Source organism: Janthinobacterium sp. PSRC1-1 (assembly GCF_049897525.1).
GTDB classification, from domain to species: Bacteria; Pseudomonadota; Gammaproteobacteria; order Burkholderiales; family Burkholderiaceae_D; genus Janthinobacterium; species Janthinobacterium tructae.
This window is the reverse complement of the sequence record NZ_JAFCWK010000005.1, coordinates 56,580-113,193: the sequence shown is the minus strand read 5'-3', so window position 1 is coordinate 113,193 and position 56,614 is coordinate 56,580. Positions and strand designations below refer to the sequence as shown.

Genomic DNA, 56,614 nt, shown 5'->3' with positions numbered 1-56,614 from the left:
CAACTGGGCGAGACACCGCTGCACGTCAATTTCGACACGCAAAACCTGCCGCCCGACCAGTGCAACGTGGCGCTCGACCTCGAACGCATCTGGCGCATCAGCGGCCAGGCGCAGCGCTTTGCCGTGCCGTCCGTGCTGGTGATCGATTATTCGATGCCGCAGATGAATGGCCTGGAATTCTGCCAGGCCGTGCGCGACTTGCCGTGCAAGAAGATTTTATTTACGGGCGCGGCCGATGAAAAAGTGGCCGTGACGGCCTTCAACCGGGGCTTGATCGACCGCTACATCAAGAAGAGCGACGACGATGCGCTCGATATCCTGGAACAGGAAGTCCACGCCCTGCAACGCGAATTTTTCCTGCAGCAGTCGGACACGGTGCGCGACTTGCTGTTGCTGCACGACTATCGTTTCCTGCAAGACGAAGCCATGGCCGCCGTCGTGCACGAGCTGTGCCGGCGCCATGGTTTTGTCGAGTTCTATATCTTCCCGAATCCCTGCGGCATCCTGTTCTTCACGCGCGACGGCCAGGCCCGCCTGATGATCATCGAGACGGAACGCAGCCTGCACACGCAGTACGAAATGGCGCGCGACAGCGACGCACCGGAATCCCTGCTGCTGGCCCTGCTGGAAATGCGCGTCATCCCGTATTTTTCCGATGCCGGCAGCGATGGCATGTATGCGGCGCACATCGGCGAAAACTGGTTCCGCTACTGCGCCGCGCCGACCATCTGCCACGGGCGAGAAACCTACTTCTGGGCCCTGTTTGACGTGCCGCCGCACCAGCTGGACCAGCCGGTCGTGTCCTATGCGCAATTTTTACGCGCGCAGGCGGACGACAGCGTGGGTGTCTAGCTTTCCCGCAAGGTTTGCAGCGGCGGATGTTTCAATACATTGCGCAAGCCCAGCCAGCCGCCGGCGATCGCGCACAGGGCGCCTGCCAGCAAGCCAAAGGCCCACACGCCCGGTGCGAAGCTCCACGCGAACTTGAACTGGTACGTGGCCAGGGCCCAGCCCATGGCCGCCGCGCCCGATGCCGCCAGCAAACCGGCCAACGCGCCGACGAGGGAAAACTCGATCAGCTGCGCCTGCGCCAGCTGGCGCCGCGTGGCGCCCAGCGCGCGCAGCAGGCCCGCTTCGCGCGTGCGCTCGTCCTGCGAACCCATCAGGGCCGCATACAGCACCAGCAAGCCCGAGGCCAGCGTAAACGCGAACAGGAATTCGACGGCCGTGACCACCTGGTCCAGCACGCCCTGGATCTGTTTCAGCACGCCGCCCACGTCGACCACCGTCAGATTCGGATAGTCGCGCAGCAAGGCATTGCCCAGGTCCGCCTGCGCGGGCGGCAGGTGAAACGCCGTGATCCACGTCTGCGGCGTGTCCGCCATGGCGGCCGGGTTGATGATGACAAAGAAATTGACGCGCATCGAGCCCCATTCCAGCTTGCGCAAACTCGTGATCGCCGCCTCCACGCTCTGGCCGGCGATGTCGAAGCGCAGCTTGTCGCCCAGCTTCAGTTTCAATGTCTTGGCGATGCCCTCTTCCACCGACGCCTCAGCCGGCGCACCGGGCGCATTGGCGAACCACTTGCCGGCGACCAGCTTGTTTTCTTCCTGCATCGTTGCCATCGTCGACAGGTTGAATTCGCGGTCGGCCAGGCCCTTGGCGCGGTCATCCTCGTAGGTGCTTTCCGTGATGGCGTTGCCATTCACGGCCACCAGGCGCCCGCGTATCATCGGATACAAAGGCGCATTGGCCACGCCGGCCTGCGCCAGGCGCGCGGCGATCGGCTCTTTTTGTTCCGGCAGGATATTGATCATGAAGCGATTCGGCGCGTCCGGCGGCGTGGCGTTGCGCCAGGCCACCATCAAGTCGCCGCGCACCACCGTCAGCAACAGCAAGGCCATCAGGCCCAGCGCCAGCGACACCACCTGGATCACGGTGGCGCCCGGACGGCGCTGCAAGGACGTGACGGCGAAGCGCCAGCCCTGGTGATTGAAGGCGCCGCGCAGGGTTTTCAGCGATTTGATGCCGAGCCAGCCGGCCAGGCCGAACAGGGCGAAGCCGCCGAGAAAACCGGCCGCCGTCAGCAAGGCCAGTTTCACGTCGCCCGCCTGCCACAGCAGCAACACGACGAAGGCGGCGATGCCCAGGCCATAGGTAGCCAGGGCCAGCGCCTGCGGCGGCTCCTGCTCGCGGCGGATCACGCGGTTATGGGGAACGTTGCGCAACTGCAAAATCGGCGGCAAGGCAAAGCCCAGCAACAGCAGCATGCCGGTGGCCACGCCCTGCAGCGCGGGCAGCAGGGAGACGGGCGGCAAGTCGCTCTGCACCAGTTTGCCCAACAGCTCCAGCAGCACCAGGTGGCCGCCGAAACCCACCATCACGCCGATCAGGCTGCCCACCAGGCCCACCAGTAAAAATTCGATCACGTACATGGCCGTGACCTGGTTTTGCGTCAGTCCCAGGCAGCGCAGCATGGCGCAGGCATCGAGGTGGCGCAGCATGAAGCGGCGCGCCGCCATGGCCACGGCGACGGCCGCCAGCATGGCCGACAACAGGCCGACCAGCGAGAGAAAACGGTCGGCGCGGTCCAGCGTCGATTGCATCTGCGGACTGCCCGATTCGAGCGATTCGATGCGCACACCTTTGATGGCCTGCGTCTTGATCTGGCTTTCCAGCCGGGCTTGATATTGCGCAAGCTCGGCCGCCTTGGCGGGCGGTGCCGACAGCAGCAAGCGGTACGACACACGCGAGCCGTTCTGCACCAGCGCCGTGGCGGCCAGGTCGCTCAAGGGCAGCATCACGCGCGGGGCGAAGTTCAAAAAGGATACGCCCCGGTCCGGTTCGGAGGCGATCAGTTGCGTGACGGTAAATGCCTTGTCGCCCAGTTTCAATGTGTCGCCCAGTTTCGCGTTCAGGCTGGACAAAATCGCCGCATCGACCCACACGGTGCCCGGTGCCGGCACCTGGTCCGTTGGCCGTCCCACGGCATCCTGCGCTTCGGTGGGGTTGGTGGTGATTTTCAGCTTGCCCCGCTGCGGGTAGCCGGGCGAGACGGCCTTGATCGACGCCAGCTGCGAGCTCGACTGCTCGCCCTCGCCCGCCTGCGCCATGCTGGGAAACGTCACCGTGTCGGCCAGGATAAAGCCGCGCTTCTGCGCTTCGGCGCGCCATGCCGCATTGACGGGCTGGTCGGCGCTGATGACCAGGTCGGCCCCCAGCAGCTGGTGCGCGTCGCGGTTCAGGCCCGCGCGCAAACGGTCGACGAAGAAGCCCACGGCCGACAGGGCCGCCACGGCCACGATCAGCGCGACGAGCAGGAAACGCAGTTGCCCGGCGCGCCAGTCGCGGCCGGTCATTTTCAGGGAGAGGCGGAACATGGGCGGCGGGTCTTTATAGAGTTACTGCGCGCTGCCGTGGGCGGCGGCGTGCTGGGCGAAATACGCATCGACGGTGGCGAGGAAGGCGTCTTTTTGCGCCTGCGGCAGGAAGGCGGCAATAAAACCGTTGCGCGCCAGGCGCTGCGCGTGGGACAGGCCCAGTGGCAGCGCGTCGAAGATGGCGTCGAAATTGTCGTTCATGTAGCCACCGAAATATGCGGGGTCGTCGGAATTGACCGTCACGAGCAGGCCGGCGTCGAGCAATTGCACCAGATTATGGTCATGCATCTGGTCGAACACGCGCAGCTTGGTGTTCGACAAGGGGCAGACGGTCAGCGCGATCTGTTCGCGCGCCAGGCGGGCCGTCAGGTCCGCGTCTTCGAGGCAGCGCACGCCATGGTCGATGCGTTCGACTCGCAAGTCGTCGAGCGCCGTGCGGATGTAGGCTGGCGGACCTTCCTCGCCCGCGTGGGCCACCAGGTGCAGACCCAGCTCGCGGCAACGGGCAAACACGCGCGAAAATTTCTCGGGCGGGTTGCCCACTTCCGAGGAATCGAGGCCGATGCCGATGAATTTGTCGCGGTGCGGCAGCGCGTCTTCCAGGGTCTCGAATGCTTCTTCCTCGCTCAGGTGACGCAGGAAACACAGGATCAGGGCCGCGCTGACGGGGCTGTCCTGGCAGGCGCGATGGATGCCGTTGATCACATCGGCGATGGCCACGCCGCGCGCCGTGTGCGTTTGCGGGTCGAAGAAGATTTCCGTGTGCAGCACGTTATCGGCTTCGGCGCGGCGCAGGTAGGCTTGCGTCATGTCATAGAAATCCTGCTCTTTCAAGAGCACGCTTGCGCCAGCGTAATAAATGTCGAGAAAAGACTGTAAATCCGTAAAAGCATAGGCGCTGCGCAAGTGTTCTACCGATTCATAGCCCAGCGGCACGCCATTGCGCGCGGCCAGTGCGAAAATCAGTTCTGGCTCCAGCGAGCCTTCGATATGGATATGCAGTTCGGCCTTCGGCATGCCGCGGACGATCGCGCGCAATTGGGGGTTCATCATGGGGGTTCCTCATAGGGTGACAATAACAATGCTGGCTCGCGCACGCGCACGCGCGGCGCGCAGGGCCATCAGACATGCAGGCATCTTAGCGCAAGATGGCCGGCCGCACCGGCGAGCGGCCGCCGGGGCGCCGGCGACGGCAGCGCCATGGCCGGCACCGGCACGCGCTGGCGAATTGTCGTATGATGGTTTAAAAGGTACAAAAAGGTTCATTGAAATCGATGGAAAATTTGATGATTTATCCAATTAAATCAACAATTTACAAACAAGTATTAAGGATATGCTGACATATCTTTTGACTTCCTGATCCTTTAGAGCAATAATAAATTTCATGGGGTAATGGTAGGTGCAACAAGCGCTATCAACAGTGAAAAAAAGCCGGCTGGCCACGTCAGCGTACGGCATCAAGCGCCAGTTTTTTGGTCCGGGCAATCCGGACTCGCAAAGACAGCCGGGCTTGAAACAACAATAAAAATCGGTACGGGGTACAGGAAAAGTTCAGACGGCAAGCCCAGGCGAGTGCCAGGCGGGCGGCCATGGTGACTGGCAGTTCAGGTTTACATTAAAGGACATTGACATGACCATTTTTGATAACTATGCAGCACGCTACGAGCGCACCCGCGAAGAGGAAATGTCGCTCACCGAATACCTGGCCCTGTGCAAGAAGGACAAGCTGACGTATGCCAGCGCGCCCGAACGCATGCTGGCCGCCATCGGCGAGCCGCAGCTGGTCGACACGCGCAACGACACGCGCCTGTCGCGCATCTTCGCCAACAAGGTCATCAAGATCTATCCCGCCTTCCGCGAGTTCTACGGCACCGAGGAAGTCATCGAGCAAGTCGTCTCGTATTTCCGCCACGCCGCGCAAGGCCTGGAAGAACGCAAGCAGATCCTGTATCTGCTGGGGCCTGTCGGTGGCGGCAAGTCGTCGATTGCGGAAAAACTCAAGTCGCTGATGGAACACGTGCCCTTCTATTGCCTGAAAGGCTCGCCCGTCAACGAATCGCCGCTGGGCCTGTTCAACGAGCAAGAAGACGGCACCATCCTGGAAGAGGATTACGGCATCCCGCGCCGCTACCTGCGCAACATCCCCAGCCCGTGGGCCGTGAAACGCCTGCATGAATACAATGGCGACATCAACCAGTTCCGCGTCGTCAAGCGCTATCCATCCGTGCTGAAACAGATCGCCATCTCGAAAACGGAGCCGGGCGACGAGAACAACCAGGATATTTCCTCGCTGGTGGGCAAGGTCGACATCCGCAAGCTGGAAGACTATGCGCAGGACGACCCGGATGCCTACAGCTATTCGGGCGGCCTGTGCCTGGCCAACCAGGGCTTGATGGAATTCGTGGAAATGTTCAAGGCGCCGATCAAGGTGCTGCATCCGCTGCTGACGGCCACGCAGGAAGGCAATTACAAGGGCACGGAAGGTTTTGGCGCGATTCCGTTCGACGGCATCATCCTGGCCCACTCGAACGAGTCGGAATGGAAGACGTTTAAAAACAACCGCAACAACGAGGCCTTCCTTGACCGTATCTATATCGTCAAGGTGCCGTACTGCCTGCGCGTGACCGATGAAATCAAGATCTACGACAAGCTGGTGGCCAATTCCTCGCTCGTCAAGGCCCCGTGCGCGCCCGGCACCCTGCGCATGATGGCGCAGTTCGCCATCCTGTCACGCCTGAAAGACCCGGAAAACTCCAGCATTTTCTCGAAGATGCTCGTCTACGATGGCGAAAACCTCAAGGATACGGACCCGAAAGCCAAATCCATGCACGAATACGTCGATTACGCGGGCGTGGACGAGGGCATGAACGGCCTGTCGACGCGCTTTGCCTTCAAGATCCTGTCGAAAGTGTTCAACTTTGACAATTCCGAAGTGGCCGCCAATCCCGTGCACCTATTATATGTACTGGAACAGCAGGTCGAGCGCGAGCAGTTCGCGCCGGAACTCGAACAGCGCTACTTCTCCTATATTAAAGAGCACCTGGCGCAGCGCTACGTGGAATTCATCGGCAAGGAGATCCAGACGGCGTACCTGGAAAGCTATTCGGAATACGGCCAGAACATTTTCGACCGCTACGTGACGTTTGCCGATTTCTGGATACAGGACCAGGAATACCGCGATCCGGACACGGGCGAAAGTTTTGATCGCGAATCGCTGAACAATGAACTGGAAAAGATCGAGAAGCCGGCGGGCATTTCCAATCCGAAGGATTTCCGCAATGAAATCGTGAACTTCGGGTTGCGCGCGCGGGCCTCGAACGGCGGCAAGAATCCCGCCTGGACCAGCTATGAAAAGTTCCGCACCGTGATCGAAAAGAAAATGTTCTCGAATACGGAGGAATTGCTGCCCGTGATTTCCTTCAATGCCAAGGCCAGCGCCGACGATGCCAACAAGCACGCCGACTTCGTCGCCCGCATGGTGGAAAAAGGCTATACGGCCAAGCAGGTACGCCTGTTATGCGAATGGTACTTGCGCGTACGCAAGTCATCCTAGCGCGGACAGCGGAGGCGCGCTCCCGCCCGGCGACTGGCGGGGCGCGCAAGACGAGAGGCAAGGAGGCACCCTTTGACATACCTCATCGACAGGCGCTTGCAAAGCAAGAATAAATCCGCCGTCAACCGCGAGCGTTTCCTGCGGCGCTACAAGGGCCAGATCAAGGATGCCGTGGGGCGCGCCATCAAGGGACGCTCGATCACGGACGTCGAGAATGGCGAAAAGGTCAGCATCCCCGTCAAGGACGTGGGCGAACCGTCGTTCGGCCACGCGCATGGCGGCGTATGGGAAGTGGTTAATCCCGGCAACAAGGAATACCTGAAAGGCGACCAGATCGCCCGGCCGAAAGGCGGCGGTGGCGGCGGGCGGGGCAAGGCGGGCAATAGCGACGAGACGACGGAAGATGACTTCATCTTCGAATTGTCGCGCGAAGAATTCATGAATTATTTCTTCGAGGACCTGGAATTGCCGCACATGGTGAAAACCCAGCTGACGGCCACCACGGAATTCAAGAACCAGCGCGCCGGCTACAATATGTCGGGCACGCCATCGAACATCCATGTGCTGCGCTCGCTGCGCGGCGCGCTGGGCCGGCGCATCGCCGTCGGCGGCGGCGCCCGCAAGCAGCTGGCGCAGGCCGAGGAAGACCTGGCCGCCCTGCTGCTCGACGGCGCCGCCGAGGACGACCCGCTGGTGCTGGAACTGCGCCGCGTGATCCACCACCTGCACACGCGCCTGCTGGCCATCCCCTTCATCGATCCATTCGACTTGCGCTACAGCAACCGCATCAAGGTACCCAAGCCGATGACGCAAGCCGTCATGTTCTGCATCATGGACGTCTCCGGTTCCATGGACGAATCGCGCAAGGACACGGCCAAGCGCTTCTTCATCCTCTTGTATCTGTTCCTCAAGCGCGCCTACGACAAGATCGAGGTGGTCTTCATCCGCCACCACACGGCGGCGGCGGAAGTGGACGAGCATGAATTCTTCAATTCGCGCGAGTCGGGCGGCACCGTGGTGTCGTCCGCGCTGCACTTGCTCAATACCATCATCGACGAACGCTATGGTGCGGGGCAATGGAACAGCTATGTGGCGCAGGCGTCCGACGGCGATAACTGGGACAACGATTCCGTGCTGTGCCGCCAGTTGCTGATTAATACCATCATGCCCAAGGTGCAGTACTACACCTATGTCGAGATCACCGACGGCCCGCAGCAAAATCTGTGGGAGCAATATGCGGGCGTGCTCGACCATCACGCCCATTTCGCCATGCAAAAGATCGTCACGCCGGCCGATATCTACCCGGTCTTCCGCGAACTGTTCAAGAAACAGGTGAAATGATGAGTGCAGCCTTTGACCGCGCCAGCAACACTCCGGGCGAACCGTTCGTGCGCCTGCGCCACCCGAACGCCCTGCCCGAGCAGTCGGAATGGACGTTCGAACTGATCGAGCAAATCCACGAGGAAATCCGCCGGGTGGCGAAACAGTTCGGCCTGGACACCTATCCGAACCAGCTGGAAATCATCACGGCCGAGCAGATGATGGATGCCTACACCTCGGTCGGCATGCCTGTCTCGTACAACCACTGGTCGTTCGGCAAGCATTTTCTTTCCACCGAAAAAAGCTACAAGCGGGGACAGATGGGCCTGGCCTACGAGATCGTCATCAACTCGAACCCGTGCATCGCCTATTTAATGGAGGAAAACAGCCTGACCATGCAGTCGCTGGTGATCGCGCATGCGGCCTACGGCCACAATTCCTTCTTCAAGGGCAACTATCTGTTCCGCGCCTGGACGGATGCGGACGCCATCATCGACTATATGGTGTTTGCCAAGAATTACATCGCCGAATGCGAGCAGCGCCATGGCGTCGATGCCGTGGAATTGCTGCTCGACTCGTGCCACGCCATCCAGAACTATGGCGTGGACCGCTACAAGCGCCCGGCGAAACTGTCGATGGCGAAGGAATATGCGCGCCAGAAAGAGCGCGAAGCGTATGTGCAGTCGCAGATCAACCAGTTGTGGCGTACCCTGCCCCGGCGCGAGGAGGACGAAGACGAGGATGAGCAGCGCAAGGCCGCCCCCCGCTTTCCGCCCGAACCCGAGGAAAACCTGCTGTACTTTATAGAGAAGTACGCGCCGCTGCTGGAACCGTGGCAGCGCGAGATGGTGCGCATCGTGCGCAAGATTTCCCAGTATTTCTATCCGCAGCGGCAAACCCAGGTCATGAACGAAGGCTGGGCCACCTTCTGGCACTACACGATATTGAACCAGCTGTATGACGAAGGCGTGGTGGGCGACGGCTTCATGATGGAATTTCTGAAAAGCCATACCAACGTGGTCTACCAGCCGCCCATCGACAGCCCGTATTACAGCGGCATCAACCCGTATGCGCTGGGTTTTGCCATGATGAGCGACATCCGCCGCATCTGCGAGCATCCGACGGACGAAGACCGCGCCTGGTTCCCCGACATTGCCGGCAGCGACTGGCGCAAGAGCCTGGACTTTGCCATGCGCAATTTCAAGGATGAAAGCTTCATCGCCCAGTATCTGTCGCCGCGGCTGATCCGCGAATTCCATTTCTTTGCCGTGCTCGACGACGACAAGAATGAAAAACTGGCCATTTCGGCCATCCACGACGATGCCGGCTACCGCTACGTGCGCCAGCAGCTGGCCGAGCAGTACAACCTGGGCAACCGCGAGCCGAATATCCAGGTCTGGTCCGTCAATACGCGCGACGACCGCGCACTGACCCTGCGCCACACGCAATTCCAGCGCCGCCCGCTGAACCAGCAGGCAGCCGAAGTGCTCAAGCACGTGGCACGGCTGTGGGGCTTCGATGTGCACCTCGATACGGTCGATCCGCAGGGCGTCGTCCTGGGCACCCTGAATTGCCGGCGCGAGAAGCGCAACCGGCGCGACGATGCGGTCGCCAGGCCATAAAATGATTTGTTGATAATAATCAATAGCAAGAATATAAGCGCTTCCTATGCCTATATAGGAATTCCGTATGGCCTGGCGACGTCGAAACGGCCGCCGGGAGCGTGTTTTTTGACCTGGGTGAAGTTCCTTTCGCACCCGATTGGTGCGCGCGACTGGCGAAGTGGTCTGGTTCAGAGGTAAAACATTTCCCGTGAGAAATATTTTTCTCCAAATTTAGCGGTTTCCATATTGATTATCACGAAATATAATTCCGCCATATAGGCACATCGGAGAACTTAGCAGCGGTCGCCCAAAACGGCTGTAAAAAACCGATAAGACCGCCTTTTTTTATGTCCGAAAGCGTGCAAAGATGACATAAGCAAGTACGTTTTCAGGGCGCAAAAGCGCCAAAAATTTAACCGGTTTTAGGCGTTAAAAATCTGTGTAAAATAAAGAATTCGTATGTATAATTCGGCGACGTCCCGGATACGGCTGGAGCTTTGTGTCGTCATTTTGGGGTTCAGTTGCAAGACAAGAGATGGTATTTGGAGAAAGCAGGCATGAATTTTTCGAACGAGAAAAGTCCCAAGAACTACACAGGCATAACCGTCGTTGTCCTGCTGCACGTTCTCGCGGCTTACGGGATCGCGACGGGCTTGGGCAAGCGGTTGGTCACCAAAATGATGGAACCGGTTGAAACCAAGATTATCGAGGAAGTCAAACCGCCTCCACCGAAGGATCTTCCACCGCCACCACCGCCGCCAGAAATGAAAGCGCCACCGCCGCCATTCATTCCGCCAGTCGAGGTGAACGTGCAGCAGCCGCCACCACAGCAGAACGTGATTGCAAATACGACTGCCGTGAAGCCAGCCACGAATGTATTGGCACCGCCAGCGCCGCCTGCACAGCCTGCGCCAGCTCCTGGACCAGCCAAATCGGTGCGTACACCGGCCGTGGTTGACTTCAGTGTCTGCGAAAAACCGGCTTATCCAAAGTCGTCGCAGCGCAATGAGGAAACCGGTGTGGTGACACTGTCGTTCCTGATCGGTGTGGACGGCAAGGTCGCTGATTCGAAGATCGTGAAGTCCAGCGGCTTCAGAGACCTGGACAAAGCTGCGGTGCAAGGTATCAGCCGCTGTACATTTAAGCCGGCAACAGTTGACGGCAAGCCGGAACAAGGCTGGCAGCAAATGCAATACGTTTGGTCGCTGGATTAACACCCGAGACAGTTATCCCCTGTCTCACACCATGATTTCGTTGTCATTACGTTCAGCGATCTGTTATTTTTAATTTTGGAGGAAGCATGTTTAAGAATACCCGTTTGTCCGCATTTTTTGCCGCGGTTCTGTTGTCCGTCACCGCTACTACCGCTCTGGTAGCAGCTCCGGCATTCGCTGACGCGCCAGCATCGGCTGCCGCTTCGGCTCCTGCGGCAGACGCTGCAGCAGCACCAGCACCAGTTGCCGCAGATGCAGCCGCTCCAGCAGCAGACGCAGCAGCTCCAGCCAAAACCGAAGAAGTGCACAACCCGTTCGGCCTGTCCGCAGTCTGGGACGGCGGCTTCGTGCCACGCGCTACCCTGATCATCCTGTCCATCATGTCGATCGGTAGCTGGTACATCATCATCACCAAGCTGCTGGATCAAATGAAGATCTTCAAGCAAGCCAAAGAAGCCGCTTCCAAATTCTGGAAAGCTCCTTCGATCGCTGCTGGTTCGGCAACCTTGAGCGAAGGCTCGCCATTCCGCTTCATCGCTGAATCGGGCACCAAGGCAACCGCGCACCATGACGGCGCCCTGCTGGAACAAATCGATCTGTCGACCTGGGTGACGATGTCGATCCAGCGCGCTTCGGACAAAGTCCAATCGCGTCTGCAAGATGGCCTGTCGTTCCTGGCAACCGTTGGTTCGACCGCACCGTTTATCGGTCTGTTCGGTACCGTCTGGGGTATTTACGGCGCGCTGACCGCTATCGGCATGACCGGTAACGCATCGATCGATAAAGTGGCTGGCCCAGTTGGTGAAGCACTGATCATGACCGCGTTCGGTCTGCTGGTCGCCGTTCCTGCCGTTCTGGGTTACAACTGGCTGGTACGTCGTAACAAATCCGCAATGGAAGACATCCGCTCGTTCAGCGCCGACGTACACTCGGTACTGATCTCCGGCGCCATGTCGACCAGCGAAGCTGGCCGTGCTGCCGGCGCTAAAAAGATCGGATAAGAATCATGTCGATGTCCGTCGGCTCCGACAGCGGAGATGAAGATCAAGTAATGTCAGAAATCAACACGACGCCGCTCGTCGACATCATGTTGGTTTTGCTGATCATTTTCTTGATTACGAGTCCAGTTGTCCTCAAGCTGCAGAAAATCGATCTGCCGATTGAGGCCAATCAAGCCCTGCAAACCAAGCCAGAGAACGTTAACATCGTTGTTAACAAGGATGGCGAGATTTACCTGGGCCAGACCAGACTGAAAGACACGAACGAACTGTTCGATTATCTTAAAGTTGAAGCAGTGAAAGTACCGCAGCCGGAAGTACACGTTCGTGGCGACCAAGAAACACGCTACGAATCGATCGGCCGGGTTATTTACACGACCCAACGTGCCGGGATCCAGAAGGTCGGCTTCATCACCGAACCACCTGACAAGGGCTGATAGCGGCTGGCAGCGGCGTCCCGGCAACAAGGGGATGCCACTGCCGGAAGCTGACCGGGCGGCAGTTTCGCCCGGTGCTTCGTTGGACTTCTTAAAGGAAACACTATGAGTATGAATGTCGGTTCGGGAAGCGCTCCAGGCGCGGATCCGGAACCAATGATGGAACTGAACATGACGCCCCTCATCGACGTGATGCTGGTGCTGATTATCATGTTGATCATCACGATTCCTAAGCAAAACCACTCGGTGAACCTGAACATGCCGGTCGGCACCCCGCCGCCACCGACAACCGAACCAGTGGTCGTCACGATCGATGTCGATTTTGATGGCACTATCTTGTGGGACAATCAGGTCGTACCTGATCGTAATACGCTGGAAGCAAAGCTGAGCAACGTTGCTGCGCAAGCAGACCAGCCAGAAGTGCATCTGCGTCCTAACAAGCTGGTGGAATACAAAGTCGTCGCCGGTGTGATGGCGTCGGCGCAGCGTCTGGGCGTGACCAAAATCGGTCTGGTCGGCAACGAGCAATTCCAGTAAGCTGTCGCAATCAGGTTATCTTTACATCCGAATAGGCAGGACTTCCTGCCTATTCGCTTTTTACTGAAAGACTTTCTTATGTCCAAGTTTCGTCTCGCTCATCTCGGCCTCGTCATGGCCGCTATCGGTTTTACCGCAGCAACTCCCGTAATCGGCCTGGGCTCGCTGGCATACGCCGCGGACACCGTGCGTGCCGAAGTGGGCAAGCCACTGCAAGAAGCGCAAAAACTCGCTAGCAGCGGCAAAAACAAGGAAGCGCTGGCCAAGCTGCGCGAAGCTGACAGCGTCGGCGGCAAGACCGCCTTTGAAAGCTACCAGATCGAGCGCGTACGCGCCTCGGCCGCTGCTGCCGCCGGCGATAACGGCACCGCCATCAAGGCTTTCGAAGCCGTCATCAATTCCGGCCGCCTGAGCGCCGCCGAAGCCCCCAAATTCACGCAAGCGCTGGCAGGCATGTACTACCGCGCCAAGGACTGGCCGAACACCATCACCTGGATCAAACGCTCGCTGAAAGACCGCGAAGATCCACAGATGCGCGAACTGCTGATCCAGACCTACTACGTCAGCGGCAACTTCGCCGAAGCGGCCAAGGAACTGCAAGCGCGCGGCGGCAACTCGGAAGCGAGCCTGCAAATGCTGGCCAACATCCAGTTGAAGCAAAACGACAAGGCCGGCTATGTGGCCACCCTGGAAAAACTGGCATCGAGCTATCCGAAGACCAGCTACTGGGCCGATCTGCTGAACCGCGTTTCGGGCAAACCTGGCTTCTCGCAACGCCTGAGCCTGGACGTCCAGCGCCTGCGCCTGGCCAATGGCCTGTTCACCAAGCCGTCGGAATACATGGAAATCAGCCAGCTGGCCCTGCAAGCAGGCAATCCGGGTGAAGCATTGAGCATCATCGAGCAGGGCTACAAAAAAGGCGTGCTGGGCACCGGCGCCGACGCTCCGCGTCACCAGCGCCTGAAAGACCTGGCCCTGAAAACCCAGGCCGACCTGAAAGCCAGCGCCGCCAAGTCGGAAGCGGAATACGTGAAGAACAAGGACGCCGACAGCTTGAGCAAGCTGGGCTTCGCCCTGGTCTACGATGGCCAGGCCGAGAAGGGCCTGGGCTTGATGAACGACGCCGTGAAACTGGGCACCGCCAAGTATCCGGAAGAAGCCAAGCTGCATCTGGGCATCGCCTACATGCACGCCGGCAAGAAAGCCAATGCCACGACGGCATTCAAAACCGTCAAGGGCACGGATGGCGCGGCTGACCTGGCCCGTTACTGGACTTTGATGAATAAATAAGACAACACGTCCAGGGCGTTGTTGCCGCGTCTCGCCGTACATTCGTACTGTCTTCGACGCGGCGCCTAGCCCTGAACATGTTGTCAAGCCGTTAGTTCCCGAAAAGCGTTGCCAGCATACCCGCCGGCAACGCTTTTTGTTATTTCAGCAGTGAAATTCGCCCTGCGCCAGCCCTGCCGGGTGTGCATAGCTGAAACAGTCCGTATAATCCCCCTTTTGGCACAGTTTTCATCAGATTCCTATGAAGGTATTCCGCGGACTTCCCAATGCCCAGGCACGAGCGCCTTGCGCTCTGACCATCGGCAATTTTGACGGTGTCCACATCGGCCATCAAGCCTTGCTGGCGCGCGTGCGCGGCGCGGCGACCGAACTCGGCATTGAAGCGGCCGTGATGACGTTCGAACCGCACCCGCGCGAATTCTTCGCGCAGCGCGCGGGCGACCTGTCGAAGGCGCCGCAGCGCATCGCCAACCTGCGCGACAAGCTGCAATCGCTGGACGACGCCGGCATCGACAGAGTCGTCGTCGAGCACTTCAGCGCGCAATTCGCCGCCTTGACGCCGCAGGAATTCACGCAAAAAGTCCTCGTCGACGGCTTGCACGTGAAATGGCTGATGGTCGGCGACGATTTCTGCTATGGCGCCCGGCGCGCCGGCGACGTCGCCATGCTGCAGGAAGCGGGCCGCGAATACGGTTTCCATGTAGAGACATTACCTACCGTCATGAATGGCAGCACGCGCATCTCGTCGTCGGCCGTGCGCCTGGCCCTGGCCGCCGGCGATTTCCCGCTGGCCACGCAGTTGCTGGGCCACCCGTACGCCATTTCCGGTCATGTGATCCACGGCCAGAAGCTGGGCCGTACCCTGGGTTTTCCCACCCTGAACCTGCGCGTGGCGCACCGCCCCGCCCTGTCCGGCATCTTCATCGTGCAAGTGCACGGCCTGGGGCCGGTACCGCTGCCGGCCGTGGCCAGCCTGGGCGTGCGCCCTACCGTCGACGACAGCGGCCGCGTCTTGCTGGAAGTACATCTGTTTGATTTCGCCCAGTCCTGCTACGGCAAGCTGGTACGCGTGGAGTTTTTGCAAAAGCTGCGCGACGAAGAAAAGTATGACGACTTGCCCACCCTGACGGCCGCCATCGAGCGCGACTCGAACCAGGCGCGCGCCTATTTTGAGCAACGCAGCGGCGCCATTACCGCTACCGACCGAATTTGACGCCGGCCAACTCCGCCGCCTGGCGGCGCCTGCCGCCGCAAACCCGCTACAAAAATAGACTCCATACCATTAAAGAAGATTATGTCCGATCAAAACAAGCCAGCCACGCCCAAGCAGAACAAGAAGCCTGAAAGCAAATACCCGGTCAACATGACGGAAACCCCGTTCCCGATGCGCGGCGACATGGCCAAGCGCGAGCCGCAATGGGTACAGCAATGGCAAGACAAGAAGATTTACGAGCGCGTGCGCAAGGCTGCCGCCGGCCGTCCGAAATTCATCCTGCATGACGGTCCGCCGTACGCGAATGGCGACATCCACCTGGGCCACGCCGTCAACAAGATCCTCAAAGACATGGTCGTCAAGTCGCGCTCGCTGGCAGGCTTCGACGCGCCGTATGTACCGGGCTGGGACTGCCACGGCATGCCGATCGAGATCCAGATCGAAAAACTGCACGGCAAGAACCTGCCGACGGCCGAAGTGCTGGAAAAGGCCCGCGCCTACGCCAACGTGCAGGTCGAGCGCCAGAAGAAGGATTTCATCCGCCTGGGCGTACTGGGCGAGTGGGACAACCCCTACCTGACCATGGCCCACGGCAATGAAGCCGACGAGTTGCGCGCGCTGGGCAAGCTGCTGGAAAAAGGCTATGTCTACCGCGGCCTGAAACCGGTCAACTGGTGTTTTGATTGCCAGTCGGCGCTGGCGGAAGCTGAAATCGAATACGAAAACAAACGCGACCCGGCCATCGATGTCGGCTTCAAGTTCGCCGAATGCGACAAGCTGGCCAAGGCCTTCAATCTGCCGACACTGCCGACCGAAAACGGCTTCGTCGTCATCTGGACCACCACGCCTTGGACCATCCCGTCGAACCAGGCACTGAACGTCCATCCTGAATTGAAATACGCGCTGGTCGAAACCGCGCGCGACGGTCAGCCTTTGCTGCTGATCCTGGCGCAAGACCTGGTCGAATCCTGCCTGGCGCGCTACAAGCTCGATGGCACGACGATCGCCACCTGCGACGGCGCCGCGCTGGAAGGCATCAGCTTCCGCCATCCGCTGCACGCGTCGGATGCTTTCTACGACCGCCTGTCGCCGATGTACCTGGCCGACTACGTGACCGCCGACAGCGGCACGGGCGTGGTGCACTCGGCGCCCGCGTATGGCGTGGACGACTTTATCTCGTGCAAGGCGCACGGCATGAAGGACGACGACATCATCAAGCCCGTCATGGGCGACGGCAATTACGTTTCGACCTTGCCCCTGTTCGGCGGCATGAGCATCTGGGACGCGTCCAAGCCGATCTGCGCCGCCCTGAAAGAAGCGGGCGCCCTGTTCGAAGTCAAGATGTTCGACCACAGCTACATGCACTGCTGGCGTCATAAAAAGCCTGTCATCTACCGCGCCACCTCGCAGTGGTTCGCCGGCATGGACGTGACGCCGAAGGACGGCGGCCCGACCCTGCGCCAGACGGCCTTGAAAGGCATCGCCGAGACCGAGTTCTTCCCGGACTGGGGCCAGGCGCGCCTGCACGGCATGATCGCCAACCGTCCCGACTGGACCCTGTCGCGCCAGCGCCAGTGGGGCGTGCCGATGGCTTTCATCGTGCACAAGGAAACGGGCGACCTGCATCCGCGCACGCCGGAACTGCTGGAGCAAGTGGCCAAGCTGATCGAAAAAAACGGCATCGAGGCATGGCAGGCGCTGGACTTGAAAGACCTGATCGGCGACGAAGCGGCCATTTACGCCAAGAACAAGGACACGCTGGACGTCTGGTTCGATTCCGGCGCCACGCACCAGACGGTGCTGGGCGGCCCGCAAGGCCATGGCTCGCACTCGACGCAGCTGCAATTCCCGGCCGACCTGTACCTGGAAGGCTCGGACCAGCATCGCGGCTGGTTCCACTCGTCCCTGCTGGTATCGTCGATGCTGAATGGCCGTCCGCCGTATAAAGCCCTGCTGACGCACGGCTTCACGGTCGATGGCGAAGGCAAGAAGATGTCCAAATCGCTGGGCAACACCCTGGCGCCGCAAAAGATCTCGGACACCCTGGGCGCCGACATCCTGCGCCTGTGGATCGCCTCGACCGACTACACGGGCGAGCTGTCGATCTCCGACGAAATCCTGAAACGCGTGACGGAAGCGTACCGCCGCATCCGCAACACCCTGCGCTTCCTGCTGGCCAACACCTCGGACTTCAATCCGGCCACGGACGCCGTGCCGGTCACCGAGATGTTCGAAATCGACCGCTATGCGCTGGCCAACATGGCCTCGCTGCAGCAGCAGATCGAAAACAACTACGCACGCTACGAATTCCAGCCGGTGGTGTCGAAGCTGCAGACGTACTGCTCGGAAGACCTGGGTGGCTTCTACCTGGACATCCTGAAGGACCGTTTGTACACCTCCGGCTTGACGTCGCAGGCGCGCCGTTCGGCGCAGACGGCCCTGTGGCACATCACGCAAAGCCTGTTGCGCCTGATGGCCCCGGCCCTGTCGTTCACGGCCGAAGAAGCATGGGCCGTCTTCGCAGGAAGCGAAGCGTATGCCGCCAGCGATGAAACCATCTTCACGCAAACCTGGTGGCAGCTGCCGGAAGTGTCGGACGCCGCCGACCTGCTGGAGAAATACACGGCCCTGCGCGCCGTGCGCACGGACGTCACAAAACAGCTGGAAGACTTGCGCACCTCGGGCGCCATCGGCTCCTCGCTGCAGGCGGAACTGACGATCAAGGCCGCGCCGATGAAGTACAAGCTGTTGACCACCCTGGGCGACGACTTGAAATTCGTCTTCATCACCTCGCAGGCCAGCGTTGTCGAAGTGCTTGAGGAAGCAGCCGAGGAAGTGGTCGTGGCCGCGTCGACGGCGCCGAAGTGCGAACGCTGCTGGCACTACCGTAGCGACGTGGGCACGGACGCCGCGCATGCCACCCTGTGCGGCCGCTGCGTCAGCAACCTGTTTGGCGCGGGCGAGAAACGCCGCTTCGCATAAAACAGCGCGGGACAGGTTCCTGCGCCGCCTCCCACCGCCGCTGCCCGCAAGGGTGGCGGCGGCTTTATCTTCCCTGGAAAAATATGGCCACTAAAAACCGTTTTTCATCGAAATCGTCCTCCTCGGCGTCGCTGGTGCCCTGGCTGGGCATTGCCGCCATCGTCATCCTGTTCGACCAGATCACCAAGATCACGATCCTGAAGACCTTCCGCTATGCGCAGGAGATGGTCATCACCTCGTATTTCAACCTGGTGCTCGCGTATAACAAGGGCGCCGCGTTCAGCTTCCTGTCCGACCAGGGCGGCTGGCAGCGCTATTTCTTCACCGCCATCGCCCTCGTGGCAGCCGTCTACATCATTTATTTGCTGAAAAAGCACGCCGGCCAGCGCATGTTCTGCTGGGCCCTGGCGCTGATCCTGGGCGGCGCGCTGGGCAACGCCATCGACCGCCTGATGTACGGCCACGTGGTCGACTTCCTCGACTTCCACTGGAAAAGCTGGGGCCACTTCCCCGCCTTCAACATCGCCGACAGCGCCATCTGCATCGGCGCGGCCCTGTTCATCATCGATGAGCTGCGCCGGGTAAACAAATAAACACGCAGGAGAACGGCATGGAATTGTCCGGCAAAAAAATCGTCCTGGGACTCTCGGGCGGCGTCGCCTGCTACAAGGCGGCGGAACTGTGCCGCGCCCTGACCAAGTCTGGCGCCTCGGTGCAGGTGGTGATGACGGATGCGGCCAGCCACTTCATCACGGCCGTGACGATGCAAGCCCTGTCCGGCCACCCCGTGCACACCAGCCAGTGGGATGCGCGCATCGATAACAACATGGCGCATATCGATTTGACGCGCCATGCCGATGCCATCCTGATCGCGCCGTGTTCGGCCGATTTTCTGCGTAAACTCGCGCACGGCGTGTGCGACGACCTGCTCTCGACCCTGTGCCTGGCCCGCCCGGCCCACCTGCCCCTGCTGGTGGCGCCGGCCATGAACGTGGAAATGTGGCAGAACCCCGCCACGCAGCGCAATGTGCAGCAGCTGCGCGACGACGGCATCAAGCTGTTCGGCCCTGCCGCCGGCGAACAGGCATGCGGCGAAACGGGACTGGGCCGCATGCTGGAACCGGAACAGCTGCTGACGGAGCTGATCGCCGCCTTCCAGCCGAAAGTCCTGGCAGGCAGGCGCGTGCTGGTCACGGCCGGCCCGACTTTTGAAGCCATCGACCCCGTACGCGGCATCACCAATCTGTCCTCGGGCAAGATGGGCTATGCGGTGGCGCGCGCGGCGCGCGAGGCGGGCGCCGAAGTGCTGCTCATTTCCGGCCCCACGGCCCTCGACGCGCCCTTCGGCGTGCGCCGCATCGACGTGCAAAGCGCGCAGCAGATGCACGATGCGGTACTGGCCCACGTCGACGGCCAGCATGTCTTCGTCGCCGTGGCCGCCGTGGCCGACTGGCGAGTCGCCAACGCCAGCGACCAGAAGATGAAAAAGCAGGCCGACGGCTCCGTGCCCGAACTGCAGTTCGTGCAAAATCCCGACATCCTCGCCACCGTGGCGGCACGCACCAACCTGGCCGGCTATCCGTACTGCGTCGGCTTTGCCGCCGAATCGGAAAACCTGGTGGAATTCGGCTCGACCAAGCGCGAGAAAAAAGGCATTCCTCTCTTGGTCGGCAATATCGGCCAAAACACGTTTGGCCAGGACGACAACACCATCATCCTGTTCGATGAAGAAGGCCATACCGTGCTGCCGCGCGCCTCGAAACTGAACCTGGCGCGCCAGCTGATTTCGGAAATCTCGAAGCGGCTGGCCAAAAATTCGCTGCTCAAATAAGAATGCCTAAAAACCTACTGCGCGTCGTGATTTGCGGCCTGTGATGCTCACTGTACCTTCGTTGCGCTTCTCGGCCACAACTCACTGCCGCTCGCTACGGTTTATTAGGCATTCCAGAAACCTTTTTTATCAGTCTTAATATAAAGCTTTAATGAAAAATATCGACATCAAGATCCTCGACGCCCGCATGCAAGAACTGCTGCCCGCCTACGCCACACCCGGCAGCGCCGGCCTGGACCTGCGCGCCTGCATCGACGAGGCCATCACCATCGAAGCGGGCCAGACCGTGCTCATTCCCACCGGCCTGGCCATCCACATCGGCGACCCGTCGTATGCGGCCATGATTTTGCCGCGCAGCGGCATGGGCCATAAAAACGGCATCGTCCTGGGGAATCTGGTAGGCTTGATCGATTCCGATTACCAGGGCCAGCTGATGGTATCGACCTGGAACCGGGGCCAGAGCGCTTTCACGCTCAATCCCATGGAACGCCTGGCGCAACTGATTATCGTGCCGGTGCTGCAAGTGGGCTTTAACGTCGTCGAGGAATTCGGCGACAGCGAACGCGGTGTTGGCGGTTTCGGCAGCACCGGAAAACATTAAGGAATTTCTTATGCCAGGTTTCCGCCATCTGATCTCAGCCCCGACTTCGCTGCGCCATCTGGCCTCGCCACTGCTGGTGGCTTGCGTTGCCCTCCTCTCTGCCTGCACCACGCCGACGACGACTGTCAGCGGCCCGTTCAACGTCGTGCCGGCGCCCGATGCGCCCGCGCCGACGGCGCAACAGAAGGCGGCGCAGGAAGAACTGGTGAAGATGGTGGCGCTGCAGGACCGCCTGTCGAAAGTCTCGGCGCCCCTGCTGATCAACAATGCGGACCTGTGCAAGACGTATGCACGCAACCTGCTGGGCTTCACGGCGCAGAACAAGTATTCCTACCCTGGCATCTATGCCGATGCGGCGCAGGCAGCCCTCGGCTATGGCGAACAGATGCAGGTATCGGGGGTGCTGCCTGGCAGCGGCGCCGCGCGCGCCGGCTTGCGCAAGGGCGACGACTTGCTGGCCGCCGAAGGCAAGCCGCTGCCGGCCGGCCCGAAAGCGGAAGGCCCGTTCGCCGCCATCGTCGGACCGCTGGCCTCGAAGAGCGCGAGCCTGAACATGACCATCGCCCGCGACGGCCAGCCGCAGGACCTGAAAATTCCCGTCACGCGCGCTTGCGCCTTCCGCGTCGCCCTGGGCAATGCGGACAATATCAACGCGTATTCGGACGGCGCGCGCATCATGCTCACGCGCGGCATGCTCAATGCGGCGCAAAACGACGAAGGCATCGCCTTCGTGATCGCCCGCGAAATGGCGCACAACATCCTCGACCATGCGCGCAGCCAGCGCACAGCCGGTACGGCCGGCAGCATCATCGACAGCCTGGGCGCCGTGCAACCCGACGTATCGATGCTGACGGGCGCCGCCGGCATCAAGGCCATGCCGCAGGAACTCGACGTACAAGCCGATACCCTGGCCATCTACCTGCTGGTGCGCGCCGGCTACAACGTCGACAACGCCGCCCGCTTCTGGCAGCGCCTGGCCACGCAAGTGCCGGCGACAGTCGCCAACGGCTACACGGCCCTGCATCCGGGTACCAACTCACGCATGGCGGCCATCAACCGCGCCGTCACCGACGTGCGCGCCAAGCAGGCTGCGAAGAAGCCGCTGAAGCCTTAAATACCAAAGGCGCCTGATGCAGCAGGTTTGCTCAGGCGCCCGGGAAATTCGGGAAATAGGTACCCATGATCCAGGTCAGGGCACCGCAGAACACCACGGCCAGAAACAGGACGATGAGCAGCTTGCCGAACTTGGGAATACCCTCTTCTTGCGTCTTGACTTCATTTGACATGAAAATTCTCCGCAGGGTGGTGGAGCAGGTAGTATATCCACAATCTTGAACACTTTTCCATACTTTGCCGCAAACATGCGGCATCACTCCCGCCTCCCATGGACAGCATCGACCTTGAAGTTCTGAAAACCAGCGCCGCCTGGCTCGCCGCCGGGCACCGCTGCGAACTCGTCACCGTCATCAAGACCTGGGGTTCCAGCCCCCGCCCCGTGGGCGCCACGCTGGCCATCTGCGACGATGGCACGGTGGTCGGTTCCGTTTCCGGCGGCTGTATCGAGGATGACCTGATCGACACCGTCCGCACACACGGCATCGTGCGCACGCAGCCCGACATCGTCAGCTACGGCATCAGCGCCGACGAGGCGCACCGCTTCGGCCTGCCCTGCGGCGGCACCATCGAACTGGCCATCGAACCGCTGCATGCGGGCAGCCGCGTGGCCGAACTGCTGGCGCGCCTGGAAGCACATGAACTGGTGGAGCGCCGCCTCGACTTGCGCAGCGGCGCCGTCACCCTGCACACCGCCGCGCCGGGCGCCGTGCTGGCCCTGCAAGACGCCGTGCTCACCACGCAGCACGGCCCGCGCTGGCGCTTGCTGATCATCGGCGCCAGCCAGCTGTCGCGCTTCGTGGCGCAAATCGCCATGGCCATGGATTACCACGTCATCGTCTGCGACCCGCGCGAGGAATACCGGGGCGGCTGGAACGTGCCCGGCGTACCCCTGCTGCACGCCATGCCCGACGACCTCGTGCTCGATTTAAAGCTCGACAGCCGCAGCGCCGTCGTCGCCCTCACGCACGATCCCAAGCTCGACGACCTGGCCCTGATGGAAGCGTTGAAATCCCCGGCTTTTTATGTCGGCGCCATCGGCTCGCGCGCGAATAATGCCAAGCGCCGCGAGCGGCTGCTGCAGTTCGACGTCAGCGCCGAACAGCTGGCACGCCTGCACGGCCCCATCGGCCTGTACATCGGCAGCAAGACGCCAGCCGAAATCGCCATCTCCATCCTGGCCGAACTGACGGCCGTCAAAAATGGCGTGCCCGACGCGCTGCAGATCCAGCACGCGGCCGCCTTGACGCCGCCCAACCCGGACCTCTGCGTGCGCTGAAGCCTGAAAGCAAGAAACAAGATGCGCCAGCGGCGTGCCCCTGCTACCTTCCCTGATTTTTGGCCACCATGACCCTGCTGCACTGGACCCTGCCCCTGCCCGCCGGCTACCGCCGCGACGATGTCATCGCCTTCCACGGCCGCGATGGCGAAGCCGTGGCGGAGCAAGTCACGCCGGCGGGCCTGCGCAAGGGCATCCTGCTGCGTGGCAGTGCCGTCGTGCTGGATGTGGCCTTCACCGACGATGCCGCCGTCTGCCGCGCCGAGATCGACGGCAGCGCCAGTGGCGACCTGCAAACGCCGCTGCACGGCGCCTTGCTCAGTATCCTCGGCCTGCGCATCGACCCGCAGCCATTCGCGCAACTGGCCGCCGCCGACCCGTTGCTGGCGCCCTTGGTCCGCGTCAATCCGGGCCTGCGCATCGTGCAATCGGCCAGCCCGTTCGAGGCGCTGACCTGGGCCATCATCGGCCAGCAGATCAACCTGTCGTTCGCCATTGCCCTGCGCCGCACGTTTATTTTGCAGGCGGGACGCCGGCACGGCAGCGGCTTGTGGTGCTACCCGGAGGCGCGCGACGTGGCGCGCCTGTCCGTCGAGGATTTGACCAGCCGCAAATTCTCGCGCGCCAAGGCGGACACCGTGCTGCGCCTGGCGCGCCTCGTCGACGAGGGAGCATTGTCGCTGGAGCTGCCCCCCTCCGGCGACGTGGCGGCCATGTCGCAGGCGCTGCTGGCCGTGAAGGGCATCGGCCCGTGGACCGTCAACTACGCGCTGCTGCGCGGCTATGGCTACGCCGACTGCTCGCTGCACGGCGACGTGGCCATCCGCGCCGCCCTGCAAAAGCTGCTCGGCGAAGTAACGAAACCGGACATGGCGCGCACCGAGCAGTGGCTGCGCCAGTACGCGCCGCACCGCACCATGGCCGCCGCCCACCTGTGGGCCAGCCTGCATGCAAAAAATAATCCGCCAGCGGTGGAATAAACGGCGGGCGGCACGCGTCTATCCCTTGCAAGCCCCAAAAACCTCAAGGAGACCATCATGCGCTTTACTACTTTTGCCGCCACCGCCCTTTTTACCGCCTTGTCCGCCCCGCTGGCTTTCGCCGCCGACGTCATGCCCGCCAATGGCATGCTGGTCAACGCCACAGGCATGACCGTGTATGTGTTCGACAAGGATGTCGCCGACAGCGGCAAGAGCGCCTGCAGCGGCGGCTGCCTGGTGGCCTGGCCCGCCGTCATCGCCACCGACGCGGCGCCCGCCGCCCCGTATGGCAGCATCCAGCGTGAAGACAACGGCGCCATGCAGCTGACCTACAAGGGCAAGCCCCTGTACCTGTACAAGGAAGACAAGAAGCCGGGCGATGTGGCCGGCGACAATGTCAAGAACGTGTGGCACGTCGTCAAGCCGTAAGCGCCCTCCTGCCGCCACGATGACCACGCCAGAGGACAGCCGCCAGCTGCAAGCCTGCCTGCCCGGCCTGCGCCGCTATGCGCGCGCGCTGGTGGGCGGACTGCAGGCGGACGACCTGGTGCAGGATACCGTGGAGCGCGCCTGGCGCAAGCTCGATCAGTGGCAGCGCGGCGGCGAGATGCGGCCCTGGCTGTTTTCCATCATGCATAACCTGCACCTGGACCAGCTGCGCCGCCCCGGCCTGGCGCTGCAGGAACTGGACGACGACAGCGTGCTGCCCGCCCCCGAGCGGGCGCCGGGGCAGGCCATCGCCATCGGCGAAATGGATGCGGCGCTGGCCCGCCTGCCGCTGGGGCAGCGCGAAGTGATCCTGCTCATCGCGCTCGAACAAATGCCGTATGAGCAGGTGGCGGCCACCCTGGACATCCCCGTCGGCACCGTCATGTCGCGCCTGTCGCGCGGGCGCGACAAGCTGCGCGCCCTGCTCGATGGCAGCCCTGCCGGCAGCCAGGGCAGCGGCCCACCCACCCTGAAAGTCGTGAAATGACAAGGCAAGCCATCAGCGAAGCGCAATTGCATGCCCTGGCCGACGGCGTCCTGCCGGAAGCGCAGCGCGCGGCCGTCGACGCCTACCTGCGCGCGCATCCGCAGGACGCCGCCAGGGTCGATGCCTGGCGTGAACAGAACCGGCAATTGCGCGCGCTGTTCGATCCTGTGCTTGACCAGGGCATCCCTCCGGCGCTGCTGCAGGCAGCGGCCGCCCCGTCGGCAGCCAACCATGCGTGGTACCACCCCGCCATGCAGGCGGCAGCGGCCATCGTGCTGGTGATTGCCGGCGGCGCGGGCGGCTGGCTGCTGCGTGGCGGCGACAGCGTGACCGCCAGCGCCAGCCCGATCTCCCTGGCGCGCAGCGCCGCCATCGCCCATGCCGTCTACACGCCAGAAGTGCGCCACCCCGTGGAAGTGGGGGTGGAACAGGAGGCGCACCTGGTGCAATGGCTGTCGAAACGCCTGGGCAGCACCTTGCAGCCGCCCGTGCTGTCGCCGCTCGGCTATCACTTGATCGGCGGGCGCCTGCTGCCCGGCGATGGCGACGGCCCTGTGGCGCAATTCATGTACGAAGAGGGCACTGGCAAGCGCCTGACCCTGTACGTGGCCAGGGAGCGGGCCGGCAGGCAGGAAACGGCCTTCCGCTACACGCAGGAAAAGGACCTGGGCGTGTTTTACTGGATCGATGGCCAGATGGGTTACGCCCTCTCGGCCAGGCTGCCGAAAGCCGAGTTGGGCAAGATCGCCGACGCCGTGTATGCGCAGCTGGAAAGTCGCTAAACAGACGCTTCCATTTTCCGGCATTCCGCAAGCCGTTTCACGCCGCAGCATTGCAGCAGCAACGCTGCGGTGGCGACCAGGGCGGCGCCGGCCGCCAGCAGCCACATGGGCCAGTCCAGCAGGAGCAGCATCCCGCCCGTGGCGGCGCCGATGGCGCTGCCCAGGTACAGCGCCGATTCATTGAGGGCGATGGCCAGGTTGCCGTCGCCCTGGCGCGCGCGCACGGCCAGCAACTGCTGGTTCTGCGGCACTTGCAGGGCCCAGCCAGCCGCGCCCCACAACGCAATGGGCGCCAGCATCAGCCAGGCCGACCAGCCGCCCGCCAGCGGCAGCGCGCACAGGGCCAGCGCCAGCAGCAGCAAGATGAACATGGTCAGTCTGGGCGCGGCCAGCTTGTCGGCCCATGGTCCGACCAGGACGCCGCCCGCGATCCCGCCCACGCCCCACGCCCAGAGGAACGGCGTGGCGGACATCGCCGTCCCCTGCGCGGACCACGCCAGCAGCGGCGCAATAAACGTGTACATGCCCAGGCTGGCGACGGCCGCCAGCAAGGACACCAGCAGAATGAGCAGCACCTGCGCATCGGCCAGCAAGGCCAGCTTGCGGCGCAGCGAGGTCGCAGGTACTTCCGGCAGGGCGGGCAGCTTCCATAGCAAGCCCGCCAGCGCCAGAGCGCCAAGCACGGCGACCAGCCACAGGGCCGCCGTCCAGCCCAGCTGCTGCGCCAGCAACAGGCTCAATGGCACGCCCAGCACCGTGCCGCCCGCCATGCCACCCATGATCACGCCGATGGCCTTGCCCCGCTGCTGCGGCGCCGACACGCCAGCCGCCGCCGCGATGCCCAGCGCCAGGTAGACACCGACCCCGATGCCGGCCATCGCGCGCCAGGCCAGCAAACCGGCAAATCCGGGCGCCAGCGCGCTGGCCCCGTTCGCCAGCACGAACACGCCCAGGGCGAGCAACAGGCCGCAGCGCTGCGCGCGCGCCGGCAGCAAGGCCACGACCAGCGGCGAGCCCAGGCCATAGGCCAGGGTAAATGCCGTCACCAGTTGCGCGGCCATCGCCAGCGAGATGGAAAAGGCACTGGCGATCAGCGGCATCAAGCCCGCCGTCACATACGAGGCCATGCCCAGCGCGAACGCGCCCACGGCGATCAGCCAGACGGTGGCGGGCAGCGCGGCGGTGGCAGGCGCGGCGGCAAGGGAGGAAGAAGAGTCAGACATGGGCCAGCTTTCGGGAAGAAAGCAGGCATTCTGGAATACAATATAAACAATTACAATTTAACTGTTTATGCTATTACTGATAGCAACAGGCTCACCGGAAAGACCGCAGCATGCGCACTTTGGCCCGCACCCGCCACGAACTGGCCGCCTACCTGCAGGCGCGGCGCGCGCGCCTGTCGCCGGAAGACGTGGGCTTGCCCGGCGGTGGAAGGCGGCGTACGCCGGGCTTGCGCCGCGAAGAAGTGGCGGCGCTGGCCGGCGTGGGACTGACCTGGTACACCTGGCTGGAGCAGGGGCGCGAGATCGGCGTCTCCAGCGCCTTTCTCGACAAGCTGGCCGAAGTGCTCAAACTCGACGCGGCCGAACGGCGCCACCTGTTCCTGCTGGCGCATGCGCGTCCGCCCGCCGAAGAGGGCAAGACGTATTGCGTGGTGCCGCCGCTGGTGCGCCGATTGATGCACGAGCTGGCGCATCCGGCCTATGTGCTCAACCTGCGCTGGGACGTGCTGGCGTTTAACGGGGGCGCGGATGCCCTGTTTGGCTTCGGCGCGCATGCCGCCGCGCGCCGCAATCTGCTGTGGCTGCTGTTCACCGATCCGCTGCTGCGCTCACGCTTCGTGGCCTGGGAAGAGCAGGCGCCGCTGATGCTGTCGAGCTTTCGCCGCGACTACGCGCGCGCCACGCAGGAGGCGGACATTCACGCGCTGGTGGAGGAACTGGAAAAAGTCTCGCCCGAATTCAAGCGATGGTGGCGCCGCCACGACGTGCATGCGCCCTGCGCCGGCGTGCGTCGCCTGACAATCGACGGCGAGCAGGTCGCCTATGAGCACACCTCGCTGACCATCGATGCGGAGCGCCACTTGCGGCTGGTCGTGTATGCGCGCCAGTTGCAAGAGTAAACACCAGCGCACAACGAAAAAACCGCTGGCCCTCTTGCGAGGAACCAGCGGCTTCGAATTGGTTGCGGGGACAGGATTTGAACCTGTGACCTTCGGGTTATGAGCCCGACGAGCTGCCAGACTGCTCCACCCCGCACAAGAATTATATACCAGATTGTTGCGCGGCGTAAAGGGCATGATTTGACAATCTCTTTGCTGCCCCGTCTGCCGGAGTTTTCCGCTGGCCGGCAATGGAAAAAGCCGCTGATCTTTTGCAAGAGTCAGCGGCTTTCCGGTATTGGTTGCGGGGACAGGATTTGAACCTGTGACCTTCGGGTTATGAGCCCGACGAGCTGCCAGACTGCTCCACCCCGCACAAGAATTATAAGGGCAAACGGGTGGCTTAGGCAATAGCTATCTCAACTTAGACTGCAATAGAGCCATTAAATTAAAAGAGTTCGACAATTGCCAGCTGGTATTGTGTCCGCCCGTCACGCCACGCCGCTCGCAATCGGTGTACAGTAAGCGTTACACTAGACACCCATTTTTCCAAGCCAGCCCATGAAATTCTGCTCCGAATGCGCCCATCCTGTCAGCCTGTCCATTCCGGAAGGCGACAACCGTCCGCGCTATGTCTGCGCCAACTGCGACGCCATCCATTACCAGAACCCGAAAATGGTGGTCGGTTCGATTCCCGTCTGGGAAGAGGATGGCCAGTTGCAGGTCTTGCTGTGCAAGCGCGCCATCGAGCCGCGCCTGGGCTACTGGACCCTGCCAGCCGGTTTCATGGAAAACGATGAAACCACGTCCGACGCGGCCGAGCGCGAAACGGTGGAGGAAGCAGGCGCCAATATCGAGCTGGGGCCCCTGTTTTCGCTGCTTAACGTGCAGCGCGTGCACCAGGTGCACCTGTTCTACCTGGCGCGTTTGCGCGACCTCGATTTCGCACCGGGCATCGAAAGTCTGGACGTGCAGCTGTTTACGGAAGCGCAGATTCCCTGGGATGACCTGGCCTTCCCCACCATCCGCGCCACCTTGGAACTGTTCTTTGCCGACCGCGTGAAAATCCGCGAAGGCGGCAGCTATGGGGTCCATACGGGCGACATCACGCGCCCGATGGCGCGCCCGGATACCGAGTAAGCCCATCCACCCCATTACCATTGCGATGGCATGATTCCCTGGCTCGATATCCACACCCCCTTTCCCGACGTCTCGCGCGCCCTGACGGACGAGGCGCCCGGCCTGCTGGCGGCCGGCGCCGACCTGTCGCCCGCGCGCCTGCTCGACGCCTACCGACACGGCATCTTCCCCTGGTTTTCCGAGGGCCAGCCCATACTCTGGTGGAGCACCGATCCGCGCATGGTGCTGATGACGGAAAACTTCAACGTCTCCGACAGCCTGGCCAAGGCTATCCGCAAGGTCGAGCGCAGCGCCGCCACGGACGGGCGCTGGCAGCTGCGCTTCGACGGCAATTTCGAGGCCGTCATGCGCGCCTGCGCGGCGCCGCGCAAGGATGGCCCGGGTACCTGGATATCGGACGAGATCATCGCCGGCTACACGGGCTTGCACAAGCTGGGCTACGCGCATTCGTCGGAACTGTGGCTGGACGGGGAACTGGTGGGCGGCGCGTACGGCGTGTCGATCGGGCGCATGTTCTATGGCGAATCGATGTTCGCGCGCGTGACGGATGGCTCGAAGATCGCGCTGGCGCAGCTGGTGCGCTTTTTGCAGGCGCGCGGCGTGACCATGATTGACTGCCAGCAAGAAACAAAACACCTGGCCTCGCTGGGCGCGGCACCCATTTCGCGCGCGCGCTTCCTGGCCCATGTGCGCGTCGCCATTGAAGCTGCGCAAATCACCGATTGGCATGCTGCGCCAGCGGCGTAAAAAAGCTATGATATCTCCAGGCACATTGCCGCGGACAGACCAGACAGGATCAGCATGACGCACCTGAACGAACTACCGTTTGCCACCCTGCAGTTCTACACGACGGCGCCCTACCCGTGCAGCTACCTGGACGACCGCCAGGCCCGCTCGCAGGTGGCCACGCCTTCGCACCTGATCAACAGCGACGTGTATTCGGAACTGGTGCGCAACGGCTTTCGCCGCAGCGGCATCTTCACCTACCGCCCGTACTGCGACGGCTGCCAGGCCTGCATCCCCGTGCGCGTGGTGGCGCAATCGTTCACGCCCAACCGCAACCAGCGCCGCGCCTGGAGCCGGCACGCCGACCTGCAGGCGGGCGTGGCCACCCTGTCCTTCCTCGACGAGCATTACGAGCTGTATCTGCGCTACCAGAGCACGCGCCACGCGGGCGGCGGCATGGACCAGGACAGCCGCGACCAGTACGCGCAATTCCTGCTGCAAAGCCGGGTCAACACGCGCCTGGTGGAGTTTCGCGATGCCGACGGCATCCTGCGCATGGTCAGCATCATCGACGTGCTGGCCGATGGCCTGTCGTCCGTCTACACGTTCTTCGATCCCGACGTGCCGGGCGCCTCGTACGGCACCTACAACGTGCTGTGGCAAATCGCCCAGGCGCGCGAACTGGGCCTGCCCTACATCTACCTGGGCTACTGGATCGAACAAAGCCCGAAGATGGCGTATAAAACCAACTTCAAGCCGCTGGAAGCGCGCATCAAGGGGCAGTGGGTGGTCCTGCAAGGTAGGTCGGATTAGCGGCGGTACGCCGCGTAATCCGACACTGCGATGCCAACAATGGTGTCGGATTACGGCGCTGCGCGCCTAATCCGACCTACTTGCTCTTGTCCGGAAATGCCGGACGCGCAGGCCGCGCGGGCGGGTTCTTCGCCAGTTCGGCCTGGATCACCTCGATCGCCTTTTCCAGCTGCGGATCGCGGCCGGCGATGACGTCGGCCGGCGTTTGCTCGACTTCGATATCGGGCGGCACGCCTTCGTTTTCCACGCCCCAGCCGTTTTCGCGCGTCCAGAACGCCAGGTTCGGCGCCGTGATGAAGCCGCCATCCATCAGCACGGGGAAGCCGAGGATGCCCACCAGGCCGCCCCACGTCGCCTTGCCGATCAACGGACCCATATTGTTTTTGCGGAACATCCACGGCAGCAGGTCGCCGCCCGAGCCGGCCGTCTCGTCGATCAGCATGGCGCGCGGCCCCTGGATCGAGGCGGACGGCGTCTTCATGTCGGCGCCATAGCGCATGGTCCACCAGGCGATTTCCTTCTTCTGCAAGATCTCGATGTAGTAATCGGCCACGCTGCCGCCGCCGTTGAAACGCTCGTCGACGATGATGGCCTGCTTGTCCGCCTGCGGGAAGAAATAGCGCTTGAAGTAGGTGTGGCCCAGGCCCGCCGTATTGGGCACGTACACGTACGCCACCTTGCCATTGGTCGCCGCATTGACCTTGCGCATATTGCCCTCGATCCAGTCGCGGTTGCGCAGGGCATCCTCGGTCGGCACGGGCACCACGGTGATGGTGCGCGCGCCCTTGCCGTCGGCCGATGGCCCCACGGTCAGGTCGATGGCCTTGCCGGCCGTGTTTTCGAAGGCGCTATACAGGTTCGTCGGCGGCAGCAAAGGACGGCTGTCGACGGCCAGCAGGTATTCGCCCGCCTTGACGTTCAGGCCCGGCTCCGTCAGCGGCGCGCGCAGGGCCGGATTCCAGTTCAAGCCGCCATACACCTTCTTGAAGCGGTAATGGCCGTCGCGCACTTCATAATCGGCGCCCAGCAAGCCGCCCGGCACTTTCTTCGCCTCGATAAAATCGTCGCCGCCGCCGCCGCGATGGTGGCCCACGGCCAGTTCGCTGCACATCCATTGAATCAGGCGATTCAGGTCCGCGCGGCTGGACAGCTCGGGCAGGAACACGGCGTACTTGTCGCGCATGGCCTTCCAGTCCACGCCATGCATGCCCGGGTCATAGAAATAGTCGCGGTTGATGCGCCACACTTCATTGAAAATCTGCGTCCACTCGGCGCGCGGATCGGCCTTCACTTCGATGGCGTCGACCTTGATCTTGCCTTCGCCCGGCGCCAGCAGCTTGCCCGTGGCCGAACCCATGGCCCAGTTATCCTTCTGGCGGTACAGCAGCTTCTTGCCATCGGCCGACACTTCGAAATCGTCGGCTTCCGCCACCACGGTTTCCGCCTTGCGCTCCTTCAGGTCAAAGCGCTGCACGGCCTTCTTGCCATCGCTTTCGCGCAGCAAAAAGATCTGCCCCGCGGCGCCGGCCGTCAGGTTGGAGAATTGCGCGGCCGGCAGCGGCAGGTCGACGATGCGCGTGGCGATGCCGTCGAAATCGATGGTAATCGGCGCCACGGGCGCTACGGTCACTTTCGGATCGTCGCGGCCCGTCTTCGGATCGACCTTCGCTTCGCTCTTCGGCTCGGCTTCCGCCTTGGCCGTGTCTTTCTTGCTCTCCGCGCTGGCGGCCTTTTCCTCGTCGCTTTCCTTGATCAGCGGCGACGGCAAGTCACGCCGCAGCACGGCCATCCACACGGTGCGCGTCACCAGATTGTCTTCGTTCTGCTGCGAGAACCAGTTGTTGCTGGGACCGGCATTCGTCGACGCGAAGAAGTACAGGTATTTGCCGCTCTTGTCGAACACAGGCTGGGCCACGTCGGACAGACCGTCGGTGACGGGCATCGACTTGTTCTGCTCCACGGAATAGATATAGGCGCTGCGCGTGTAGGTGGGCGAATTGAGCGTGTAGGCCAGCCAGCGCGAATCGGGCGCCCACGCGGCGCGCATGCTCTTGTCGACGCCATACATCGGCTCCGTGGCGATTTTTTGCACCTTGCCCGTGCCGACGTCGATCACATACATGCTCCAGCCATTGTCGGCAAACGCGATCTTCTTGCTGTCGGGCGACCAGACGGCGTTGTCATAGAAGCCGCTGCCATTGAGCTTGAGTTTCTTCACGGCGCCCTTGCCATCCTGCGCCCGCACATGCAGTTCATATTCGCCCGACTCGTCCGAGAAATACGCGACCGAGCGGCCGTCGGGCGACCAGATGGGCGTGCGCTCGTGGGCGCCAGCCGTCTGCGTCAGGTTGCGCACGTCGCCCTTGTCGGCGGGGATGGTGACGATCTCGCCCCGGTACTCGAAAGCGATGCGCGCGCCCGACGGTGAAATCGACGCGTCGCGGATGTATTTCGCGTTCTTCACCCAGCGCGGGCGCGTCTGCCCCAGGTCGCTGGCCACGCCGATGGCGAGTTTGTGCGCCTGGCCGCTGGCGATGTCGAAAGAATGCAAATAGCCGGCCTGCTCGTAGACGATGGTGCCGTTCGCCGCCGACGCGTTGAGCACGGGGAAATCCGTGTGTCGCGTCAACTGGCGCACGGCCTTGCTCTTGACGTCGTAGGCAAACAGGTTGAATTCGCCGTTGCGGTCCGAGCGGAAGTACACGGTGTCCTTGATCCACATGGGGTCGACGTCGTTCGAGCGCGTGGTCGGCTGGGGGATTTTTTCAATCGATTTGTCGGCCGAGGAGAATAGCCACAGCCAGGAATTGGTGCCGCCCCGGTAGCGCTTCCACTGCTTGAAGGCCGGCATCAGCGGGTTGTAGGCGATGCGCTGGCCATCGGGCGAATACGCGGCGCGCGAGGCGTTGGGGATCTCCAGCTGGGTTTCCACGCCGCCGGCGACGGGCACCGTGAACAGCTTCTGGAAGCGGTTGTTGAAGGCGGCGCGGGGCGAGGTGAACATCACGGCCTGGCCATCGGGCGTGAACGACTGCGCCAGGTCCGCGCCCGGGTGGAAGGTCAGGCGGCGCGGCACGCCGCCCGCCGCCGCGATCACATACACGTCGACATTGCCGTCGATGTTCGCGCTATAGGCGATCAGGCTGCCGTCGGGCGAAAACACGGGATGGGACTTGTCGCCCAGGTCGGACGTGAGGCGCCGCGCGCCGCCGCCGTCCAGGTTCGACAGCCACAGGTCGCCCGCATAGATGAAGGCGATATGGCGGCTGGAGACGGCCGGTTCGCTCAGCATGCGGGTGTCTTGCGTATTGGGCAGGGCCAGGGCCGGGTGGCTCAGCAGCAGTGCGCTGGCGGCCGCGATGGCCGTCAAGATGCGTGTCTTTTTCAATCGATGTCTCGCTTATGAAGTCAACAGAACAGAGAAAAAACAGGAAAGTCCATGGCCGGATGCGAATTGACAAGGAATCAATGTTGCATTTGACCAAAGAGAACTATACACCCGACAGCCGCGTGGAACACGGTAAAATACGCCACTTATTTCGCGCGCCACCAGCCCTTCCCGGCGGCCTGCGCACCACCCTAAAAGCGCCCCCATGTCTGAAAAATTCCTGTACTCCCTCGCCCGCCCGCTGCTGTTTTCGATGGATGCCGAAGCGGCCCACCACCTCACCCTGCCCGCCCTGAAACGCGCCAGCGCACTGGGCCTGACCAAGCTGGCCGGCAAACCGGCGCTTGATCCACGCACGGTGATGGGCATCACCTTCCCGAACCCGGTGGGCCTGGCCGCCGGTCTGGACAAGGATGGCGCCTACATCGACGCGCTGGCCGACCTGGGTTTTGGCTCCATCGAAGTGGGCACCGTCACGCCGCGCGCGCAGGCGGGCAATCCGAAACCGCGCATGTTCCGCCTGCCGCAGGCGCAGGGCATCATCAACCGCATGGGTTTCAACAATGGCGGCGTGGACGCCTTCGTGGCCAATGTGCAGGCGTCGAAGTTTTACCAGAACCGCGCCGGCGTGCTGGGCCTGAACATCGGCAAGAACGCCGACACGCCGATCGAACGGGCGGCCGACGACTACCTGCTGTGCCTGGAAAAAGTCTACCCCTACGCCAGCTATGTGACGGTGAACATCTCGTCGCCGAACACCAAGAATTTGCGCCAGCTGCAGGGCGCGTCCGAACTCGACGCCCTGCTGTCGCAGCTCAAGGATGCCCAGGCGCGCCTGGCGGACAAGCACAAGCGCTACGTGCCGCTGGCCCTGAAAATCGCGCCGGACATGGATGCTGAACAGGTCAAAAGCATCGCCGACTCTCTCACGCGCCACCGCATCGACGGCGTCATCGCCACCAACACGACCCTGTCGCGCAGCGCCGTCGAAGGCATGCCGCACGGCGCGGAAGCGGGCGGCCTGTCGGGCGCGCCCGTGTTCGAACTGTCGAACAATGTCATCCGTTTGCTGAAGGCGGAACTGGGCGACGCCCTGCCCATCATCGGCGTGGGCGGCATCATGCAGGGCAAGGATGCCGTGGCCAAGTTCGAGGCGGGCGCGCAGCTGGTGCAGCTGTACAGCGGCCTGATTTACGCCGGTCCGGCCCTGATCAAGGATTGCGCGCGCGCGCTGCACGGCAAACAGGCGCAATGATCAACAAGATCAAGCTGGGCGCCAGCAGCCTGGAAGTGAGCCGCATCTGCCTGGGCACGATGACCTTCGGCGAACAGAATAGCGAAGCCGAAGCGCACAGCCAGCTCGATTACGCGCTGGAACGGGGCATCAACTTCATCGACACGGCCGAGATGTATCCGGTGATGGCCAGCGCGCAGACGCAGGGCAGCACCGAGCGCTACATCGGCAGCTGGCTGAAGAAAAGCGGCCGGCGCGGCGACATCGTGCTGGCCAGCAAGATAGCCGGGCCGAACTCGCGCATGCACTGGATCCGCAAGGGCAAGACGGACCACGACGCGGCCAACATCCGCGCCGCCGTCGAAGGCAGCCTGCGCCGGCTGCAGACGGAGCACATCGACCTGTATCAGTTGCACTGGCCCAGCCGCAACCTGCCCATCTTCGGCGCCAGCGTCTACAACCCGCGCAAGGAACACGTTTGCGTCGCCATCGAAGACACGCTGGCCGTGCTGGGCAAGCTGATCGAGGAAGGCAAGATCGGCCACATCGGCGTGTCGAACGAATCGTCGTGGGGCGTGTGCGAATACATCAAGCAGGCCGAGCTGAAAGGCTTGCCGCGCATCGCGTCCATCCAGAACCTGTACAACCTGACGGCGCGCCACTTTGAAACCAGCCTGCTCGACGAAACCTGCCACCGGGAAAACGTCAGCTTGCTGGCCTACAGTCCGCTGGCGTTCGGCCAGCTGACGGCGAAATACCTCGACGATCCGCTGGCCAAGGGCCGCCTGACGCGCTTCCCGGCCGGCTGGAGTCCCCGCTACGTGCGCCCTGCCACCATCGAAGCGGCGCGCCAGTATGCGGCGCTGGCCCGCGCGCACGGCTTGACGCCGGCGCAGCTGGCGCTGGCCTGGTGCTATACGCGCTGGTTCGTGGCCTCGACCATCATCGGCGCCACCAGCGTGACGCAGTTGCAGCAAAATATCGATGCGCATGAAGTCAGCTTGTCGCCGGAACTGCTGGCGGCCGTCGACGCCATCCACGCCAGCGCGCCCAACCCGGGGCAGTAACTGCCCTCCGCCCGGCGGCGCATGCCGCCGCCAGGCACCCCACTCCCTTCGCAGATAGTCGTATTTATACAACAGCTGGCAATTTACCGCTGTGCAGCATTGCGGCCTTGCCGTGCCCGGTCGTATGCTGGAAACGAGGCCATATGCGCTACTCGCGCCATGTTGACGTGTTTCAGATATTTATTGCATATCGATAGACAGAACGATTCGTAAGCACGCCACGTGCCCACTGTTAATCTGTTTTCATCACCGGACCGCCATGGTCCGCGTAACCACCAACCGAAGAGATATCGTCGATGAGTTCAAGCAACGCCCGCTCCCAGCTTCCCGCCCTCCCCGTGAAAACCGCTATCGCCGCCAGCCTGATCGCCTGCTTCAGCCTGCCCATGCACGCGCAAGCGCAGCAAGAGCTGCCGGCCGAAGGGGAATTGCAATCGGTGGTCGTCACCGGCACCTTCGCCAAGAACCGCCGCACCATCGATTCCGAATCGCCGATCGACATCCTCACCTCGCGCGACCTGCAAAGCACGGGTTCGGGCGAACTGGCCACCGTACTGGCGCGCCTGCTGCCATCGCTGAACTTTGCCCGCGCCACGGGCGCCGACGCCAGCGACGCCGTGCGTCCGGCCCAGCTGCGCGGCCTGTCGCCCGACCAGACCCTGGTGCTGGTGAACGGCAAGCGCCGTTATACGTCCGCCGTGGTCAACGTCAACGGTTCGCTGGGCCGCGGCTCGGCGCCCGTCGACCTGAACGCGATTCCCCTGGCCGCCATCGACCATGTGGAAGTGCTGCGCGATGGCGCGGCGGCCCAGTACGGTTCCGACGCGATTGCCGGCGTGATCAACATCATCCTGAAAAAAGGCGCGGCCGGCGGCGACATCGAAGTGGGCTATGGCCAGACGCAGGAACGGGACGGCAAGCAAAAATCCATCAAGGGTTCGGCCGGCTTCGCCCTGGGCGACGACGGCTGGGTGCGCGTCTCGGCCGAAGTGGCCGAACGCGACCCGACCAACCGCGCCGGCGCCGATTTCCGCAATCCGCTGGAACCGCGCTACGGCAAGGTCAACCAGCGCTATGGCGACCCGGAAAGCAAGCCGGCCACTGTCTTCATCAACAGCGAATACCACATCAGCGATAACCTCGACTGGTATGCCTTCGGCAACTATGGCAAGCGCGATACCTCGGCCGCCGCCACCTGGCGCACGGCCCTGATCCAGAACTCCAGCACCAAGGTGTACTCGCAGCGCACGCCGATCTTCCCGGAAGGCTTCTTGCCCTTGCAAAACAGCACCCTGACCGACCAGTCCATCGTCACGGGCTTGCGCGGCGAGGCGGCCGGCTGGCGCTGGGATGCCAGCCTGAACTACGGCAGCAACAAGTTCGAACTGGACCTGGACAACACGGTCAACCAGTCGCTGGGCGCCGCCAGCCCCACGCATTTTTATGCCGGCTCGCTGAAAAATGAGCAGACGGTATTGAACCTCGATGCGGCGCGCGAATTTCCCGTGTCTTACTTTACGGGACCGCTGACGGTAGCCGTCGGCGCCGAAGCGCGCCATGAAAAATACAGCATCGGCGCCGGCGACGAAGCGTCGTACACGGGCGGCGGCTCGCAGGGCTTTGCCGGCTTCCGTCCTGCCAACGCAGGCAGCCACTCGCGCCACAATGAGTCGATCTATGTGAACCTGGAAGCGGAAGCGACGAAAAACCTGTCCGCTGGCGTGGCCCTGCGCCATGAGCGCTACAGCGATTTCGGCAGCACCACGTCGGCCAAGGGTTCGGCCCGCTATGCATTCACTGACGCCCTGTCCCTGCGCGGCACCGTGTCGAGCGGCTTCCGCGCGCCGTCGCTGGCGCAGCAGTACTACACCATCACCACCACCAACTTCCAGGTCATCAATGGCAACAATACGGCCATCGAGACGGGCACCTTCGCCGTCAACACGCCGCAGGCACGCGCCCTCGGTGCGCAAGACCTGAAACCGGAAAAAGCCCGCAACTACAGCCTGGGCCTGCAATTCCAGCCCAGCCGCAACTTCACGACATCGATCGACGCCTACCGCATCGACATCGACAACCGCATCCTGTTCTCGGCCAACCTGGCGTTGAACGACAAGCTGAAGGGCGAGCTGGCGACGCAAGGCTCGACCGTAGGCGCGGCGCGCTACTTCACCAACGCCGTCGATACGCGCACGCAAGGCGTGGACATCGTCAGCACCTACCGCATCGACCTGCAGGACAAGGACCGCCTGGACCTCACCGTGGCGTACAACCATAACAAGAGCACGGTACAGAAAATCGCCGACAATCCGGCCATCCTGACGGCCAACAACTTGAAACTGATCGACCGCCAGAGTATCGACCGCATCACGGTGGCGTCGCCGAAGGACAAGTTCAGCCTGGCCGCCGACTATGGCTTCGGCATCTGGAACGTGCACGGACTGGTGACGCGCTACGGCAGCTTCACCGTGCCGCAAAACGATGTCAAGCTGGACCAGACGTATGACCCGCAATGGGTGCTGGACGTGTCCGGTTCCGTGAAACTGGGCAAGAACTGGCGCCTGGTGGCCGGCATCGACAACGTCACCAACCGCTACCCGGCGCAAGTGACCAGCAACGGCAACCTGAACGTCAACGGCACGCAGCCCTACAGCATCTTCGCGCCGAACGGCTTCAACGGCCGCTATTACTATGCCAAGGCGGGTTATAGCTGGTAATAGCTGGCAATCGCTGGCAATAGCAACGCAGCACGGGAGGCATCTGCCTCCCGTTTTCATTCCCGCCTATCAAATAAAGCCCTGGCGTACGGGTGGCCATCCTGGCAGGCAATCGGCTACCATGGACATTCGCCCACTCTGACGACGGAATACCATGCCCAGCTGGCATCTGACCGACGCCGCCGATCTGGCGGCGCGCCACCCTTACACCTTCTACAAATCGCCGCCCGAGGCCATCGCCCAGGTGCGCCCCGGCGAGGTGGTCAAGCTGATCTTCGCCTTCCACAGCGACGATCCGCAGGCGCCGGGCGCCGAGCGCATGTGGGTGCTGGTGGAGACGATCGAGCCACCTGGGCACTTTACGGGCAAGCTCGACAATATGCCCGGCTACATCCAGGATTTAAAAGCCAAAGACCCCGTCGCCTTCGAAGCGCGCCACATCATCAATACGCAGCACGACGATGACGATAACCTCGTCAACCGCTACGCGGGTCTGTGCTTTGTGACGAAAAGAATACTGGAAGACGGCGCGCCCGTCGGCTATCTGTACCGCGAGGAGCCGGACAACGGCAACGACAGCGGCTGGCGCTTCACGGCCAACGACGAGAGCGACGACTACATCAACGACAGCGCCAACGTGGCCCTCGTCTCGCTCGGCGCCGTGCTCAGCGTGGACGACCGTTTCATCCGCCTGCTCGATGCTCCGGCAGAGTCGGCGTATGCCTTCGACCACGACACGCAACAATTCATGGCGGTGGACGAATGACAAGCGATGAACTGAAAGACTTTTGCGCGGCGCTGCCCGGCGCGCAAGCCGTGCTGTATGGTGCGCCGTCGAACATCCTCGTATATGAAGTAGCTGGCAAAAAATTTGCCTACTTTAAAACCAGCACGCCGGAACAGTGGCGCTTCAGCCTGCGGGTCAGCGCGGAGCGCTTTATCGAGCTGACGGACATGCCCGGCGTGAAACCGGCCCGCTACATGGGCCGCTTTCACTGGGTCACCATCGTCGACGTGGCGCGTTTCCCCAGCGATTACCTGGCGGAACTGGTGCAGGATAGCTACGCGCGCGCCGTGGCCAGCCTGACGCGCGCGCAAAGGGCGGCCATCGCCTAAAGTGCTTCCTCGCCCGCCATGGCGCGGTCGATGTCTGCGCGCGTCAGGTCCGGCGCCAGCTGCAGGATGAACTCGTAGGCGTAGGCGCGCAGGTAGGCGCCGCGGCGCACGGCCAGGCGCGTCGTGTTGCTGGCGAACAGATGCGACGCTTCCACGGCCCTTAACCCCTTGTCACGGCCATGGTCGAAGGCCATCGAGGCAACGATGCCCACGCCCAGGCCCAGCGCCACATATTGCTTGATGACGTCGGAATCCATGGCGGTGAGGATGATGTCGGTCGCCACGCCCGCCTTGGCGAACGCATCGTCGATATGGCCGCGTCCCGTGAACCCCTTGTCGTAGGTAATCAACGGATATTTGGCCAGGTCTTCGAGGCGGATCGGCGAGTGTTCAAGCAGAGGGTGGCCATCCGGCACGACGATCAGGTGGCTCCAGCGATAGCACGGGAACGACACCAGGTCGGGGAACTGGCTCAAGCCTTCCGTGGCGATGCCGATGTCGGTCTTGCCCGACAACACCCATTCCGCGATGTGCTCGGGCGCGCTTTGTTGTAGCGCAATGCGCACGTCGGGATACGCGGCGCGAAAGCCCTGCACCACTTTCGGCAGCGCATAGCGCGCCTGCGTGTGGGTAGCCGCCACGGATAAAGTGCCGCTGGTCTGGCCGCTGTATTCCAGGCTGGCCTGCTGCAGGTTTTCCGCCTCGATCAAGAGGCGGTCGACGATTTTCAAAATGCCCTTGCCCGGCTCCGTCAAGCCCGTCAAGCGCTTGCCGTTGCGCTCGAAAATCACCACGCCCAGCTCGTCCTCGAGTTCGCGGATTTGCCGGCTCACGCCCGGCTGCGACGTGAACAGGGCGTTGGCCACCTCCGTCAGGTTATAGCCGCGGCGGGCCGCTTCGCGGATCGAGCGCAATTGTTGAAAATTCATGGTGTTCCAGCCTCTTAGGTTCTTGTCGGTTCAACGAACACGTGTAATCGTTTCGGGCGCACCACCAGCGTTTCGCCCTCCTTCAGTTGCAGATGGGTGAAACGCTCGTTCGACATCACCGCTTCGATCAGTTCGCTGTTATCGATGCGCTGCAAGTCCAGCTGGGCCAGCGGGCCGATCGCATGCGCGCGGCTCAGTTTCACGACGATGCCTTCCGCGCCCTGCGTATAGCGGTCGATTTCCAGGTCGTGCGGACGCACATAGGCCGTGCCCTTGCTGTCGCTCACGCCCGCATAGTCGGGCACTTCGAAGCTGGCGTCACCGGTGGCCATCACGCCGTCATGCACGCGGCCGTGGAACAGGTTGACGTTGCCGAGGAAGCCGTACACAAACGGCGACGCCGGGTGGTTGTAGACTTGCTCAGGGGAACCCAGTTGTTCGACGGTACCCTTGTTCATCAGCACCACCTGGTCGGCCACTTCCAGCGCTTCCTCCTGATCATGCGTGACAAAAATACTGGTCACGTGCAAGTCGTCATGCAGGCGGCGCAGCCAGCGGCGCAATTCCTTGCGCACCTTGGCGTCCAGTGCGCCGAACGGCTCGTCGAGCAGCAGCACGCGCGGTTCCACGGCCAGCGCGCGCGCCAGGGCGATGCGCTGGCGTTGTCCGCCCGACAGCTGCGGCGGATAGCGGTCGGCCAGCCAGTCGAGCTGCACCAGCTCCAGCAAATCTTTGACTTTGCGGCGGATCTGGTCTTCCGACGGGCGCTCGCTGCGCGACTTCACGCGTAAACCAAAGGCCACGTTTTCAAATACCGTCATGTGCTTGAACAGCGCATAGTGTTGAAACACGAAACCGACCTGGCGCTCGCGCACGTGGCGATTCGACGCGTCTTCCGCGTCGAGCAGCACCTGGCCGCTGTCCGGATGTTCCAGGCCGGCAATGATGCGCAGCAAGGTCGTCTTGCCGCAACCGGATGGGCCCAGCAGGGCCGTCAATTCACCGGCGGGAAAGTCCAGCGAGATATTGTCGAGGGCGACGAAATCGCCGAAGCGCTTGTGGATGTTGTTAACTGCGATGGTCATATCAGTGCTCCGTGGAACGTAAGGCGGAATCGTCGGCGTCGCTCTCGTTCAAACGCCACTCAATAAAAGCTTTCAAGGCCAGGGTCACCAGGGCCAGCAAGGCCAGCAGCGAGGCGACGGCAAACGCGGCGGCAAAGTTGTACTCGTTGTACAAAATCTCCACCTGCAGCGGCATGGTGTTGGTTTCGCCGCGGATATGGCCGGAGACCACGGACACGGCGCCGAACTCGCCCATGGCGCGCGCATTGCACAGGATCACGCCATACAGCAGCCCCCACTTGATGTTCGGCAAGGTAACTCGGCGGAAGGTGTTCCAGCCCGACGCGCCCAGCACGATGGCGGCCTCTTCCTCTTCGCTGCCTTGCGACTGCATCAGCGGGATCAGCTCGCGCGCGACGAAGGGGAAGGTAATGAAGATGGTGGCCAGCACGATGCCGGGCACGGCAAACAAAATCTTGATGTCGTGCGCCTGCAGCCACGGACCGAACCAGCCCTGGGCGCCAAACATCAGCACATAGATCAGGCCGGAAATCACGGGCGAGACGGAGAACGGCAAGTCGATCAGGGTCAGCAGGATGCTCTTGCCGCGGAATTCGAACTTGGCGATGCACCAGGAAGCGGCCACGCCGAACACCAGGTTCAGCGGCACGGCGATGGCGGCCGTGATCAGGGTCAGCTTGATGGCGGAAATCGCGTCCGGATCGATGATGGCGGCGATATACGCTTCCCAGCCCTTCTTGAACGCTTCCGCGAACACGGCCACCAGGGGCACGATCAGGAAGGCTGTCAGGAACAGCAGGGCGATGGTGATCAATACCGTGCGCACCCACAACGGTTCCAGCACGACGGGGCCGACATTCGGTTCGAAACGGCGCGCCTTTGGCAGCGCATCTTCCGCGCTGGCGACGGCAGTGATATTCGTACTCATGATTTCTTCGCCTTTCCGCGCGTCCATGCTTGCAGCAGGTTAATCGTCAACAACAGCAGGAAGGACACCACCAGCATCACCACGGCAATGGCCGTGGCGCCCGCGTAATCGTATTGCTCCAGCTTGGTAATAATGAACAGCGGCGTGATTTCCGACACCATCGGCATGTTGCCGGCGATAAAGATCACGGAACCGTACTCGCCCGTGGCGCGGGCGAAGGCCAGCGCAAAGCCCGTCAGCAGGGATGGCAGAATCGTGGGGAAGATGACGCGGATGAACGTTTGCAGCGAATTGGCGCCCAGGCTGGCGGCCGCTTCTTCCAGTTCCTTTTCCGCGTCTTCCAGCACCGGTTGCACGGTGCGCACGACAAACGGCAAACCGATGAAGGTCAGCGCCACCACCACGCCCAGCGGCGTGAACGCCACCTTGATGCCCAACACGCCTTCGATGAACTGGCCGAACCAGCCGTTCGACGAGTACAGGGCCGTCAGGGTGATGCCGGCCACGGCCGTCGGCAAGGCGAACGGCAAGTCGACCAGCGCGTCGATGATGCGCTTGCCCGGAAATTTATAGCGCACCAGCACCCAGGCCAGGATGCCGCCGAACACCACGTTCAGCAGGGCGGCGATCAGGGAAGCGCCAAACGTCAGGCGGTACGACGCCATCACGCGGTCGGACGTGACGGCGCTGAAGAAGGCGTCCCACGTCATCGTGAAGGTTTTCAGGAACACCGACGAGAGCGGAATGAGAACGATCAAGGCCAGGTAAAAGAGCGTGAAGCCCAGTGACAGCTTGAAACCCGGCATGACCCGAAACGGCGCTCCCCGCGCCTTGATCGGTGCTGCTGATGCTGCAGACATAGAAACTCCTTCTTATTACATTTTTGAGTTATAGAGCGCAATAATCACATGCAATCGTTATAAAAAGAACTAACCATTTCTCATTTGCTTAGATGGATTTTGCATACTTCGCTGTCAAAGCGTTAGGCGAAAAAAAAACGCACCGGCGAGGTGCGTTTTTTGTTGGAATTGAAACTTTTACTTATTGGGCTGCGGCGTCAAACGAAGGTATGGTTTCGCTGCCGTAAATCCCTTCGGATATTTCTGCTTGATCACTTCCGGATCTTGCACGGTCAATGGAATGATGACGTCGTCGCCGTCTTGCCAGTTGCCTGGGGTCGCCACCGTATAGCCATCCGTCAGTTGCAGGGCATCGATGACGCGCAGGATTTCATTGAAGTTGCGGCCCGTGCTGAGCGGATACGTGAGGATCAGGCGTACCTTTTTGTTCGGGTCGATGATGAAGACGGAGCGCACGGTGGCCGTGACGGACTGTTCCGGGTGGATCATGTCGTACAGTACCGACACTTTCTTGTCGACGTCGGCGATGATGGGGAAGCCCACCACCGTGTTTTGCGTCTCTTCGATATCCTTGATCCAGCGCTTGTGCGACTCGGCCGCGTCCACGGACAGGGCGATGGCCTTCACGTTGCGCTTGTCGAATTCCGGCTTGAGCTTGGCCGTCAGGCCCAGTTCCGTCGTGCACACGGGGGTAAAGTCGGCCGGGTGGGAAAACAGCACCACCCAGGAATTACCGGCCCACTCGTGGAACTTGAGCGTACCGATCGAGCTGTCTTGTTCAAAATCAGGGGCGACATCGCCCAGGCGTAAAGTCATCGTGATCTCCTTGAGAGGTTGTGTGGCGGGATGTTCGTCGAATCAGGCTGCCTGACGGTGGCGTTTGTCGCCTTGTGCCAGATCAAACAGTGTTTGCAGTTGCGCCTGGCCGTAGACCCAATCGCCCAGGCGCGACTCGGCGTTGATATGGCCCAGTGCACCGCCATCAATATACTTGCAATTCCAGCGCCGCGCCCACTGCGCCGCGTGTTCGGCCGTCATCCACGGGTCCGTCTGGCTGGCGATCAATATGCCGGGGCAAGGCAGCCGCTTTTGCGGCAGGGCCTTCGCCAAGCCAAACTTGTCCGGGTCGGCCGGCCCTACCAGCAGCACGCCGGCCACGCCCCGCGGGTCGCGCGCCAGGCTGTGCGCCGTCGTCAGGCAGCCGAAGCTGTGGGCGACGATCAGGGTGGGGCGCGCATCTTGCCGCCGCACCTGGTCCAGGCGCGCCGACCAGGCGGCCAGGTCGGGATGGCTCCAGTCATCCTGCTCGACCCGTTCGAATTGCGGATACAGGCGCTGCCAGCGGCTCTGCCAGTGCTCGGGACCGCTGTTATGCAAGCCCGGCACGATCAGTACCCGGTAATCGGAAAAGCTGCGCAGCGCCATGATGTGTCCTTGCGTGATCGATTCCGGCAGGCGTTGCCGCCTGCCGGTGAAGATTACTTCGGCTGATAGATCTGGTCGAAGATGCCGCCGTCGGCAAAGTGCGCCTTCTGGGCCGCCGTCCAGCCACCGGCCACTTGCTCGATGGTGAACAGCTTGACCTTGGCGAACTGCGACGCGTATTTCTTCGCCGCCTTGTCCGTTGCCGGACGGTAGTAATTCTTGGCGATGATGTCTTGCGCTTCGTCCGTGTACAGGTAGTTCAGGTAAGCCTCGGCCACCTTGCGCGTGCCGTGCTTGTCGGCAAATTTGTCCACAACGGCGACGGGCGGCTCGGCCAGGATGCTGACGGACGGGGTGATGATGTCGAACTTGGTCGGGCCCAGTTCCTTGACGGCCAGGTAAGCCTCGTTTTCCCAGGCGATCAGCACGTCGCCGATACCGCGTTCGACGAAGGTGGTGGTGGCGCCGCGTGCGCCGGAATCGAGCACGGGCACGTTTTTATACAGTTTGCCGAGGAAATCCTTGGCCTTCGCTTCATTGCCGCCCGGCTGGCGCAGCGCGTAACCCCACGCTGCCAGATGATTCCAGCGGGCGCCGCCCGAGGTTTTCGGATTCGGCGTGATGACGGACACGCCTGGCTTGATCAGGTCGTTCCAATCCTTGATGCCTTTCGGGTTGCCCTTGCGCACCAGGAACACGATGGTCGAGGTGTACGGCGCGCTGTTGTGCGCCAGGCGCTTTTGCCAGTCGGCGGCCAGCAGCTTGTGCTCGGCCAGCGCGTCGATGTCATAGGCCAGGGCCAGGGTGACCACGTCCGCTTCCAGGCCGTCGATGACGGCGCGCGCCTGCTTGCCGGAACCGCCATGCGATTGCTTGATCTTGACGTTGTCGCCCGTCTTGCCTTTCCACTCCTTGGCAAATGCCGTATTCACATCCTGGTACAGCTCGCGCGTCGGGTCATATGACACGTTGAGCAGGGTGATATCGGCAGCCTGCGCCGTTTGCAGTAGGGCAAACGCGCTGATGGCGGCGGCAATGATGATTTTTTTCGACAGCATCTAAGATCCCCGTGTGGTTGAACTTTCAGAGCCACCAGATTACGGCGCAACGGCCGCAAAGAGAACGAAGCGTTTCGCCGTTTGATATGCGATTTTCGCATATGGACGGCGCGCAACGGGGATAAAGCGGTTAATAAAAACGATTAAACAATACGACGGCCCAGGTGGCAAAGGCCAGGATGCACGTCAGCAGCACGGCGGCGCTGCCGAAGTCCTTGGCGTTTTTCGACAGCGGATGAAGCTCAAGCGAGATGCGGTCGACCACGGCTTCCAGCGCGGAATTGATCAATTCGACGATCAAGACCAGCAGCAGCACGCCGATCAGCACCAGTTTTTCAAAGGCGGAGATACGCAGCAGCAAGGCGATCAGCGTGCCGACGACGAACAAGCCCAGTTCCTGGCGGAACGCATGTTCGTGGCGCCAGGCCGCCTTCAAGCCGTCGAGCGAGTAGAAAAAGGCGGAAAAAATCCGTTTCAAGCCGCTCTTGCTCTTGAATTCATTGACAGGTTGCATAGTTTTCCATGGTTCAAAGTCCGTCCAGCCGTCAATTATGACGGCCAACATGAGAATTGTGACAATTTATTCGCTGAATATCTCGGAACATTTCACTATTTTTTCACATCATGGTATAAAGATGCATGAATACTGCATTGCACCAAATCCATCATGAAAATTGAACCGGTCGCAGCTCCCAAGACGACGATCCAGGTCATCGAACGCATGGTCGCCCTGCTCGATGCCCTGGCCAAATATTCCGACCCGGTCAGCCTGAAGGAATTGTCGAAAGTTTCCGGCCTGCACCCCTCGACGGCGCACCGCATCCTCAACGACATGGTGCTGACGCGTTTTGTCGACCGCATCGAACCGGGCACGTACCGGCTGGGCATGCGCCTGCTGGAACTGGGCAATGTGGTGAAAAGCCGCCTCAGCGTGCGCGAAGCGGCGCTGGACTTCATGCGCCAGCTGCACAAGAAAACCCAGCAAACCATCAACCTGTCCGTGCGCCAGGGCGACGAGATCGTCTACATCGACCGCGCCTTTTCCGAGCGCTCGGGCATGCAGGTGGTGCGCGCCATCGGTGGCCGCGGGCCACTGCACCTGACATCGACCGGCAAGCTGTTCCTGTCAGTCGACGAGCCGAAAGCCATCCGCGCGTACGCCACGCGCACGGGCCTGGCCGGACACAACAAGAATTCCATCACGGATCTGCAAAAACTCGAACGCGAGCTGAGCCTGGTGCGCGAGCGCGGCTATGCGCGCGACAATGAGGAACTGGAACTGGGCGTGCGCTGCATGGCCGCCGGCATCCGCGACGACTCGGGCAAGCTGATCGCCGGCCTGTCGATCTCGGCGCCCGCCGACCGCCTGCAGGATGAGTGGCTGGGGGATCTGGTGGAAACGGCGAACCAGATTTCCGTCACGCTGGGTTATATCCCCCAAGACTGACCGAGTACACCTGACCAAACCTACTGCGCGTCGCGCTTTGCGGCCTGCGATGCTCACCGTACTAAAGTACGGTTGCGCTTCTTAGCCACAAATCACTGCCGCTCGCTACGGTTTTGTCAGGCGTTGAACCGTTTGCAATACAACAGCACTGCCTAATTACAATCAACCGCCGGGCAGGCTCATGTTGGCAGGTTTCAATGCTTCGAGCCATTTACGCATGCGTCCCGCATCAGCCGTGCGCGACTGTTTCCCTTTGGAATCGAGGAAGACCATGATCACGGCCCGTCCTTCGATGACGGCCTGCATCATCAGACAGCGTCCCGCCTCGTTGATGAAGCCCGTCTTTTGCAAGCCGATTTCCCAGCCCGGGTTGGCCACCAGGTGATTCGTATTGCCAAACTGCATGGGCTGGCCGCTGGCTTCGACGATGGCTTTCGGGTCCGTCGAGTATTGGCGCAGCAGCGGTTGGCGGAAGGCGGCCATGGCCAGCTTGCCCAGGTCGCGCGCGCTGGCCACGTTCATTTTCGACAAGCCGCTGGAATCGACGTAATGCGTATCCATCATGCCCAGCTGGCGCGCCTTGCTGTTCATGGCGTCGACAAAGGCCGGCAAGCCGCCCGGATAATTGCGGCCCAGCGCCGAGGCGGCGCGGTTTTCCGAGCTCATCAGGGCGATATGCAGCATATTCGCGCGCGTCAATTGCGAGCCCACTTTCAGGCGTGAGCTGCTGAACTTGGCGCGATCGACGTCCTCGTCCATGATCGTCAGCACTTCATCCATGTCCTGGCGCGCTTCGACCACCACCAGGCCCGTCATCATCTTGGTGATGGAGGCGATGGGCAGGGCCACATTGGAATTCTTTTCAAACAGCACTTCCGAGTTGGCCTGGTCCAGCACCAGCGCCACGCTCGATTTGAGGTCGAGCGGATCGCGCGTCAGGTTCAGGCCCGCCAGATCACCCATGGTGGGCATCGGTGCGGCCATGGGTACGGCCACGCTGCTGACTTTTTGATAGATGACCTTGCGTTTGCCGCGCACCATGACGACCCGCCGCACGGTCTTTTCGCGCGGCGCGGCCGTCGCGCCCTTGCGCAGCACGACTTTGACTTTCTTGGTGTTGTGTTTCTTGGAGGCTGAGGATTTGCCGTTCGCTTCCTTGGCGTGCACGGCCGCAGCCGGCGCCAACGCAAACAGCAGGGAAGCCAGGACACCCAGCGCAAGTTTAAACTTAGCCATTCGATAATTCCCCGTGAAGCTGTTGCCTTATTGCAGTGTAGCGAAATGCAGAGTAATCGCAAGCCTATTTAACAGTTGGGACAGTATTTATTGCAGCAACGAAATACAAACCGTTGGCGATCAGCAAACAAACTCGTCCTTAATCAACTGATTGCTTGCGCAGATCGCTGGAAATGCCTATTGATCGATGAATTTAACAAAACCGGCCAGCGGCTCGCGTTCCGTGTTCAAGCGGTTCTCGATCTTGTCCGGATTGGCATAGCCGAGGGCCATGCCGCACACTACCATTTCGCTGGCCGGCACGCCCAGTTCCTCGCGGATGATGTCATGGTAATGGATGAAGGCCGCTTGCGGGCAGGTATCGAGTCCCCGCGCGCGCGCCGCCAGCATAATGTTTTGCAAGAACATGCCGTAGTCGAGCCAGGAACCCTGTTCCAGCACCCGTTCGATGGTAAAGATCAGGCCCACGGGCGCATCGAAAAACTGGAAATTGCGTCCATGCTGGGCCGCCATGCCGGCCGTGTCGCCGCGCTCCAGGCCCAGCAACTGATACAGGTCCAGGCCGATCTTGCGGCGGCGCTCGATGAACGGCGCCGTCCACTGGCGCGGGTAATAGGTGTACGACGCCGTGCGCGCGGGCGCGTCCGGCACCTTCGGTGCGGCATAGGCGTCGAGGATGCGGCGCGACAGGCGCAGGCGCGCTTCGCCCGACAGCACGTACACTTTCCACGGCTGCATGTTGGCGCCCGAGGGCGCGCGCGCCGCCACTTCCAGGATGCGCGCGATATCGTCCTGCGCCACCGGCGTGGGCAGGAAGGCGCGGATCGAACGGCGCGACACAATGACGGCGTCCACGGCTTGCTGCACCGACGTTGTTTCCAATGCTTGCTTGCTCACTGCCCTGCTCTCCCGCTATAGCTATATCTATTTCTTGACGACAAACACCACGCCGACCACGGCCACCAGCATGCCGGCGATACCCAGCATATTAAAGGCTTCGCCAAACATCAGCCAGGCCATCACGGCCGTCGTGGGCGGCGTCAGGTACAGCAAGCCCGTTACTTTCGTCGCATCGCTGCGGCGGATCAGGGCAAACAGCAGGAAAATGGCGCCGATGGACAGCACGAGTACCGACCACAGCAAGGCGCCAATAAAATTGGCCGTCCATTGCACGTTGCTGAAATGCAAGTCCAGGCCTTCGTAATACAGGGCGAATGGCAACACGACCACGATGGAGGCGGCAAACTGCACCACCGTGCCGGTGCGCAAGTCGAACTGCGGGCAGTGGCGTTTTTGATACATGGTGCCGGCCGTCATCGACAGCAAGGCAAATACGCACAGCAGCACGCTTTCCACGGTCAGGCCCACGAGATTGATCTTGGCGTACACGACGAGGGCCACGCCCAGCATGCCAAAGAGCAAGCCCAGCCACTGACGCGGGCGCACGGATTCGCCGATCAGGGGTGCGGCGCAGGCCGTCAGCACAGGCTGCATGCCGACGATCAGGGCGGACAGGCCGGCCGGCATGCCCAGCTTGATGGCGCACCAGACGCCGGCCAGATAGCCGGCCTGCATCAGGATGCCGGCCACGGCGATCTGGCGGAACTGTCCCACGGGCCACGGTGCGCGCAGGACCAGCACCAGCGGCAGCAGGATCACCAGCACGCCCAGGAAGCGCAGCAGCAAAAAGGTCAGCGGCGGCGCGTACGGCAGGCCGAACTTGGCGACGATAAAACCTGTGCTCCATAACAACACAAAGAAGCCGGGCAAGGCCATCGGCGCCAGGGTCGTCAAGAAAGGAGCTTTGGGAGCTTTGCCGCTGGCGCCAGCCGCGGCGGGAAGATTGGACATGATATCAACTCGGGAAACGGGGTCGGCACCGGGGCGCTACGCCAGTGCGGGAGGCAAAGTCTAGCATGCTGCGCCGCACCCGTCCTGAAAGGCGGGGAAATAACAGTTTAGGGTTAAACCATTAACACACAGAAATTAAATATTTCTCTTTAGAAACAATGGTTTTTGATGTAAATCTATTCAATTGTTGCATCGCACAAGAATCGCTTGACTTCGTTTTTTTTCGCCGTAGAATAGGGTTTGTTGCGTTGCACAATTCTTGTTCAGCTTGAAAATTTAGATTCACCTGCTTTCCCAAACGGTACACGCAGCATCAAATTAACCAGATTTCGATTTTTTGGAGATTTATATGTTTTCAATTCCTGAGCAATTTTCGTCCGCTACCAAAACCAACCTGGAAGCCCAATTCGCCCTGTTCTCGTCGCTGACGAGCAAAGCCTTCGAAGGCATCGAAAAGATCGTCGAACTGAACCTGACCGCTGCCAAGGCAACGCTGGAAGAATCGACCGCCGCCGCCAAGCAATTGCTGTCGGCAAAAGATCCACAAGAATTCTTCTCGCTGAGCGCTGCTCAAGCCCAGCCTAGCGCCGAAAAAGCCATCGCTTACGGTCGTCACCTGGCTGCCATCACGTCGGGCACCCAAGCTGAATTCAGCAAAGCAGCTGAATCGCAAATCGCTGAAACCAACCGCAAAGTCCTGTCGCTGGTGGAAGAAGTCACCAAGAACGCGCCAGCCGGTTCGGAAAACGCCGTCGCCATGCTGAAAAGCGCCATCGGCAACGCCAATGCAGGCTACGAGCAATTCTCGAAAACCAGCAAGCAAGCCGTCGAAGCCATCGAAGCGAACCTGACATCGGCCGTGAACCAGTTCACGCAAGCGGCAGAAAAAGTCGTGCCACGCACGGCTGCCAAGTAATTATTGCGCGACCGCTACGGCGGTCCGCTGTTACCAGCTCCTCCAGGCATCCATCCCGCACTTCTCCGACGGATGCCATTATGCCCCAGCCTAGCTGGGGCATTTTTTATGCCTGAGCACTTCCTGAACGCTTACTCCCCCAGATACGCCGCCTTCACGCGCGGGTCATCGAGCATGGCGGCCGCGTTGCCGCCCATGGTGACCAGGCCGGAATCCATCACATAGCCGCGGTGCGCCGCTTGCAGAGCCAGGCGGGCATTCTGTTCGACCAGCAAGATCGTGATGCCTTCGGACGACACCTTGCGGATCACCTCGAAGATTTTCTCGACCATGATGGGCGACAGGCCCATCGATGGCTCATCGAGCAGCAGCAGCTTCGGATGGCTCATCAGCGCGCGCGCCATGGCCAGCATCTGCTGCTCGCCGCCCGACAGGGTGCCGGCCATCTGCGCCGCCCGCTCTTTCAAGCGCGGAAACACGTCGAACCACTTGGCGATGTCATCCTCGACACCGGCCTTGTCCGTGCGCGTGTAAGCGCCCATCATGAGGTTTTCCCGGATCGACATGCGGGTAAACACGCCCCGCCCTTCCGGCACCATCGCCAGTTTCCTTTCCACCAGGTGAAACGATTTCGTGCCTTTGAGCGGCTCGCCCAGGTAGCTGATCGTGCCTTCGATCTTGCATTCAGGCAAAGTGCCCGTGATGGCTTTCAAGGTCGTCGTCTTGCCCGCGCCGTTCGCGCCGATCAGGGCGATCAGCTCGCCTTCGTTGACTTCCAGGTCGATACCCTTGACGGCCTTGATGCCGCCGTAGGCCACGTGCAGGCCCGCCACCTTCAATATATTACTCATGCGTGCGATCCCCCCAGGTAAGCCTCGATGACGGCCGGGTTTTGTTGTATTTCGGCCGGCAAGCCTTCGGCGATGCGCTTGCCATATTCGAGCACCGTGATGCGGTCGCACAGTCCCATCATCAGTTTCACGTCGTGCTCGATCAACAGCACGGTCTTGCCTTCGGCCTTGATTTTCACCAGCAACTCGCGCAGGGCCAGCTTTTCCGTCGCGTTCATGCCGGCCGCCGGCTCGTCGAGGGCCAGCAGCGTGGGATCGGTCGCCAGCGCGCGGGCGATTTCCAGGCGCCGCTGGTCGCCATACGACAGGAAGCGCGCCGTACGGCTGGCGAACTGGGCGATGCCGACGAAATCGAGCAATTCCATGGCCCGCTTGCGGATGGACGCCTCTTCCTCGCGCGCCGCCTTGTGGCGGAAGATGGCGCCGAACACGCCCTGGTGCGAGCGCACATGGCGCCCCACCATGACGTTTTCCAGCGCCGTCATGTCGCCGAACAGGCGGATGTTCTGGAAGGTGCGCGCGATGCCCGCCTTGGCCACCTTGTGCGGCGCGGACGGCGAATACGGCTTGCCGGCCAGCTCGAAGGTGCCCGTATCGGGCTGGTACAGGCCGGTGATCACGTTGAAGAAGGTGGTCTTGCCGGCGCCGTTCGGACCGATCAAGCCGTAAATCTGCCCTTGCCGGATGGTGATGCCCACGTCGGTGAGCGCCTGCAAGCCGCCAAAACGTTTATTGACGCCGGCGATATTGAGAATGATCTGTTCGCTCATGCTATCCCTCCCTTAAGCGGACACGACGCCGGTGGATTTGTTCGGCTGGTCGACGTCGTGGTCGGGCCGGTCTTCGTGCTTCGGCGATGGCCACAGGCCGGCGGGACGGTTGAGCATGATCAACACCATGGCCAGGCCGTACAGCAACTGGCGCAGCACTTCCGCCTCGATCACCACGTGGCCGAACAGCGCCTGCTGGGCCGGCTCCACCACGTGGCGCAGCACTTCGGGTATCGAGGCGAGGATCACGCCGCCGAGAATCACGCCGGGGATATGGCCGATGCCGCCCAGCACCACCATCGCCAGCACGGCGATCGACTCCGTCAGCGAAAACGATTCCGGCGAGACAAAGCCCTGGAACGAGGCAAACATGGCGCCGGCCACGCCGCCGAACGAGGCCCCCATGGAAAAGGCCAGCAATTTCACGTTGCGCGTATTGATGCCCATGGCCTTGGCCGCGATCTCGTCTTCGCGGATGGCCACCCAGGCGCGGCCCAGGCGCGAATGCTGCAGGCGCTTGGTGACGAACACGACGGCGATGCACAGGAACAGGAACAGGAAGTAATAGGCATTCACGGACGGCATGGAAAAACCGGCCACCACGACGGTGCTGTTGGTGCCCGCCTCGCCCGCCAGGTTGACGCCGAAGATGCGGATCGGGTCGATCAAATTGATGCCTTGCGGGCCATTCGTGAAATTGATCGGGTCGTTCAAATTGTTCATGAAGATACGGATGATCTCGCCAAAGCCCAGGGTCACGATGGCCAGGTAGTCGCCGCGCAATTTCAAGGTGGGCGCACCCAGCAAGGCGCCGAACAGGCCGGCGACAAAAGCGGCCAGGGGCACGATGATCCAGATCGACAAATGGATGCCGTTTTCGCGGATTTCCGGCCCCATCAGCTGCACCAGGGTCTCGCCCAGCACCGGATATTGATTCACCACCGATTCGAGCAGGATGGCGAACTGCGGCGAGGCCAGCAAGGCCGTCAGGTAGGCGCCCACGGCGTAGAAGGCGATGTAGCCGAGGTCGAGCAGGCCGGCGAAGCCGACGACGATGTTCAGGCCCAGGGCCAGCATGATGTACAGCAAGGCCATGTCGATGATGCGCACCCACGAGTTGCCGAACTGCGCGGCAAAGAACGGGAACACCATCAGCAGCGCGGCCAGGCCCAGCATGCCGGCGTAGGCCTTGGTCGGATTTTTCTTCGCGTCAAAATCGAGTAGTGCCATGATTTAATCTCCCAGTTTCACATCAGGCACGGTCGGCCACGCGTTCGCCCATGATGCCGGACGGGCGCAAGGTCAGCACGATGATCAGCACGACGAAGGCAAAGATATCCTGGTAGTGGCTGCCCAGGAAGCCGCCCGTGATGTCGCCGATATAGCCGGCGCCCAGGCTCTCGATAATGCCCAGCAAGATACCGCCCAGCATGGCGCCATAGATATTGCCGATGCCGCCCAGCACGGCCGCACAGAAGGCTTTCAAGCCGGGGATGGCGCCCATGGAGAACTGGATGGACGCATAGTTGGCGCCCCACATCACGCCGGCCACGGCCGCCAGCGCGGCGCCGATGGCAAAGGTGGCGACGATGACCTTGTCGGAATCGACGCCCATGAGACCGGCCACGCGGGGGTTTTCCGCCGTGGCGCGCATGGCGCGGCCCATTTTCGTTTTTTCCACCAGCAAGACCAAGCCGCCCATCGACAGCGCGGCCAGGGCCAGCAGCAGCACTTGTGTTTGCGAAATCACGGCGCCGCCTATGTTGATGGGGTCGGTCGACAGCAATTGCGGGAAGGGCAAGGGATTGCGCGTCCAGATCATCATGGCGAAGGTTTGCAGCAGGATGGAGACGCCGATGGCGGTAATCAGGGGAGCGAGGCGGGGGGCGTTGCGCAGGCGGCGGTAGGCGACCCGCTCGATGATGATGTTGACCAGAATACAGATGGGGATGGCGCCGAGGATGGCGGTGGCCAGTTTCAGATAGCCGGGCCAGTCCGGCACATAAATGCCCAGCAGCTTGAGGATGGTCAAGCCCACCATGGCGCCGATCATGAGCACGTCGCCGTGGGCGAAGTTGATCAGGTTCAACACGCCGTACACCATGGTGTAACCGAGGGCGACTAAGGCATACATGCTGCCCAACACCAAGCCGTTAATGATCTGCTGGATGAATGTATCCATGATTGCCCTATCAAATATGCATTTTTCGGGAACAACTTCCGCCAGAACATGGGTCGCTGATACAAAAACGGCACCGGAGGAAGAATTCCTGCAGTGCCATCCCTGGACCGTTCTCACCAGCATGGTGCACGCACTGAAAACGGGCGTAACCTTGCTTAGTCATAACGACAACATATTCAAGCTTGAACCAATCATAACGATCTTTTGCAAAAACTAAGCTTGGAATAATGCGATCATTTCCGAATTAAATTCGGCTTTGAGGTAACTCCTCATCGATACGCCGTCGTCCTGGCAACTCAGGCGACGTCGCGCTTGAGGCCATCGAGGCCTTTCGGCATCGGGAACGTGACGGCTTCCTGCACGCCGTCGAGCGGGCGCACGCTCTTCACGCCGCACTCTTTCAGGCGGTCGATGACGGCTTGCACCAGCACCTCGGGCGCCGAGGCGCCAGCGGTCACACCCACGCGCAGCTTGCCTTCCAGCCAAGCGGGATCGATTTGCGAGGCATTGTCGACCATGTAGGCTGGCGTGCCCATCTTCTCGGCCACTTCGCGCAGGCGGTTCGAATTCGAGCTGTTCGGGCTGCCCACGACGATCACCACTTCCACTTGCGGGGCCATGAATTTCACGGCTTCCTGGCGGTTGGTGGTGGCGTAGCAGATGTCGCCTTTTTTCGGCTCGGCG

At 61.8% G+C, this 56,614-nt stretch carries 52 protein-coding genes and 2 tRNA genes (2 of these 54 only partly in view); 31 read left to right on the top strand and 23 right to left on the bottom strand.

Features of this window, described 5'->3' with window-relative positions:
* On the top strand, positions 1-852 hold the 3' portion of the coding sequence (locus tag ACP7DW_RS12310) for a response regulator (RefSeq protein WP_426055696.1). It extends 156 nt beyond the left edge of the window; only the last 852 of its 1,008 coding nucleotides appear in the window; its start codon lies beyond the left edge, outside the window; the stop codon is at positions 850-852.
* On the opposite strand, the gene ACP7DW_RS12305 is transcribed toward ACP7DW_RS12310, so the two are convergent.
* Complete coding sequence (locus ACP7DW_RS12305) at positions 849-3,380, bottom strand: ABC transporter permease (protein ID WP_426055697.1); 2,532 nt, start codon at positions 3,378-3,380, stop codon at positions 849-851. The two genes, ACP7DW_RS12310 and ACP7DW_RS12305, sit on opposite strands and share 4 nt — an antisense overlap.
* Before the next feature lie 21 nt (positions 3,381-3,401).
* Positions 3,402-4,433, bottom strand: coding sequence for an adenosine deaminase (locus tag ACP7DW_RS12300; RefSeq protein WP_426055698.1), 1,032 nt, complete (start codon positions 4,431-4,433; stop codon positions 3,402-3,404).
* Positions 4,434-5,010: 577 nt separating this feature from the next.
* On the opposite strand from ACP7DW_RS12300, the gene ACP7DW_RS12295 reads away from it, so the two are divergent.
* The 14 genes from ACP7DW_RS12295 to ACP7DW_RS12230 all read left to right on the top strand — a co-directional run bounded on the left by ACP7DW_RS12295 (position 5,011) and on the right by ACP7DW_RS12230 (position 22,074).
* Positions 5,011-6,933: a PrkA family serine protein kinase gene (locus tag ACP7DW_RS12295; protein WP_071075815.1), complete on the top strand. Its 1,923-nt coding sequence runs from the start codon at positions 5,011-5,013 to the stop codon at positions 6,931-6,933.
* A gap of 72 nt (positions 6,934-7,005) precedes the next feature.
* Positions 7,006-8,274: a YeaH/YhbH family protein gene (locus ACP7DW_RS12290; protein WP_426055699.1), complete on the top strand. Its 1,269-nt coding sequence runs from the start codon at positions 7,006-7,008 to the stop codon at positions 8,272-8,274.
* Positions 8,274-9,875 carry a SpoVR family protein gene (locus ACP7DW_RS12285; protein WP_298413847.1) on the top strand — a complete coding sequence of 534 codons (1,602 nt, stop codon included), beginning with the start codon at positions 8,274-8,276 and terminating at the stop codon, positions 9,873-9,875. Before ACP7DW_RS12290 ends, ACP7DW_RS12285 begins: the two co-directional genes overlap by 1 nt.
* Positions 9,876-10,414: 539 nt before the next feature.
* Positions 10,415-11,071 (top strand): energy transducer TonB, encoded by a 657-nt coding sequence (locus tag ACP7DW_RS12280; RefSeq protein ID WP_426055700.1) that lies wholly within the window; start codon positions 10,415-10,417, stop codon positions 11,069-11,071.
* A gap of 86 nt (positions 11,072-11,157) precedes the next feature.
* Complete coding sequence (locus tag ACP7DW_RS12275) at positions 11,158-12,072, top strand: MotA/TolQ/ExbB proton channel family protein (RefSeq protein WP_081344446.1); 915 nt, start codon at positions 11,158-11,160, stop codon at positions 12,070-12,072.
* 5 nt (positions 12,073-12,077) lie between these two features.
* A complete protein-coding gene (locus ACP7DW_RS12270) occupies positions 12,078-12,506 on the top strand; it encodes an ExbD/TolR family protein (RefSeq protein WP_071075811.1) in 429 nt (142 codons plus the stop codon).
* 105 nt (positions 12,507-12,611) lie between these two features.
* Positions 12,612-13,043, top strand: a complete 432-nt coding sequence (locus tag ACP7DW_RS12265; RefSeq protein ID WP_180979394.1) for an ExbD/TolR family protein — start codon at positions 12,612-12,614, stop codon at positions 13,041-13,043.
* 78 nt (positions 13,044-13,121) lie between these two features.
* The gene (locus ACP7DW_RS12260; protein WP_426055701.1) at positions 13,122-14,333 is read left to right on the top strand and encodes a hypothetical protein; all 1,212 of its coding nucleotides are present in this window, start codon (positions 13,122-13,124) and stop codon (positions 14,331-14,333) included.
* A gap of 241 nt (positions 14,334-14,574) precedes the next feature.
* Positions 14,575-15,546 (top strand): bifunctional riboflavin kinase/FAD synthetase, encoded by a 972-nt coding sequence (locus tag ACP7DW_RS12255; RefSeq protein WP_298413843.1) that lies wholly within the window; start codon positions 14,575-14,577, stop codon positions 15,544-15,546.
* Positions 15,547-15,627: 81 nt separating this feature from the next.
* Positions 15,628-18,528, top strand: a complete 2,901-nt coding sequence (gene ileS / locus ACP7DW_RS12250) for an isoleucine--tRNA ligase (RefSeq protein WP_426055702.1) — start codon at positions 15,628-15,630, stop codon at positions 18,526-18,528.
* A gap of 83 nt (positions 18,529-18,611) precedes the next feature.
* Positions 18,612-19,121 carry a signal peptidase II gene (gene lspA / locus ACP7DW_RS12245; RefSeq protein WP_099762453.1) on the top strand — a complete coding sequence of 170 codons (510 nt, stop codon included), beginning with the start codon at positions 18,612-18,614 and terminating at the stop codon, positions 19,119-19,121.
* Between the two features lie 17 nt (positions 19,122-19,138).
* Positions 19,139-20,359, top strand: a complete 1,221-nt coding sequence (gene coaBC, locus ACP7DW_RS12240) for a bifunctional phosphopantothenoylcysteine decarboxylase/phosphopantothenate--cysteine ligase CoaBC (RefSeq protein WP_071075806.1) — start codon at positions 19,139-19,141, stop codon at positions 20,357-20,359.
* Between the two features lie 151 nt (positions 20,360-20,510).
* Complete coding sequence (gene dut, locus ACP7DW_RS12235) at positions 20,511-20,960, top strand: dUTP diphosphatase (RefSeq protein WP_099762451.1); 450 nt, start codon at positions 20,511-20,513, stop codon at positions 20,958-20,960.
* A 10-nt stretch (positions 20,961-20,970) separates the two neighbouring features.
* The gene (locus ACP7DW_RS12230) at positions 20,971-22,074 is read left to right on the top strand and encodes a M48 family metalloprotease (RefSeq protein WP_426055704.1); all 1,104 of its coding nucleotides are present in this window, start codon (positions 20,971-20,973) and stop codon (positions 22,072-22,074) included.
* A gap of 31 nt (positions 22,075-22,105) precedes the next feature.
* Here ACP7DW_RS12230 and ACP7DW_RS12225 read toward each other — a convergent pair whose 3' ends face one another.
* Positions 22,106-22,246 carry a hypothetical protein gene (locus tag ACP7DW_RS12225; RefSeq protein WP_162835767.1) on the bottom strand — a complete coding sequence of 47 codons (141 nt, stop codon included), beginning with the start codon at positions 22,244-22,246 and terminating at the stop codon, positions 22,106-22,108.
* Between the two features lie 98 nt (positions 22,247-22,344).
* On the opposite strand from ACP7DW_RS12225, the gene ACP7DW_RS12220 reads away from it, so the two are divergent.
* The 5 genes from ACP7DW_RS12220 (at position 22,345) to ACP7DW_RS12200 (ending at position 26,090) form a co-directional block, all read left to right on the top strand.
* Positions 22,345-23,352, top strand: a complete 1,008-nt coding sequence (locus ACP7DW_RS12220; RefSeq protein ID WP_426055705.1) for an XdhC family protein — start codon at positions 22,345-22,347, stop codon at positions 23,350-23,352.
* A gap of 68 nt (positions 23,353-23,420) precedes the next feature.
* Positions 23,421-24,332, top strand: coding sequence for a DNA-3-methyladenine glycosylase 2 (locus ACP7DW_RS12215; protein ID WP_426055706.1), 912 nt, complete (start codon positions 23,421-23,423; stop codon positions 24,330-24,332).
* Positions 24,333-24,389: 57 nt separating this feature from the next.
* Positions 24,390-24,761, top strand: coding sequence for a COG4315 family predicted lipoprotein (locus ACP7DW_RS12210; protein ID WP_426055707.1), 372 nt, complete (start codon positions 24,390-24,392; stop codon positions 24,759-24,761).
* Between the two features lie 19 nt (positions 24,762-24,780).
* On the top strand, positions 24,781-25,308 hold the full coding sequence (locus ACP7DW_RS12205) for an RNA polymerase sigma factor (RefSeq protein WP_426055708.1): 528 nt from the start codon (positions 24,781-24,783) through the stop codon (positions 25,306-25,308).
* Positions 25,305-26,090: an anti-sigma factor family protein gene (locus ACP7DW_RS12200; protein WP_426055709.1), complete on the top strand. Its 786-nt coding sequence runs from the start codon at positions 25,305-25,307 to the stop codon at positions 26,088-26,090. Before ACP7DW_RS12205 ends, ACP7DW_RS12200 begins: the two co-directional genes overlap by 4 nt.
* On the opposite strand, the gene ACP7DW_RS12195 is transcribed toward ACP7DW_RS12200, so the two are convergent.
* Positions 26,087-27,313: an MFS transporter gene (locus tag ACP7DW_RS12195; protein WP_426055710.1), complete on the bottom strand. Its 1,227-nt coding sequence runs from the start codon at positions 27,311-27,313 to the stop codon at positions 26,087-26,089. The genes ACP7DW_RS12200 and ACP7DW_RS12195 overlap by 4 nt on opposite strands.
* 110 nt (positions 27,314-27,423) lie before the next feature.
* Here ACP7DW_RS12195 and ACP7DW_RS12190 point away from each other — a divergent pair, with 110 nt between their 5' ends.
* The gene (locus ACP7DW_RS12190) at positions 27,424-28,212 is read left to right on the top strand and encodes a helix-turn-helix transcriptional regulator (protein ID WP_426055711.1); all 789 of its coding nucleotides are present in this window, start codon (positions 27,424-27,426) and stop codon (positions 28,210-28,212) included.
* A gap of 59 nt (positions 28,213-28,271) precedes the next feature.
* Here ACP7DW_RS12190 and ACP7DW_RS12185 read toward each other — a convergent pair.
* Both ACP7DW_RS12185 and ACP7DW_RS12180 read right to left on the bottom strand, forming a co-directional pair.
* A tRNA-Met gene (locus ACP7DW_RS12185) sits at positions 28,272-28,348 on the bottom strand.
* Between the two features lie 142 nt (positions 28,349-28,490).
* Positions 28,491-28,567: transfer RNA gene (locus tag ACP7DW_RS12180), tRNA-Met, on the bottom strand.
* 185 nt (positions 28,568-28,752) lie between these two features.
* Here ACP7DW_RS12180 and ACP7DW_RS12175 point away from each other — a divergent pair.
* From ACP7DW_RS12175 to ACP7DW_RS12165, 3 genes are read left to right on the top strand one after another with little or no spacing between them, the layout of a single operon-like run.
* On the top strand, positions 28,753-29,331 hold the full coding sequence (locus ACP7DW_RS12175; protein WP_426055712.1) for an NUDIX hydrolase: 579 nt from the start codon (positions 28,753-28,755) through the stop codon (positions 29,329-29,331).
* A gap of 30 nt (positions 29,332-29,361) precedes the next feature.
* Positions 29,362-30,078 carry a leucyl/phenylalanyl-tRNA--protein transferase gene (gene aat / locus ACP7DW_RS12170; protein ID WP_426055713.1) on the top strand — a complete coding sequence of 239 codons (717 nt, stop codon included), beginning with the start codon at positions 29,362-29,364 and terminating at the stop codon, positions 30,076-30,078.
* 54 nt (positions 30,079-30,132) lie between these two features.
* Positions 30,133-30,870 carry an arginyltransferase gene (locus ACP7DW_RS12165; RefSeq protein ID WP_426055714.1) on the top strand — a complete coding sequence of 246 codons (738 nt, stop codon included), beginning with the start codon at positions 30,133-30,135 and terminating at the stop codon, positions 30,868-30,870.
* A 76-nt stretch (positions 30,871-30,946) separates the two neighbouring features.
* Here the strand turns inward: ACP7DW_RS12165 and ACP7DW_RS12160 are convergent, their stop codons facing one another.
* Positions 30,947-34,258: a S41 family peptidase gene (locus ACP7DW_RS12160; protein WP_426055715.1), complete on the bottom strand. Its 3,312-nt coding sequence runs from the start codon at positions 34,256-34,258 to the stop codon at positions 30,947-30,949.
* Positions 34,259-34,463: 205 nt separating this feature from the next.
* On the opposite strand from ACP7DW_RS12160, the gene ACP7DW_RS12155 reads away from it, so the two are divergent.
* The 5 genes from ACP7DW_RS12155 to ACP7DW_RS12135 all read left to right on the top strand — a co-directional run bounded on the left by ACP7DW_RS12155 (position 34,464) and on the right by ACP7DW_RS12135 (position 40,392).
* Complete coding sequence (locus ACP7DW_RS12155; protein WP_426055716.1) at positions 34,464-35,513, top strand: quinone-dependent dihydroorotate dehydrogenase; 1,050 nt, start codon at positions 34,464-34,466, stop codon at positions 35,511-35,513.
* Positions 35,513-36,559: an aldo/keto reductase gene (locus ACP7DW_RS12150; protein ID WP_426055771.1), complete on the top strand. Its 1,047-nt coding sequence runs from the start codon at positions 35,513-35,515 to the stop codon at positions 36,557-36,559. Before ACP7DW_RS12155 ends, ACP7DW_RS12150 begins: the two co-directional genes overlap by 1 nt.
* Before the next feature lie 296 nt (positions 36,560-36,855).
* Positions 36,856-39,276, top strand: coding sequence for a TonB-dependent receptor plug domain-containing protein (locus ACP7DW_RS12145; protein WP_426055717.1), 2,421 nt, complete (start codon positions 36,856-36,858; stop codon positions 39,274-39,276).
* Between the two features lie 154 nt (positions 39,277-39,430).
* Positions 39,431-40,042, top strand: a complete 612-nt coding sequence (locus ACP7DW_RS12140) for an immunity protein Imm33 domain-containing protein (RefSeq protein ID WP_426055718.1) — start codon at positions 39,431-39,433, stop codon at positions 40,040-40,042.
* Positions 40,039-40,392: an MmcQ/YjbR family DNA-binding protein gene (locus tag ACP7DW_RS12135; RefSeq protein WP_426055719.1), complete on the top strand. Its 354-nt coding sequence runs from the start codon at positions 40,039-40,041 to the stop codon at positions 40,390-40,392. Before ACP7DW_RS12140 ends, ACP7DW_RS12135 begins: the two co-directional genes overlap by 4 nt.
* Here ACP7DW_RS12135 and ACP7DW_RS12130 read toward each other — a convergent pair.
* The 8 genes from ACP7DW_RS12130 to ACP7DW_RS12095 all read right to left on the bottom strand — a co-directional run bounded on the left by ACP7DW_RS12130 (position 40,389) and on the right by ACP7DW_RS12095 (position 47,191).
* Positions 40,389-41,321 carry a CysB family HTH-type transcriptional regulator gene (locus tag ACP7DW_RS12130; RefSeq protein WP_099762432.1) on the bottom strand — a complete coding sequence of 311 codons (933 nt, stop codon included), beginning with the start codon at positions 41,319-41,321 and terminating at the stop codon, positions 40,389-40,391. The genes ACP7DW_RS12135 and ACP7DW_RS12130 overlap by 4 nt on opposite strands.
* Before the next feature lie 14 nt (positions 41,322-41,335).
* Entirely contained in the window at positions 41,336-42,406 is a 1,071-nt protein-coding gene (locus ACP7DW_RS12125) for a sulfate/molybdate ABC transporter ATP-binding protein (RefSeq protein ID WP_426055720.1), read from the bottom strand.
* Between the two features lies 1 nt (position 42,407).
* Positions 42,408-43,334 (bottom strand): sulfate ABC transporter permease subunit CysW, encoded by a 927-nt coding sequence (gene cysW / locus ACP7DW_RS12120; protein WP_298413800.1) that lies wholly within the window; start codon positions 43,332-43,334, stop codon positions 42,408-42,410.
* Positions 43,331-44,140 (bottom strand): sulfate ABC transporter permease subunit CysT, encoded by an 810-nt coding sequence (gene cysT / locus ACP7DW_RS12115; RefSeq protein ID WP_099408869.1) that lies wholly within the window; start codon positions 44,138-44,140, stop codon positions 43,331-43,333. Before cysT ends, cysW begins: the two co-directional genes overlap by 4 nt.
* Before the next feature lie 231 nt (positions 44,141-44,371).
* Positions 44,372-45,010, bottom strand: coding sequence for a peroxiredoxin (locus ACP7DW_RS12110; protein ID WP_426055721.1), 639 nt, complete (start codon positions 45,008-45,010; stop codon positions 44,372-44,374).
* 42 nt (positions 45,011-45,052) lie between these two features.
* A complete protein-coding gene (locus ACP7DW_RS12105) occupies positions 45,053-45,619 on the bottom strand; it encodes an RBBP9/YdeN family alpha/beta hydrolase (protein WP_426055722.1) in 567 nt (188 codons plus the stop codon).
* Positions 45,620-45,672: 53 nt separating this feature from the next.
* A complete protein-coding gene (locus tag ACP7DW_RS12100; protein WP_426055723.1) occupies positions 45,673-46,677 on the bottom strand; it encodes a sulfate ABC transporter substrate-binding protein in 1,005 nt (334 codons plus the stop codon).
* Between the two features lie 130 nt (positions 46,678-46,807).
* The gene (locus ACP7DW_RS12095; protein ID WP_099762427.1) at positions 46,808-47,191 is read right to left on the bottom strand and encodes a diacylglycerol kinase; all 384 of its coding nucleotides are present in this window, start codon (positions 47,189-47,191) and stop codon (positions 46,808-46,810) included.
* Positions 47,192-47,344: 153 nt separating this feature from the next.
* Between ACP7DW_RS12095 and ACP7DW_RS12090 the strand changes: the two genes are divergently transcribed.
* Positions 47,345-48,124: an IclR family transcriptional regulator gene (locus ACP7DW_RS12090; protein WP_282406720.1), complete on the top strand. Its 780-nt coding sequence runs from the start codon at positions 47,345-47,347 to the stop codon at positions 48,122-48,124.
* Positions 48,125-48,286: 162 nt separating this feature from the next.
* Here ACP7DW_RS12090 and pbpG read toward each other — a convergent pair whose 3' ends face one another.
* From pbpG to ACP7DW_RS12075, 3 genes are all read right to left on the bottom strand, one after another.
* Complete coding sequence (gene pbpG, locus ACP7DW_RS12085; protein WP_426055724.1) at positions 48,287-49,360, bottom strand: D-alanyl-D-alanine endopeptidase; 1,074 nt, start codon at positions 49,358-49,360, stop codon at positions 48,287-48,289.
* A 177-nt stretch (positions 49,361-49,537) separates the two neighbouring features.
* Positions 49,538-50,257: a nitroreductase gene (locus ACP7DW_RS12080; protein WP_426055725.1), complete on the bottom strand. Its 720-nt coding sequence runs from the start codon at positions 50,255-50,257 to the stop codon at positions 49,538-49,540.
* 27 nt (positions 50,258-50,284) lie between these two features.
* Positions 50,285-51,211, bottom strand: a complete 927-nt coding sequence (locus ACP7DW_RS12075) for a DMT family transporter (RefSeq protein ID WP_426055726.1) — start codon at positions 51,209-51,211, stop codon at positions 50,285-50,287.
* Positions 51,212-51,560: 349 nt separating this feature from the next.
* Here ACP7DW_RS12075 and ACP7DW_RS12070 point away from each other — a divergent pair, with 349 nt between their 5' ends.
* A complete protein-coding gene (locus tag ACP7DW_RS12070) occupies positions 51,561-52,127 on the top strand; it encodes a phasin family protein (protein WP_071075781.1) in 567 nt (188 codons plus the stop codon).
* A 131-nt stretch (positions 52,128-52,258) separates the two neighbouring features.
* On the opposite strand, the gene ACP7DW_RS12065 is transcribed toward ACP7DW_RS12070, so the two are convergent.
* The 5 genes from ACP7DW_RS12065 to ispH form a co-directional block, all read right to left on the bottom strand.
* Positions 52,259-52,978: an ABC transporter ATP-binding protein gene (locus tag ACP7DW_RS12065; RefSeq protein ID WP_426055727.1), complete on the bottom strand. Its 720-nt coding sequence runs from the start codon at positions 52,976-52,978 to the stop codon at positions 52,259-52,261.
* On the bottom strand, positions 52,975-53,748 hold the full coding sequence (locus ACP7DW_RS12060; RefSeq protein WP_034785170.1) for an ABC transporter ATP-binding protein: 774 nt from the start codon (positions 53,746-53,748) through the stop codon (positions 52,975-52,977). The genes ACP7DW_RS12065 and ACP7DW_RS12060 overlap by 4 nt, the downstream gene beginning before the upstream one ends.
* 12 nt (positions 53,749-53,760) lie before the next feature.
* Positions 53,761-54,978 (bottom strand): ABC transporter permease subunit, encoded by a 1,218-nt coding sequence (locus tag ACP7DW_RS12055; protein WP_426055728.1) that lies wholly within the window; start codon positions 54,976-54,978, stop codon positions 53,761-53,763.
* A gap of 22 nt (positions 54,979-55,000) precedes the next feature.
* Positions 55,001-55,930: a branched-chain amino acid ABC transporter permease gene (locus ACP7DW_RS12050; RefSeq protein ID WP_034785168.1), complete on the bottom strand. Its 930-nt coding sequence runs from the start codon at positions 55,928-55,930 to the stop codon at positions 55,001-55,003.
* A gap of 296 nt (positions 55,931-56,226) precedes the next feature.
* On the bottom strand, positions 56,227-56,614 hold the final stretch of the coding sequence (gene ispH, locus ACP7DW_RS12045) for a 4-hydroxy-3-methylbut-2-enyl diphosphate reductase (RefSeq protein WP_426055729.1). It continues 560 nt past the right edge of the window; 388 of the gene's 948 nt are visible here — the last part of the coding sequence; its start codon lies beyond the right edge, outside the window; its stop codon occupies positions 56,227-56,229.

Coding starts and splice junctions, on each gene's coding strand:
- aat (WP_426055713.1), top strand. CDS start 29,362: ATGATTCCCTGGCTCGATATCCACACCCCCTTTCCCGACGTCTCGCGC.
- ACP7DW_RS12200 (WP_426055709.1), top strand. CDS start 25,305: ATGACAAGGCAAGCCATCAGCGAAGCGCAATTGCATGCCCTGGCCGAC.
- ACP7DW_RS12255 (WP_298413843.1), top strand. CDS start 14,575: ATGAAGGTATTCCGCGGACTTCCCAATGCCCAGGCACGAGCGCCTTGC.
- ACP7DW_RS12175 (WP_426055712.1), top strand. CDS start 28,753: ATGAAATTCTGCTCCGAATGCGCCCATCCTGTCAGCCTGTCCATTCCG.
- ACP7DW_RS12105 (WP_426055722.1), bottom strand. CDS start 45,619: ATGGCGCTGCGCAGCTTTTCCGATTACCGGGTACTGATCGTGCCGGGC.
- ACP7DW_RS12110 (WP_426055721.1), bottom strand. CDS start 45,010: ATGACTTTACGCCTGGGCGATGTCGCCCCTGATTTTGAACAAGACAGC.
- ACP7DW_RS12060 (WP_034785170.1), bottom strand. CDS start 53,748: ATGAGCGAACAGATCATTCTCAATATCGCCGGCGTCAATAAACGTTTT.
- ACP7DW_RS12075 (WP_426055726.1), bottom strand. CDS start 51,211: ATGTCCAATCTTCCCGCCGCGGCTGGCGCCAGCGGCAAAGCTCCCAAA.
- ACP7DW_RS12300 (WP_426055698.1), bottom strand. CDS start 4,433: ATGATGAACCCCCAATTGCGCGCGATCGTCCGCGGCATGCCGAAGGCC.
- ACP7DW_RS12095 (WP_099762427.1), bottom strand. CDS start 47,191: ATGCAACCTGTCAATGAATTCAAGAGCAAGAGCGGCTTGAAACGGATT.
- ACP7DW_RS12165 (WP_426055714.1), top strand. CDS start 30,133: ATGACGCACCTGAACGAACTACCGTTTGCCACCCTGCAGTTCTACACG.
- ACP7DW_RS12280 (WP_426055700.1), top strand. CDS start 10,415: ATGAATTTTTCGAACGAGAAAAGTCCCAAGAACTACACAGGCATAACC.
- ACP7DW_RS12210 (WP_426055707.1), top strand. CDS start 24,390: ATGCGCTTTACTACTTTTGCCGCCACCGCCCTTTTTACCGCCTTGTCC.
- ACP7DW_RS12205 (WP_426055708.1), top strand. CDS start 24,781: ATGACCACGCCAGAGGACAGCCGCCAGCTGCAAGCCTGCCTGCCCGGC.
- ACP7DW_RS12265 (WP_180979394.1), top strand. CDS start 12,612: ATGAGTATGAATGTCGGTTCGGGAAGCGCTCCAGGCGCGGATCCGGAA.
- ACP7DW_RS12275 (WP_081344446.1), top strand. CDS start 11,158: ATGTTTAAGAATACCCGTTTGTCCGCATTTTTTGCCGCGGTTCTGTTG.
- ACP7DW_RS12260 (WP_426055701.1), top strand. CDS start 13,122: ATGTCCAAGTTTCGTCTCGCTCATCTCGGCCTCGTCATGGCCGCTATC.
- cysW (WP_298413800.1), bottom strand. CDS start 43,334: ATGAGTACGAATATCACTGCCGTCGCCAGCGCGGAAGATGCGCTGCCA.
- ACP7DW_RS12225 (WP_162835767.1), bottom strand. CDS start 22,246: ATGTCAAATGAAGTCAAGACGCAAGAAGAGGGTATTCCCAAGTTCGGC.
- pbpG (WP_426055724.1), bottom strand. CDS start 49,360: ATGGCTAAGTTTAAACTTGCGCTGGGTGTCCTGGCTTCCCTGCTGTTT.
- ACP7DW_RS12155 (WP_426055716.1), top strand. CDS start 34,464: ATGTCTGAAAAATTCCTGTACTCCCTCGCCCGCCCGCTGCTGTTTTCG.
- ACP7DW_RS12270 (WP_071075811.1), top strand. CDS start 12,078: ATGTCGATGTCCGTCGGCTCCGACAGCGGAGATGAAGATCAAGTAATG.
- ileS (WP_426055702.1), top strand. CDS start 15,628: ATGTCCGATCAAAACAAGCCAGCCACGCCCAAGCAGAACAAGAAGCCT.
- ACP7DW_RS12070 (WP_071075781.1), top strand. CDS start 51,561: ATGTTTTCAATTCCTGAGCAATTTTCGTCCGCTACCAAAACCAACCTG.
- lspA (WP_099762453.1), top strand. CDS start 18,612: ATGGCCACTAAAAACCGTTTTTCATCGAAATCGTCCTCCTCGGCGTCG.
- ACP7DW_RS12220 (WP_426055705.1), top strand. CDS start 22,345: ATGGACAGCATCGACCTTGAAGTTCTGAAAACCAGCGCCGCCTGGCTC.
- ACP7DW_RS12295 (WP_071075815.1), top strand. CDS start 5,011: ATGACCATTTTTGATAACTATGCAGCACGCTACGAGCGCACCCGCGAA.
- ACP7DW_RS12090 (WP_282406720.1), top strand. CDS start 47,345: ATGAAAATTGAACCGGTCGCAGCTCCCAAGACGACGATCCAGGTCATC.
- ACP7DW_RS12195 (WP_426055710.1), bottom strand. CDS start 27,313: ATGTCTGACTCTTCTTCCTCCCTTGCCGCCGCGCCTGCCACCGCCGCG.
- coaBC (WP_071075806.1), top strand. CDS start 19,139: ATGGAATTGTCCGGCAAAAAAATCGTCCTGGGACTCTCGGGCGGCGTC.
- ACP7DW_RS12125 (WP_426055720.1), bottom strand. CDS start 42,406: ATGACCATCGCAGTTAACAACATCCACAAGCGCTTCGGCGATTTCGTC.
- ACP7DW_RS12285 (WP_298413847.1), top strand. CDS start 8,274: ATGAGTGCAGCCTTTGACCGCGCCAGCAACACTCCGGGCGAACCGTTC.
- dut (WP_099762451.1), top strand. CDS start 20,511: ATGAAAAATATCGACATCAAGATCCTCGACGCCCGCATGCAAGAACTG.
- ACP7DW_RS12130 (WP_099762432.1), bottom strand. CDS start 41,321: ATGAATTTTCAACAATTGCGCTCGATCCGCGAAGCGGCCCGCCGCGGC.
- ACP7DW_RS12050 (WP_034785168.1), bottom strand. CDS start 55,930: ATGGATACATTCATCCAGCAGATCATTAACGGCTTGGTGTTGGGCAGC.
- ACP7DW_RS12055 (WP_426055728.1), bottom strand. CDS start 54,978: ATGGCACTACTCGATTTTGACGCGAAGAAAAATCCGACCAAGGCCTAC.
- ACP7DW_RS12215 (WP_426055706.1), top strand. CDS start 23,421: ATGACCCTGCTGCACTGGACCCTGCCCCTGCCCGCCGGCTACCGCCGC.
- ACP7DW_RS12305 (WP_426055697.1), bottom strand. CDS start 3,380: ATGTTCCGCCTCTCCCTGAAAATGACCGGCCGCGACTGGCGCGCCGGG.
- ACP7DW_RS12135 (WP_426055719.1), top strand. CDS start 40,039: ATGACAAGCGATGAACTGAAAGACTTTTGCGCGGCGCTGCCCGGCGCG.
- ACP7DW_RS12190 (WP_426055711.1), top strand. CDS start 27,424: ATGCGCACTTTGGCCCGCACCCGCCACGAACTGGCCGCCTACCTGCAG.
- ACP7DW_RS12140 (WP_426055718.1), top strand. CDS start 39,431: ATGCCCAGCTGGCATCTGACCGACGCCGCCGATCTGGCGGCGCGCCAC.
- ACP7DW_RS12065 (WP_426055727.1), bottom strand. CDS start 52,978: ATGAGTAATATATTGAAGGTGGCGGGCCTGCACGTGGCCTACGGCGGC.
- ACP7DW_RS12145 (WP_426055717.1), top strand. CDS start 36,856: ATGAGTTCAAGCAACGCCCGCTCCCAGCTTCCCGCCCTCCCCGTGAAA.
- ACP7DW_RS12100 (WP_426055723.1), bottom strand. CDS start 46,677: ATGCTGTCGAAAAAAATCATCATTGCCGCCGCCATCAGCGCGTTTGCC.
- cysT (WP_099408869.1), bottom strand. CDS start 44,140: ATGCCGGGTTTCAAGCTGTCACTGGGCTTCACGCTCTTTTACCTGGCC.
- ACP7DW_RS12230 (WP_426055704.1), top strand. CDS start 20,971: ATGCCAGGTTTCCGCCATCTGATCTCAGCCCCGACTTCGCTGCGCCAT.